Here is a 57,671-nt window from a genome sequence, read left to right on the forward strand (position 1 = left end):
ATGTATATCGTGGATGGGAAATTTATCCTAAAGGAATCTATGATTTTGGTATGAAAATCAAAAAAGAATGTCCTGATTTACCTTTCTTTATTTCAGAAAATGGAATGGGTGTTGAAGGTGAAGAAAAATATATGGATGAAAATGGTGTAGTTCAAGATGATTATCGTATTGAATTTGTTAGAGATCACTTAGAATGGATAGCTAAAGCCATTGAAGATGGGGCAAACTGCTTAGGATATCATTATTGGGGTGTTATTGATAACTGGTCATGGATCAATGCATTCAAAAATAGATACGGATTTATTCGAGTATGCTTAGATGACGGTTATAAACGTAAAGAGAAAAAATCGGCTGCATGGATTAGAGAAGTTGCCAAAACAAATGAATTTGAATAAAACAAAACCCTTAGGGGTTTTGTTTTTTTAAAGAAATCATGTGAAATGTGTTTTTAAGTTTACTTGTGAATTTAATTATAATATAATTGTCAAGTGAAAGGATGGAGATAGTATGGCCTTTAAATTTAAAGATCAAATTTCAAAAGTTAAATTTTATGGTTCAAGTGAAGAACAAAAATTTCAAAATAGTAAAACTGACAATATTATTTCCAAAAGAATTCTTTTTTTAATTTGTCTTACTGCTGTTTTTATTGTTGTTTTAATTGCAAGACTTGCTTATATTCAATTTCACCAAGCTGACGATTTGGCAGTTAAACTAGAAACGTATGGAAGTCAAACATACACTTCTGATGCACCACGTGGTGAAATTTATGATAGAAATTATACTAAATTAGTCGGTAATAAAAATGTTATTTGTGTTACTTATTATGCTCCTAAATCAATTAAAAGTGAAGAAATTACAACAATTGCTAAATTTTTAGCACGTAATATCCAATTAGATAATGATGCCAATAGCGTAACATTAAGAAATAAAAAAGACTATTTTATAATGAAACATAAAAAAGAAGCTGACGCTTTAGTTTCTAATCAAGAACGAAAAAAATATCAAGGACAAGAAAACGAAAAAAAAGTCATTTATAATTTGCAACTTGAACGTATTAGCGAAGATATGATTAATAATGCGATGTCTCAAGATGATATAGAAGAAGCTAGATTTGAATATTTAATGAATAACTGTACGAGTGGAGCAGTTGTACTTGCAGAAGGGATTAGTGTAGAAGAAGCAAGTATTATTGGTGAAAATTCTAACTTTTTAAAGGGGATTGAAGTCAATACTGATTGGACCCGATCTAATGAACAAAACAATCAGCTTAAGACGGTACTAGGACGTGTTACAACAAAAAAAGAAGGTCTACCAGCCGAAATGAAAAAACAATTACTTGCACTAGGATATCAAAATAATGCTCGTGTAGGTATTTCTGGTTTAGAAAGCCAATATGAAAACATTTTGCGTGGTGGAGATTCGACATACACATTAACATATGATCAAAATGGAAATCCTAAAAGGGTTAATACTAAAGAAGGATCAAGTGGGCAAAATATACGTTTATCAATTGACAGTGAATTACAACAACTTTCTGATTCTTTAATCGAAAATGAATTAAAAGCTGCTAATTCACGCAATAAGTATTTTAATCAGATGTATTTCATGATGATAGATCCAAATACTGGAGAAATCTTAGTGATGTCAGGTAAAGAAATTGATAAAGAAACAGGCGAGGTGTCTGATTTTGCCTATGGAAATTATACAAGTAGTGTTAAAATTGGTTCAACAACTAAAGCCGGAACTTTATACACTGGGTTTAAAGAAAATGTGATTGTTCCAAACACTTACTTTGTCGATGAACCGATTGTTTTTAAGTATACAAAAGCTAAAAAATCATGGAAAACAATGGGAAATATCAATGAAGTTGATGCCATGGCACTATCTTCTAATGTTTATATGTTTAAACTTGTCATGAAATTAGCTAACTTTAATTATGTTCCTAATGGTCCATTAAATATTAGTATGGAAACTTTTACTAAATCGATGGCCACATTAAGAAGAGATCTAGGAGAATTGGGATTAGGTGTAAAAACTGGTGTAGATGTACCAAATGAGGGATTAGGATATCGTGGAAGTAAAACTGAACGAGGAATGCTTCTTGATATGGCTATTGGACAATATGATACATATACTCCAATTCAATTAGCTCAATATACATGCACACTTGCAAATATGGGTGTAAAGGTAAGACCTCATTTCCTTGTTGACTCTTTCAAAAAAGATAATAATGGCAATAATGTTGTTACCTATTCTTATAAGAAAGATATCATGGATGATGTTTCAAATCAGACTGATGCTTTTCAACAAATAAAAAAAGGGATGAGAGCCTGTGTAACAAGAAGTGACGGAACAACTCATAAATATTGGTCAGAGAAACCATATGCCGTTTATTGTAAATCAGGAACTGCAGAAACATATGATCCAAATGACACAACCGATTATCCTAACCATTTACAAATAGGATATATTTCAGCAACTGAAGATAGCCAACCATTGGTTGCCTTTGTTTGTGTTTGCTATCGTCAAACGGTTGCATCAAGTGGTGATAGTTCATCAACAGCCTATATTTCAAATCAAATCATTGATAAATATGTAGAAAAATATGGTTTAAATGAAAAATAGTCTAGTATTTAAAAAATATTTATGATATGATGTATAACGAAAGTTTTATGGATACGGAGGTGTAATCATGAGAGAAAATATCATTTTAAAATGTACTGAATGTGGTGAAGAAAATTATATTAATACTAAAAATAAAAGAAATCATCCAGATAGAATGGAAGTAAATAAATACTGTCCAAAATGTAATAAAAAAACAGTTCATAAAGAAAAAAAATAAGCTTTGGCTTATTTTTTTTATATGTTTAAACATTGAAAGGAATATATATGAAAGTCATACAATTAACTTTAGGAATGATGCAAAGTCATTGCTATATTATTTATAAACATAATCAAGCTATCATTATTGACCCCGGTGATGAACCAGAAATAATACAAATGCATCTTAGTCAAAATCAGTTAAATCCGATTGCTATTATGCTTACACATGGACATTTTGATCATATAGGAGCGGTAGATTATCTTGTTGATCTATATCATATTCCTGTTTATTTGCATCAAGATGATGAAAAAATGGTATATGATAGTCAATTAAATTTATCTTATTTCAATCAACCATTTGTTTTAAAAAGTAAAGTTCAACATATGGGAAAAGAGATTACATTAGGAGATTTTTACTTTAATATTATTCATGCACCAGGACATAGTGAAGGTTCAGTCTTAATTTTATGCAAAGAAGAACATATACTTTTTTCAGGTGATGTTATTTTTAAAGATTCCATTGGGCGTTGTGATTTCCCTGGTTCTTCCTTTAAACAAATGCAACAATCACTAAATACAATAAAAGAAATAAAAGTTGATTACGTGCTTTATCCTGGACATGGGTTACAAAGCACTTTACAAAATGAAAAAAAGCATAATCCTTATCTAAGTTCTATTTAAATCTAAATAGAACTTTTTTTTCATTTTTTTGAAGAAAAACATCTCTTTTTTTTATATATAAATATAGGAGGGATGAATGTGAATCAATATTATGAAAGACTTATTTATAATGCTATTGAAAAGGGGGTATCCGATATCCATATTCATGCGAGTCATCATTCCAAGATACTGTTTAGAACAAGTGGAAAACTTGTTGTTTGGGAAAAATTAAAGCTAGATTATGCCAAAAGGATTGTCAATTATATTCGATATATTTCTAAAATTGATATGAATTATCGTAATAAACCACAAACAGGACATTTAGTTTACAATTTAAAAGGGAAAAAATATAATTTGCGGGTTTCTTCATTAGTAGGAAAAGATGATGATACAATCGTTATTCGAATATTAAATAATCATCAATCATTATCTATTGATATGCTAACTTCTATTAAAAAGGTGCAAAATTTTTTATTTGATATTGTAAGCGAGGATCATGGCTTATTTGTTATTAGTGGTGCAACTGGATCAGGTAAGTCAACAACCTTGTACACACTGTTAGATACAATTTATCAACAAAAACAACGTAATATTATCACGCTTGAAGATCCTATTGAAATTGATAAAAATTATTGTTTACAAATTCAACTTAATGAGAATCAAGGAATCACCTATGATGAATCGCTAAAACAAATTTTAAGACATGATCCAGATGTTATCATGATTGGAGAAATTCGTGATGAAATAACTGCACACTTAGCTTTGACATGTGCTTTAACAGGTCATCTTGTCCTAACGACAATCCATGCCAGTAATTGTAGGAGTACAATAAAACGTTTAGAGAATTTAGGAATTAATCGTATTGATTTACAAGATGTTTTAGTAGGAATCATGACTCAAAAGATGACTTTTAATGAAAAAGGGCAACATATTATTTTACCGGAATTTATGAACAAGCAACAAATCGATTCTTTCCTTCAAAAACATAACACATCATACTTTGATTTTGAGCAAGCAACACAATCGTTAAACGATTTAGGTGTATATAATGAATGAACAACTTATTTATTTGTTAGAAAGTTTTGCTCGTTTTATTGAACAAGGGTTTAATATTCAAGATATTGCCGTGTTTATTCAGCCTATTGATCAAATTGGATTTGTTGAATCTTTAAATCAGTGTATGAATGAGGGATTGAGTATTGATGATGCTTTACAAAAATGTAAATTGCCACATTATTTTTTAGAGTACTATCAGTTTTTTAAATTACATTTTTCTTTAAGCGAAACATTGTTAAAAACTTTAAAAATATGTAAAAAAAGAAATGAAATAAAAAGGTCTTTAGTTAAAAGATTAACTTACCCTGTTTTTATGATTGTTTTTTTAGTTATTTTTTCTATTTTCGTTTTAGTGTTCTTATTACCACAAGTAGAAAATCTATTTATTGAATTTAATATTGAAAAAAGCATCTTAGTTAAAATTGTTTTTATATTATTAAAATTTATACCCTGGATAGTTGTTTTAACCCTCCTTTGTTTGGGGTCTATTACTTTTTTTACTTTATTTTCAATAAAACAGCAAAGGTATGATTATATTGATTTTTTGATCAGTCATACTCATGTTATGAGTAAATTAATTAAAAAATATTATTCAATTAAATTTGCGATTTATTACAATGAACTATTAGAAAATCATTATGACGCATTGTCTATCATTGAAACGCTCTATCAACAAATTGATGACAGTGATATAAAAATGATTGTTTATGAGCTTTATCATCATATTTTAGAAGGACTAAGTATTGAAGATGTCATTAATGAATTTGACTATTTTGAAATGGAATTTAAGCATTTTTTCAGTTTGATTATGAATAATCAAACTTATGATATTCAATTAGATGATTATATTCTTTACTCTACAAAACAAATAGAAATGAAAGTAAATAAAATGATAAAACTATTTGTTCCGTTAATTTATGGCTTTGTATCATTGTTTGTTATTACAATTTACATATCTATTGTGATACCAATGATGAATGTTGTCAGTACATTATAAGGAGGATAAGTTATGAAACATGTTCGTCACCAACAAGGATTTACATTAATTGAAATGATCTTTTGCATCAGTGTTATTTTAGTTATTTTACTTCTCGTCATTCCTGAAGTAACATCAAAAAATAGATTAGTCAAAGAAAAAAGTTGCGACGCTCAAATCGAAGTTGTCAATTCCCAAATCATTTTATACGAAATCGACCATGGTGAGTTACCTACATCAATGTCACAGTTAACATCAGGAGCTCATCCATACTTAAAAGAAAAACAAGCTATCTGTCCTTCAGGGTTAGCAATTTCAATCTCTGATGGAGAAGCTTATGTCTCAAAATAAAGGATTTACAATGATTGAAATCATTTTTACATTGTCTATAATTTTAATATTATCCAGTTTCACATTGTATAATACAAAAAAAGAAGTAAAAGTTTCTTATCAAAATGTTAAACATAATATCTCAAATATTATTGATGAAGCTAAAGACACTGCATTAACACAACATATCCAGATTAATTTAGAATTTAACTATAATAAAATTTCGTATACGTATAATAATAAGACCTATCGTTACGTATTACCTCATGAATATTCATTCGAACATATAGAAAAAGTATACTTTAATCAAAATGGATCTATTAATCAAGCTAATCATATTAATTTGCGATTTCACGATAAAGTGTATTCAATTGTTTTTCATTTAGGGGCAGGTGATTATTATTTTAAAGAATAAAGGTGCTACTCTTGTTGAAACACTACTCGCTTTTTCTATTTTTATCTCATGTATTGTACTTCTTATTTCATTTTATGTTTTAGGTCATAAACAAAATACAAACATATTTAAACAATATGATCATTATCTGTTATCTCAAGAAAAAAAGGAAAAAGATTTATGGATTCAAGAAGATTACCATGCTCTGATGAATACGGTTTTACGTTAATTGAAGTTTTATTGTCATTGGTTATTACTTTAATGATTGTAATAAACAGTGCAACGATTATTGGGTTTGTTTATAAAAGCCAAAATCCAGAAATAATTGACTCAAAATTACAGAATGCTATGAAAATATTAAGTCAAAATATCGTAACAGGATATGATTATCAATATGGGCGTGAATTAAATTTTAAAAATGAAAAAGATGAAGAAGTTTCTATCTTTTTAGATTCCAAAAACAGATTAATTATGACACCTGGACATTATATATATTGTCATGATATCGAAAGTGTTAATTTTTATAAAAAAGATCACTTGATCTATATTGTTCTTACTACAAAAAAACATCAAAGTACATTTTTAATAGGGAGTGATTATGACGAACCAGAAGGGGACGGTACTGCAAATAACACTTATCATGCTTTTTATTATTACCTTTAATATTTTAACGATTTTTAATTACTGCATTATTCAAGCTAAAGCGATAAAAAGAATTGAATTAATTGATCAACAACGCATATTGGAAGTGACGCTTATCGCATATTTTAAAAATGAAGTTAAAAATAGTTTATTATTGAGTGATGAATATATTGAGGATAATAAGATAGTAAAATACATAGTTGATGATATGGGGGATGAGTATGAAATAACTGTAGAAGAAACAAGCGGTTTTAATGTGATAATGAAAATATCACTAGATAAAAGCAAATTTAAAGTAAATAAAATAAGCTATGAATCAAAATGAAACTATTCACTTTGTAATGAATTTTTGTTATAATGCATAAGAAAAATCATTGTAAAGGAGAATATTATGATTAACGTTAGTGATTTAAGACCAGGTACAACTTTTCAATACGAAGGTAATTTATATACTGTATTAGATTATTCTCACAATAAAACAGCACGTGCAGCTGCGAATATTAAAATTAAAATGAAAAATATGCGCACAGGATCAACTACTGAAATGACTTTTGGTGGGAATGACAAAGTACAAAGAGCTCAAATAGATAAAAACAAAATGCAGTACCTATATAATACAGGGGATGCATTAGTTTTTATGGATAATGAAACTTATGATCAAATTGAGATTCCTGCAGATAATTTAAAATGGGAATTAAACTTCTTAAAAGAAAGTGATGAGGTAGAAGTAACAAGTTTTGAAGGTGAAGTATTAGGAGTTGCTTTACCAATTAATAAACCATTTAAAGTTATAGAAACTGAACCAGCCGTAAGAGGAGATACTGCAACAAGTGCTACTAAAAGTGCAACAATTGAAACAGGTTTCCAAATCAAAGTTCCTTTATTTATTAGTGAAGGAGAAGAAGTTGTTGTTAATACAGTAGATGGTAAATATCAAGGTAGAGCATAAGCGCTAGATTATAGCGCTTTTTTTCATATTTTATTCATTTATTCATATGATAGATTAGGAGGTCACATATGAATAAACAAGCCATCACATTTTTATCTTTATTTTGTTTGATTTTAGTTTTATCAGTCTATTATATTATTATTCCTCCTCAAGATGATCAACACGTATCAACATCATCCTCAACATTGTCTACAATTGCTTCGATGCAACAAAATCTAAATGATACCAGACAATCATTGATTAACGAAAATAATGATATTATTGCCTCTTCAAAATCAAAACAATCACAAATTAATAGTGCTTTAAATCAAATTGCCAAAACAAAAGAAATAATTGCTAAAGAAAAAGAATTAGTTACTATCATTCAAAATAACGGTTATAAGGAAGCTTATGTAGAAATAAAAGATACCTGTATAAAAGTAGTTGTAAATAAAAAACAGGCAACAAGTAAAGATGCAAGTCGTATTATTAAGTTGATTAACGAACAAATGGGGACTGAATATGAAATAGAGGTAAAATTTATTACTGAGTAACTTGAATATTTTGCTTATTTTATATAAAATATGTATATAAAGGAGCAATGTTTATGAGTCAAGAATATTATACAATTGAAAATAAAAATAATTTAGGTGAACGTCATATTTCAACTAATGCTTTTCATTTAACTGCAGTTAATGTTATTAATGATATTGAAGGTGTTGATTTTGAAGGTGGAACAAAAAATATGATTCCTGGAATCAAAGATTCTTTAACTGTTAAAATTAATGATCATAATCAAGTAATTATTCAAGCTAATGTGGTTGTTAATTATGGTGTTAATGTAGGTAAAACAGTAAATAAAATTCAAAATAATATTATTAATGCAATTGATGAAATGATGGGATTTAGAAATGTAAAAGTTAACGTAAATGTTAATGATATTAAATTCTAAGAATTGCCAAAAGGCAGTTCTTTTTTTATCGATGAGATTGTTTAATTTATAGATAAAATATGGTAAAATATTCATATATTTTGGAAGGTAGGATAAAATGAATAAAGTAAGAAAAAAAGTAATTAGAGAAAAGGCAATTATTGCCGTTTATCAATATTTATTAACACAAGTAAACAATGATGAAATTGATGCATTTTTGCTTAATGATAATACATTTAAAAATAATGAAGAAGAGTTAAAATTATGTAAAGAACGAATTAATAGCACAATTGATCATTATGATGAATATGTTAATAAAATCAAACCACATTTAAAAAAAGGATGGACTATTCAGCGTTTATCAAAAATGGAATTAGCTATTTTATTGGTTGCTGTAGATGAATTACAAACAGAAAATAAAAGTGTTGTCATTAATGAAGCGGTCGAATTAACAAAAAAATATTGTGACGATGATTCTTACAAATTTATTAATGGAATTTTAAACAACATTGGATAGAAAATATGTGACTGTATCTGCGCTAAATCGTTATCTTAAAGCTAAAATAGATCAAGATATTCAGTTACAGTCAATCATGATAAAGGGCGAAATCTCAAATTTGAGGTACCATCGATCAGGGCACGTCTACTTTACTTTGAAAGATGAAACTGCAAGTATTAAGGCAGTGATGTTTGCTTCAAATGCAAAAAAGTTAAAAATATCATTAAAAGATGGTGATAAAGTTTATGTTGAAGCTAATACATCTGTTTACCAAATTAGTGGTGAATGTCAACTCATTGTAAAAAACGTAGAATTGGAAGGTGTGGGAGCCCTTTTTTTACAATTTGAGCAGTTAAAACAAAAGTTAGCCAAAGAAGGCTTGTTTGATGAAGGACATAAAAAGTCAATTCCTTCATTTCCAACAAAAATAGCTGTTCTGTCATCATATCCCAGTGCGGCATTGATGGATGTTGTAAGAACTATCAAATCGAGATTTCCTATTGTAAGGATCGTTATTTTCCCAATACCTGTACAAGGGAAAGACGCTTATAAAGAAATAATGAAGACTCTTCGTTATGTTGATACGCTAAAGTTTCATACAATTATTATCGCACGAGGTGGCGGAACAATTGAACAACTATGGAATTTTAATGAAGAGGATTTAGCACGTACGATATATCAATGTCAAACACCTATTATTTCTGGAGTAGGTCATGAAATAGATTTTACTATTTGTGATTTTGTTAGTGATTTAAGAACCGCAACACCAACATATGCCGCTATGGCTGCAACACCAGATATAAAAGAATTAGAAAAAAATGTTGCTTATTACCAATATAATCTTAAACAGCTTATGAATCATATTATATCTGTTAATAAAAAACAAATTGAGCAAATCAAGTCTTTTTATTTATTTAAAAATCCTGAGAAGTTATTTGCCGATTATCATAATCAAATTGTTTTATATCAAGATAAACTTTTAAATTCTTTTAAATATATGTTGTTATCACAAAAAAATTTATACTATCAATCTCAAAAATCATTTATTCATCTTTCTGAACTATTATCACTTAAAATGCATAATCAGTTAGATTCAATAAATGACAGGTTAAATAATAGTATGAAACAATCATTTAAACATCGACAAGAGCAATTTTACTACACAGTTTCTAAGTTAAATGCATTGAGTCCTTTAAAAACATTAGAACGAGGGTACTCAATTGTATTAAAAGATAATAAAAATATTAATAGTATTCATCAATTAAAACCTCATGATGAAATTGAAATACATCTTAAAGATGGTCATTGTAAGGCACAAATTAAGTAGGGGGAAAAGTAAATGGAAAATAATTTAAGTTACGAAAAAGCTATAAAGCGATTAGAAGAAATTATTCATCTTTTAGAAAATGAAAATACATCACTTGATCAAAGTGTTGAATTATTCCAAGAAGGAATCAAATTATCAAAATTATGTTCAGATAAACTGGCCAGTGTGGAAGATAAAGTTGCTAAAATACTAGTTGATGGACATTTAGAAGATTTTAATATTGAGGAGCAAAAAAATGGAAACAATGCTTAATGAAATCAATGAAAGATTAAGTCATATTTTAGACACTTATCCTGATTGTCAAACAAAAAAAGCAATGTATTATTCATTAAACGCTGGTGGCAAAAGAATAAGACCTACTTTAATGCTACTTGCGTTAAAAAGTTACGATATAAATTATCATCCCTATATAGATATTGCTTGTGCCTTGGAAATGATTCACACTTATTCTCTTATACATGATGATCTTCCTGGAATGGATAATGATGATTTAAGAAGGGGCAAGCCTACTTGTCATAAACAATTTGATGAAGCAACAGCCATACTTGCAGGTGATGCTTTGCTTAATGAAGCAGTTAATATTATTATTGATGCTCACTTAGATGATAATAAAACAATTAAACTCATTAAATGCCTTTATCAATCCAGTGGATTAAATGGTATGATTTATGGACAACAACTAGACATTGAAAATGAAAACAAAGAAATAGACATAGATACATTAAGGAAAATACATCATTATAAAACAGGAAAACTTCTTAGTTGCTCATTAAAAATGGCAGCTATTATTGCAAATGAAAAAGACCAAGCTGTTTGGGAAAAAATAGGCTTCAAAATTGGGTTAGCTTTCCAAATTCAAGATGATGTTTTAGATGTAATCGGTGATGAAAAAATCATAGGTAAAAAAACAGGTAGTGACCTTCAAAATCATAAAGTGACTTATGTTTCTCTTTATGGTATTGAAAAATGTCAGGAATTAGTAGATCAGTTGTTCAATGAAGCTATACAGTTATTGTACTCATTAAGAATTAATCACGGATTAATGTTATGTATATTTGAAAAAATAAGGAAAAGAGTGAGATAATACGTGGATGTAAAAAATATTAAAGATCCATTGTTTTTAAAGGACCTCAACAATGAACAATTAAATGATTTGGCTAATGATATACGTCAATTTATTATTCAATCTGTTTCCCGTACAGGAGGACATCTATCAAGTAATTTAGGTATTGTAGAATTAACTATTGCTTTACATTATGTTTTTAACTCTCCTACAGATAAAATTTTCTTTGATGTAGGGCATCAAGCATATGTACACAAAATATTAACGGGGCGTGCTAATGAATTTGACACGCTTAGAAAATACCATGGTTTGTCAGGCTTTCAAAAAAGGTGTGAAAGTCCACATGATGTTTGGGAAGCAGGGCATTCATCAACTGCATTATCAGCAGCAGTTGCGATGGCAGTTGCTCGAGATTTAAATCATGACAGTTATCATGTTGTTCCTGTTATTGGCGATGGAGCAATGGTTGGTGGTGAATCTTTAGAAGCACTTAATCATTTAGGGTCTATTGAAAATAAAGTAATCATAATTCTTAATGATAACCAAATGGCTATTACTAAAAGTATTGGTGGGTTTAATAATTTTTTATCAACAATTAGGTTAAGTGATACTTATCATCATTTTAAGGATGATTACAAAAATGCACTTAGTAAAGGAAAAATAGGAACATTTATTTATCAAATTTCTAAATCTATAAAAGATTTTATTAAACACGGTTTAATTGATGATACGATTTTTGAAGATTTTGGAATTGATTATTTGGGTCCGGTTGATGGACATAATATAAGTGAACTCATTCGAGTGTTTAATATTGCAAAAATCTCTGATAAAAGTGTAGTTGTTCATGTTATTACTAAAAAAGGGAAAGGATATTTACCAGCAGAAAATGATAAAGCAGGCAAATGGCATGGAACTGAACCGTTTAATATTAGTGATGGATCAAGTAAAACATCGCCTAGTTCCAAGATAAGTTGGTCTCAAGTTCTAGCAGATCATGTAGAAAAATGGATGGAAAAAGATAAAGATATTGTTGCAATCACACCAGCAATGATTAATGGTTCTGCTTTACAATCAATTTTTCAACATTATCCACAAAGAAGCTTTGATGTAGGTATTGCTGAAGAACATGCACTAACTTTTACTGCCGGTTTATCAATCAGTAGAAAAAAGCCATTTATATCTGTCTATTCATCATTTATTCAACGTGCATATGATCAAATAAATCATGATATAACAAGAATGAATTTACCTTGTTTAATTGCTGTTGATCGTGCAGGAATTGTAGGCAGTGATGGTCCTACACACCATGGTGTTTTCGATTTATCTATTTTAACGCCATTACCTCATATAGTTATTTTTGCTCCTAAAGATGCTAAAGAAGCAAAATTATACATAAATACAGTATTTATGAATTTTTATCATCCATATGTTGTTCGTATTCCAAGAGGTAAAGTTGAAAATTGCATACTAAATTTAAATGACACTATTCAAATAGGCTCATGGACTATTGAAGGTGTAAAAGAAAACTATGATATAACTATAATTTGTTATGGGGATAATGTTGATCGCATTTTAACTTTACAACAACAAAGTTTTAAAATAAGAGTTGTTAATGCACGTTTTATTAAACCGTTAGACCAAAATATTCTTAAATCAGTAATGAATGATGATAAACCTGTCATTGTATATGAAACTGATTTAAAATTAGGATCTTTAGGAGAACATATAGCATCTTTTTGTAATGATTATGGTATTTCTAAAAAATTCAAACATATTGCAATCGATGATCATTATTCTCCTCAAGGCTCTCTTGATGATATATATCGAGAAGAAAAAATAGACTTAGATAGTGTTTTACAATGTTGTAAGGAGGTTCTTCATGAAGAAAGAAAGAATTGATGTATTATTAGTCGAACAAGGTTTTTTTGACTCGCGAGAAAAGGCAAAAAGAGCAATCATGGCAGGTATTGTCCACGATGACTATGACATTATTGATAAACCTGGAACGAAAATACCTGTAGATTCTAATTTACATGTAAAGGGAGACATTTTACCTTATGTTTCACGAGGCGGTTTAAAACTAGAAAAAGCAATTAAAGAATTCAACATTAATTTGAACGATTGTATTATGGTAGATATCGGTTCATCAACTGGTGGTTTTACAGATTGTGCTTTGCAAAACGGAGCTAAATTAGTTTATGCAGTTGATGTTGGAACAAATCAATTAGTATGGAAATTACGAAACGATCCTCGTGTTATTGTAAAAGAACAAACTAATTTTAGATATGCTACAAAAGATCTTTTTGAATCAGGAATTCCATCAATTGCTACTATTGATGTTTCATTCATTTCTTTAAAACATATATTTAACGCTTTAAAAGATATATTATCCTCAGGTGATCATGTCATTGCATTAATTAAACCTCAATTTGAAGCAGGAAGAGACGATGTTGGAAAAAATGGAATTATTAAAGATAAAAATGTACATACTAGAGTTATTGAAAATGTTTTATCTTATGCAAATGCTGATCATTTATTTTTACAAGACCTTTCTTTTTCACCTATTACTGGGGGACATGGTAATATTGAATTTCTAGCCCATTTTGTTTTTGATGGAGAAAATAATAATAGTATTGATATTCAGACAATTGTTGATGAAGCACATTTATGCTTTAAAGGATAGGTGAGAATATGCTTAATAGTTTATATATTGAAAATTTTGCAATTATCGATCGTTTAACAATAGATTTTTCTGAAAGTATGACTGTATTGACAGGAGAAACTGGTGCTGGAAAATCTATCATTATTGATGCCATTGGACAATTACTTGGTGAACGCAGTCAAACAAGCCTTGTAAAAAAAGGATCTAAAAAAGCATTTATTGAAGGTGTTTTTTCTCTAAATCATCCTACTTTAGAACTTACTAAAGAATTTGAAATTTACGATTTGCAATTAGATGAAGAAATTGTGGTTTCTAAAACAATAAAAGATGATGGGAAGGCATCTATGAAACTCAATTATCGCACTGTTTCCCAAAGTGTAATTAAAAAGTTGATTCCTTATATTATAGATATTCATAATCAATTTGATACCCATCAATTATTTAACCCTCAAACTCATTTGGCTATTTTAGATCAATTTATTGGTAAGAAAATAAATGAAATATATAATCAATATATTAATCATTATCATCAGCTAGTATCTTTAAAAAAGAAAAAAAATACTTTAGAAAATGAAGTTCTCAGTGACGAACAACTTGATTTTTATCGAACACAAATTAATGAAATTAATGAAATTGATTTAGAAAACATTGATGAAGAATATTTATTAAAAGAAAAGCAAAGAATACAAAATTATGAGAAAACAAAACAAAGAATGGATCAATATAATGAATACGTTGATGGATATCAGGGTGCAATAAGTCAATTAAAGAACGCTTTAGACCAATTGCAATACTTAACAGATGATTCTCATTTTGAAAACTTCTATAGCAAAATATATGATTTATACTACAATTTGATAGATGCAAATGATAATTTAAATAACTACTACCAAGAATTTAATTTTGATGAAAACTATATTAATGAAATCCAAGAAACATTATTTACTTTAAATAAACTTAAAAGAAAATATGGACAAGATATTGAATCTATTAAAAAAAGCAAAAATGAAATTCAAGAAAAAATTGATCATTTTCATGATAGAGATCAAATTCTTATTAATTTAAATAATGAAATTACAGAACTTACTAAACAAAGTCAAAAAGAAGCTCAACAAATGTCAGATATAAGAAAAAAATATGCTCATCAATTTGTCGATTTAGTAAGTAGCATCCTAAAAAAATTATATCTTGAAAATGTACGTTTTGACTTTCAATTTGACCAAGTAGAACTCTCTCAAAACGGTATAGACAATGTCACAATGATGATTTCTACTAATCCAGGGCAAGATTTACAACCATTACACAAAATAGCTTCAGGTGGTGAATTATCACGGATCATGCTTGCTATTAAAACTGTATGTAATCAGTTTACTTCTATTGAAACGATGATTTTTGATGAAGCTGATACCGGTGTAAGTGGCAAAGTAGCTGAAAGTATCGGTAAGATTATGCATGAAATTTCAAAAAAACAACAAGTTATATGTATTACTCATTTAGCGCAAGTTGCTGCTTTTGCAGATCATCATTTGTCAATTGAAAAAAATGCTAATAAAGATCAAACAACTGTAACGATCCATGAACTATCACAAGAAAAAAGTATTCATGAAATTGCAAAAATGATTTCTGGTAAAGATGTTACAGAAGAATCATTAAATCATGCTCGTAAATTAAAACAAAATAGCGTATAAATAAAAGCATAGATGCCAAAATATATTGTAGCCATGCTACAAAAAGGAGGTGTCTATGCTTTTAAAAAAGCTAACAGTTTCCTTAATTGTTCTATTATTAATCATTATAAATATTACGTCAATATTTGGATTAGATGTCTATCTAGGTGGTGAATCAGTAGGGGTAGTTCTCAATTATAATGGTGTCTTAATAACTGGAGGTTATGATATTGAAATTGATGGAAAAAAATATAATCCATTAGATTATGATTTCAAAGTGTTGGATTTGATTACAAAAGTTAATGGAAAAAAAATAGAAAATATTGAATCATTAACAAAAGTATTTGAAGACAACCAAGATCATTACCAAATAACATTATTGAGAAATCAAGTTGAATTAAATAAAACACTTTTAATACAACGTCATCAAAATGAATTTAATTCCGGTTTATATGTAAAAGATGCATTAAGTGGATTAGGAACGATGACATATTACAACCCTCACACTCGTCAATTTGCCTGCTTAGGTCATGAAATGAATGATCACGGTATCCAACTCAATAACGGGACTATTTATCAAGCTTCTGTTCATTCTATTAAGAAAAGTCAAAAAGATCAAATTGGACAAAAAAACGGGAAAATTGGTCAATCTAAAATAGGGACAGTTTTACAAAATAATGATTTTGGTATTTTTGGACAATACGAAATTCCAATGTCAGATTCCAATAAAATCGAGACATCCTCAATGGAAGATGTCAAATTAGGAAATGCTTACTTTCTTACATCGCTTAATGATAATAAAGTAACGAAATGTGAAATAGAAATCACTTACTTGCAAAAACAGTCTGTCCCTCAAGAAAAAGGAATACAATTTAAACTTATAGATCAAAATATTCTTCATCAAACTGGAGGTATTATCCAAGGAATGAGTGGTTCTCCGATTATTCAAAATGGTAAATTAATAGGCTGTGTAACACATGCTAATTCAAGTAATCCTGTAATAGGATATGGTGTGTATATTGACTGGATGATTAATAATGAAGAAAAGAAATGACTCTGTCATTTCTTTTCATTTTGACAAAAAATACCTTTAATATGAAATAAATGTCAGAATATTTTTATAATACGAAAATATTAATTACGTTTTTCCATAATACAGTAACGTTTTTTTATTATCTATAAAAAATAATTATGAGAATTTATATAATGTTTTTGTTGGTAAGAGAAAAACGGAGGAAAATTATGGAAAAATATAAAGTGTATTTATTAGAAGAAAATAAAGAATTATTGGACAAAATAAAAAAAACAATAGAAGAAGATGAATTATTCTTAAGTGTCACATCTTGTACCAATGCCTTAGAATGTATAAATCATTTAAGTAAAAATCAGTACGATTTGTTTATTATAGATCTCATGACTTCTCAATTAGATGGAATTGGTGTATTGGAACGTATTAATGCAATAAATAAAAATGCATATAAAAAAGTTGTCTGCATGACAAATTTTACAAATCTTATTATTTGTGATGCTTTAGAAAAATTAAATGTAAGTTATTGTTTTAAACAACCTTTTGATTTTCAGTACTTTATGTCTACTTTAAAGAAAATTATGATTAACCAAAATCAACATTCTGTTGATATGGAATCAGAAAATAAAAAATATCAAAAAATTAAGATTGAAAATGAAATTACTGAAATATTACATGAAGTAGGCATTCCTGCTCATATTAAAGGATATATGTATTTACGAACAGCTATCATGACTACATACTATAATATTGAAATATTAGGGCAAGTAACAAAAGTATTATATCCTGATATTGCTCGTAAATATAATACTACATCTTCCCGTGTCGAAAGAGCTATTCGTCATGCAATAGAGGTTGCTTGGAACCGAGGTAATACAGAAGCTATTGATGATATATTTGGTTATACAGTGAGTGCCTCTAAATCAAAACCAACAAATTCCGAATTCATCGCAATGATTGCAGATAAGTTACGTCTAGCTCACAAAACAGCTCTTGCAAATAAACATCATTATTTATAAAATAATGTATAGAAAGTGGGGGATGAATCTTGCAAATTATATTTCATATCGATTTAAATGCATTTTATGCAAGTGCTGAAGCATCAGTTGATCCCTCGCTTATAGGAAAACCGGTTGTCATCTCAGGAATGAACAGAAGAAGTATTGTTTCCACCGCATCATATGAAGCCAGAAAATATGGCATTCATTCTGCTATGCCACTTTTTCAGGCTAAACAATTATGTAAGAATTTGATTATAAAACCTGTTAATTTTGACTTGTACCGACGACTTTCTAATGATTTTTTTACAATAATTAGAACATATAGTTCTATTATTGAAATTGCAAGTATAGATGAATGTTATGTCGATATGACTGATTATATTAGAATAAATCAATGTCAACCTTATGATCTTGCTTTAAAAATTCAAAATCATGTTTATCAATCACTCAAGCTCAAGTGTTCTATTGGAATAGCACCTAATAAATTTTTAGCAAAAATGGCCAGTGATATGAAAAAACCAATGGGAATAACTATATTGACTAAATATAACCTTAAAGAGTTAATGTGGCCTCTTGATATTTCTGATATGTATGGAGTCGGAAAAAAGACAGTACCTAAATTAAAGAAGGTGGGCATTAATACAATTGGTGATATTGCCCAATATAAAAATTATAACAAATTAAGAACTGTAGCTGGGAAATACGCACTTATTTTATATCGTAAAGCAAATGGTATTGACAATCAAAAGGTCCATGTTAATCGTGATGATTTAAAATCAGTAGGACATTCTACTACTTTACAATATGATAGTAATGATACTGATCAATTATATGAAATTCTTAATCATCTAGCAAAAAGAGTATCATTGCGGGCTAAAAAAAACAATCTTGTTTCTAACTCAGTCAGTATTACAATTAAATATAGTCGTTTTGACACTGTTTCTAGACAAACTATTCTTCAGGATTATATTAATGATTATGAATCAATAATATCTACAGCTAAATATCTTTTTGATTCAAATTATAACGGCCAGCCTGTAAGATTATTAGGTATATCTTTAAACAATACAATTAATATCAATGATCAAATTGTACAAATTTCCTTATTTGATCATCAACAAATTAAAAAAGAAGAAAATACAACCCGTGATTTTATTCATAAATTAAATAAAGAACATCATTTAAATTTAAAAACAGCTGCCGATACTTTAAAAAGAAAATAATTACCGAATAAATTATAAAAAGACATCATAATGTTTACTGGGAGGTAAACTTGTGATGTCTTTTAAAAAAAATAAATTAATCTTATATATACATCAGTTTATTATCTTAATGATTATATTTTCTATCTTGTTTGCCATATATTTTTTATTTAATAATAACGGGAATTTATTAAATTATTTATATGAGCCTATATTTATTTCTAATAATCATCATTATCAGCTCTATTTAGTTCATACAATAGGCTACATAATTCTTTTAACTATATTTGCCACAAGTTATTTGGGTATACCATTTACTTGTCTTTTGATAACTTATCGAATTCTTGCAATTATTTATAGTTTGGCAAAAATAGGAACGATTCAACTTAATTTATATTTAATATTTGTTATAATTATTCCTCAGATTATCCTTGAATTACTCATCACTTATGTTACTTCTTTTTATAGCATAAGATTCTCTCTACAGACATTCTTACTAAATTTTGTTTTTCAAGAAAATTATCGTTTTAAAGAATTAATTAATTATTTTTTAAATGATTATATAATGAGTATTCTACTTGTATTTATTTCAATAGTGATTAAAATATACCTTATATAAGGTATGAAAGAGGTATTTATGAATAATCAAGAACTAATTAATCACTTTCTTCAATATTTAATTGTTGAAAGGGGCCTAAGCCATAATACAATACAAAATTACAAACAAGACTTAACAAAATTCGTTAAATTTATAGAAACAGAATGCAAGATAACATCTATAAATGATGTGAAGCGCGAACATGTACAGCTATTTTTAAAACATGAAGATCATCTAGCAAAAAGTACAATTTCTAGAGAAATTACTTCACTACGAATGTTTTACAAATTTTTAAAAAGAGAACAACTTGTAGAGATAAATATGATGTCTTACTTTGATCTTCCTAAACAAGCTGATCATTTACCAGTAGTCCTTTCTTATGATGAAGTTACACGTTTGCTGGATTCCATTGAAATGAAAGATTTTAAATCTGCAAGAAATAGAGCAATGGTTGAACTATTATATGCTTCAGGAATTCGTGTTTCTGAACTCATTCAAATTAAATTATCTGATATCAATCTTAATCAAAATGATTTAAAAGTAATTGGAAAAGGTGATAAAGAACGGATTGTGCCTATTAATAATTATGTTAGTCAAATTATTCATAAATATATAGTTGATTATCGTAATCCTTTTTTGCAATTTGAAGATAATCCATTACTTTTTTTTAACAACAAAAAACAAATGATTTCTCGTAGATCATTTTATAACACACTAAGAAAAATAGCAAAAGAAGCAGGCATAACAAAAAATGTATCACCTCATACTTTAAGACATAGTTATGCTACTCATTTACTTGAAAATGGGGCTGATTTACGTTCAATTCAGGAATTATTAGGACATAGTGATATATCAACAACAACAATTTATACACATGTTTCAAATTCAAAATTAAAAGAAGACTACAATAAATTATTTAAAAAAGGAGATTGATTTTATGAAATACAAAAGAATATTTTTAATCGTGATGGATTCACTTGGCATTGGAAATGCATTAGATGCCAAAGATTATGATGATGTTGGTGCTAATACATTAAAACATATCTGTGAAAGAAATAATGGATTGAATGTACCTTACCTAGAAGGGTTAGGATTAGGATCATTGGGCCAATTTAAGGGAATTTACCCACTACATAATCAATTAGGTTATTCCTTAAAACTCAATGAAGCATCTAATGGAAAAGATACAATTACAGGCCATTGGGAAATGATGGGATTAAAAATTACAAAGCCCTTTGTTACTTTTACTGATACAGGATTTCCAAAAGAATTTATTGAAGAATTCGAAAAAAGGACAGGTAGAAAATGTGTAGGAAATATAGCGGCAAGTGGAACTGAAATTCTAGATGTATATGGTGAACATCAAATGAAAACAGGCGATTGGATTGTATACACTTCATCAGATTCAGTTTTCCAAATAGCTGCGCATGAAGATATTATTCCTTTAAATGAACTTTATGATGCATGTCAAATAGCAAGAGAAATAGCAATGGATGACCGCTATAAAGTCGGTCGCATTATTGCTAGACCATACATAGGAAAAGGGAAGGGAACTTTTAAAAGAACTTCTAATAGACATGATTATGCACTTAAACCATTTTCCAAAACAGTATTGAATAGTTTAAATGATGCACAATATCATGTTATTGCATTAGGAAAAATATCTGATATTTTTGTAAACGAAGGAATTAATGAATCAATTAGAACAATAAATAATGATGATGGTATGGACAAGTTAATCATGGAAGCAAAAAAATCATTTTGTGGTTTGGTGTTTTTAAATTTAGTCGATTTTGATGCAGTGTATGGTCATCGTAGAAATCCTATTGGATATGGACAAGCTATTGAAAAATTTGATCAACAATTATTTGAATTTATGAAATATATTAATTCTGATGATTTAGTTATGATTACAGCTGATCATGGCAATGATCCAACTTATAAAGGAACTGATCATACTAGAGAACAAGTCCCACTTATTATTTATAACAAGGAATTTAAGAATCCTTGTCAACTACCAACCATGGATACATTTGGTATTATTGGCGCAACAATTGCTGATAACTTCAATGTATCATATAATGGTATCGGAAAATCAATTTTAAATATGTTAGATTAATGGAGTACAATAAATGGAAAAAAAAGAATTTAATAAACTTTTATTATTATCAATGGGAGCCTATATAATTGCTGGTTTTATGTTTGCAATTGGCTTAATTATGAAGCAAACTGTGCTTTTAATTACTTTTTATATTATCGCTGCAGCATTAATGATATCAGGAGTAATTGCTTTATTTAATAATTACAAGAAAAATAAAATAAAACTTTTGTTATTTTTATGTATTATTGGTACTATTTTATTTATCCTTATAAGTACTGCGATGATTGCATCATTATAGAAGAAGATTTCTCTTCTTCTTTTTGTTATGCCACTTTTATAAGTGGCATAATATACATTATGCGAAGTAAGATATATTGAACGGAACCTCCATTTATAATAAAACAAGGAGCAAAAAGCTCCTTGTGTGCAAACTCTACTTTTCATCCTTATTAGCTTTATCAAACGAATCATATAATTTAGTAACATATTGTCCATTGAAACATGATAAACATAATCCACATGTATGTTCTTTTTTAAAATGAATAGACTTTCTTAAACCATCTTCACTAATAAATGCTAATGAATCAGCTTGGATATATTTACATAGTTCATCAACATCCATTTTATTTGAAATAAGCTCTTCTAAAGTCGAAGTATCAACCCCATAAAAACATGGGAATTTTATTGCTGGTGAAGCAATACGTACATGTACTTCTTTTGCTCCCGCTTCTTTTAATAATCTTACAATACGCTTAGAAGTAGTTCCCCTAACAATTGAGTCATCAATCATAATCACTTTTTTATCTTTTACAATTGAAGATACAGCAGATAATTTCATTCTAACGCCCTGTTCTCTTAATTCTTGAGTTGGTTGAATAAAAGTACGCCCCACATATTTATTTTTAACTAGTCCCATTTCATATGGAATTCCAGAAGCTTCTGCATAACCAATAGCTGCAGAAATAGATGAATCAGGAACCCCTATGACAACATCTGCTTCAACTGGTGATTCATAATACAATTGTTTACCAGCAAGTTTTCTAGTTGTGTGTACATTAATTCCATCTAAAGTACTGTCTGGTCTAGAAAAATATATGTATTCCATTGCACATATCTTATCCACTATCTTATCTTGTGTATAGATTTTGGAAAGTAGTTGTCCATCTTTTACTCTTACAATTTCACCTGGTTCAACATCTCTTACATATTGTGCACCAACAACATCTAAAGCACATGTTTCTGAGGCAAAAACATAAGCACCATTTGGCATTTTACCAATAGATAATGGTCTTAATCCGTATTTGTCTCTTGCAGCATATAAACGATCTTCAATAAGTATTAAAAAAGCAAACGCTCCATCTAACATATCTAAAGATTTGCAAATACGATCAATCATTCGACCACTCTGTCTTTTAATTAAATGTCCTAATACTTCTGTATCAGAAGATGAAGAAAAAATGCTTCCTTCTTCTTCTAATTTTCCCCTTAATATATTAGCATTAACTAAATTTCCATTATGACATATACTCATTGAACCATTTAAAGTTCTAAATAAGAATGGTTGTACATTAGCAATACCACCTCCACCGGCAGTAGAGTAACGCACATGCCCTATTGCAGCATCACCATCCAATTGATCCATTTTTTCAGGATTAAAGATTTCTGTAACTAATCCTTCTCCTTTATGTATTTTAAATTTTTTTTCACTATTGACAGTACATATACCTGCAGCTTCTTGTCCCCTATGTTGTAAACTATGTAATCCATAATAACAAATATTTGAAGCATTCTTATTACCAATTACGCCAAAGACACCACATTCTTCATGTAATTCACGATCTTCTAGTATCATTTTTAGTCTTCTTCCTCCTCATGTAAAAATATTTTATAATGCTTGAAATTTATAGTCAATGAATTTTTTAATAGATTTCATTGATATAAAGTGGACTTTTTGTTTTTAAAGAAAAATTAGCAAGCATTTGACAATATGGTTTACTATTCCATTCAACATCAATAGATTCTGGTAAATCAAATTGGACAACTTTATATTTTTCAAGAAGAAAATTAATAATTGGCACTATATATTTTTTTTCAGTATAAATAAATTCTGTAATAATAAGTTCATTACGATTTATTTCATACTCTATATATCCTATTAATTCGTTATCAACTTTAATGAATTTTAAATTTCTATTCAATGATTCTAATCTTGGAATGAAGTAATTTCGATAATAATTATTGTCTCTTACATAATATCCATCATATTGTTTACAATGTCTTTTATAAAGCATTAATAAGTTTTCTTCTTTTTCTTTAATATCAACATCATCAATAAATATAATATCTTTTAATTCCTCATTATCTATAACCTTATCTGCCCTATAATGAATATTGATATAAGTGTCTTTAAATCCTAAATGATGATATATTTCAGGTATGTATGCTTGTAACATCACTTGTTTATTTTTAAAATCATTATCTAAAACATAACGAATCATCGTATTCATACAGCCATTGTGTCGGAAAGCTTTTTTTACAATAACACCTAAAATAAAATACACTGATTTAATTTTATCATGTTCAGAAATAGTAAATGGCCTAATTTGCATACAGCCAATAATCTTTTCATTATTTTGTAGTAGATATGTATTTTCTTTTTTATAAAGGTGAGAAAAATAAAATTGTGTAGATAATTGATCTTCATCCTCAAATGTGTTTAACCAGTTCGATTGAAGTAGATTAAAATCAGAATCTTCAGCCTTTCTAATACGCAAATTTTTTTCAATAATTGTGTATTTTTTTACCATGTGATCAGGATGTAAATCCATTTTTGATTTTCTTAAACTTTCAAGTCCCATATCCTCCTCACGGTTAACATAAAGTGCATCAGGATAGTTATTTTGTAGAAATAATTGACCAATAAGTACATATAAACCTCTAATATTTTTATTTGCCTTTTCAAAATGAATCTCAATAGTTTGATGATATAATTCTGATCCAATAGCAAATGCTTCTATTTCATTATTAATATAAATACAACCTGTTTTTAAATGAAGCTCATGACGATGAATTAAAGCATACATAATGGCAATGTATTCTGATTGTATAGATTCTTCATTATCTTTTGAATCATCCCATTTTCTTAAACATTTTAAAACTGCATCAATATCGTGGTCTTCTATTTCTTTATAAATATAATCTATATTACTTTTTTTAAATGCATTAAGATGATTTCGCCTTTTTTGCATTTTTTTACCTTTTAAAGTCATTAAATTTTCTTTTAGGTAGACATAGTCAAAGTTATTCCTGTCTTCTATACAAAGAAGTTCAGAATGATTAATTTTTAATTTATTAACAAAATCTTCTGTTGCTACCTCAATTTTAAAAGAAAAATGGTTCTTATTTGCATAGTTTTTCATGTACTCTATTGCATCATCAATATACTTTGATTTGCAAAAGGGCATTGAAAAAAAGCGTTCATTTCCATAAGTATGAAGCATCACCAAGAAATGTTCTTCTTGATGATAAAAAATATTGTACTCATGATCCCATAGCATCATATTAACAAAGTTGCTATTATAACCATCATACTGTGCTAAATCTAAATAATATTTGACTGTTTTGTAATCATTCAATGTTAATTTTTTCATAAAAACCTCTCTTAACAAAACACATTATAGACTAATCTTTCATAAATATAAAATAGAATGCAAAAAAAATTAGGCATTTGCCTAATTTTTAAAACTATGTATTGGTGCAGGAATACGTCCCCCACGATTAATAAATTCAGCACATCCAAATTTGTTAATTGGCATGATTGGTGCATAACCTAACAAGCCTCCAAATTCAACTGTTTCTCCAACAGTTTTACCAATTACTGGAATAATTCGAACAGCTGTTGTTTTTTGATTAATCATTCCAATTGCCATTTCGTCAGCAATAATTCCAGAAATAGTTGTATTAGCAACATCACCAGGAATAGCAATCATATCTAATCCAACTGAACATACACATGTCATTGCTTCTAATTTTTCAAGAGTAAGTGCACCATTTTCAACTGCGTTAATCATTCCTTGATCTTCACTTACTGGAATAAAAGCACCAGATAGCCCGCCAACATAAGAAGATGCCATTACACCACCTTTTTTAACTTGATCATTTAAAATGGCAAGTGCAGCCGTTGTTCCTGGAGCACCCACACTATCTAAGCCCATACCTTCTAAACAATCAGCAATACTATCACCAACTGCTGGTGTTGGAGCTAAAGATAAATCAATAATTCCAAAAGGAACATTCAATTTTTTTGATGCTTCTTTGGCAACTAATTGGCCAACACGTGTAATCTTAAAAGCAGTCTTTTTGATAGTTTCACATAACTCACCAAAATCTGCACCTTTGCATTTTTCAATTGCATTTTTAACAACACCTGGTCCACTAACACCAACATTAATAATACAATCAGCTTCACTTACACCATGAAAAGCTCCTGCCATAAATGGATTATCATCAGGTGCATTACATAAAACAACTAATTTAGCACACCCAATTGAATCATTTTCGGCAGTAAGTTCTGCTGTATTTTTAATAATATCACCCATAAGTTTAACAGCATCCATATTAATTCCTGTTTTAGTTGAACCTACATTTACAGAGCTACATACGTAATTTGTTACTTTCATTGCTTCAGGAATAGATTCAATTAATAGTTTTTCAGCAGGTGTCATTCCTTTTGAAACAATTGCACTATATCCACCAATGAAATTCACTCCCAATTCAATAGCACATTTATCTAATGTTTTTGCGATTTTTACAAAATCACTTGTACTATGACAAGCATTTGCTCCTACAAAGCCAATAGGAGTAACTGAAATTCTTTTATTAACAATAGGAATTCCATATTTTTTTTCAATTTCTTGACCAGTAGGTACTAAGTTTTTTGCAACACGCATAATCTTTTTATAAACATTATCACATAAAACATTAATATCATGATCCATGCAATCCAACAAGCTAATACCAAGAGTAATGGTTCTTACATCTAAGTTTTCTTGTTCAATCATCTTATTAGTTTCAGTAACTTCGAATAAATTAATCATATTTCCTCCCCATATTAAATACGATGCATTTTGTTAAAAATATTTTCATGTTGTAATTTAATGTTAACACCAATTTTTTGACCTAATTGATCTAAATCTTCACATACGTTTCCAAAATCTTTATCCATTTTAGATAATTCTACAATCATCATCATATTAAAATATCCTTGTATAATTGTTTGTGAAATATCTAAAATATTAATATTGTTATCAGCAAGAAAAGAACAAACTTCAGCAATAATCCCCACTTGATCTTTTCCTACGACAGTAATAATCCCCTTTTCCATAATGTGTCCTCCTTAATTTTTAGATATTATACCATATTGTATACAATAAAAAAAGTCTCTTTTTTTTTAACAATAAAAAAAGGATGCATCTAAGCATCCTCATTAGATTATTCACCTAATAATTTTAAAGCGTTTTCGAATACAGCTTTACCATTCATTGTTCCATAATCTCTCATATCGATTACATCAACAGGGATTGGTCCAGCTTTACGTCCTGCTGCTAATTTTTCAATTGCAGCTTTTTGGAATCTAACTTGAGGTCCAAGTAAGATACAATCTACTTCTTCTAACACTCTTGGTGCATCTGAAAAAGGTAAAGCAAAGATTTTACATTCGTAATTTGCATCCTTTGCTGCTGCTTCCATTTTTGTAACTAATAAACTTGTTGACATACCTGCCGAACATACTAATAAAATGCTTTTCATTTTTTACACTCCTTTTTTTAACCTGTATTTATTTTACCAATTATTCTTTATATTGTAAACACTTTCTTAAAATTTTTTTCTCATTTGGAAAATGACATTTCTTGTTAAAAGAGTATAATTAAAGTGATAGTATAAAAAGGAGAAATATGATGAGAATTCTACTAATAAGCGATACCCATATGTATAATGAAAAAATGGATCATATTTTAGAACATGAAAAATACGATATAGTCATTCATTGTGGAGATATTTCTGTTGATGAAGATGATCCACATCTAAAAAAAATGCTTGTAGTTCAAGGAAATCATGATCAGTCATTTTTACCTATTACAATTAAAAAAAACATTGATGGATATCATTGCTTAATTACTCATGGGCAAAAATTCGATGTTTACCGTGGTTACGATAAATTGTCTCAATATATGGATAATAACGATCTACAAATATGTTTTCACGGTCATACCCATGTTCCCACATATATTCACCAAAATAATAAAATATTTATTAATCCTGGAAGTGTCATGATTAATCGAGCAGAATATGGATTCGGTACCTATGCAATAGTAGAAATTCATCAAAAAAACATCAATGTAGAATTTCATCACGCAGACACTTTTGAGATTGTAGATATGAAAATTATTAATGAAGGAATGAAGATTCTCGAAGAATTTAAAAAATTACTAAAATAAATGGACTTGATTAACTCAAGTCCATTTATGCATTTCGTTTGTTTCTTTCATCATTTCTTTTTCGTTTATATTCAATAATAAACATAACTTCTTTTAAATCTTCATCAGGAAGTTCAGTTAATAAACGTGCTATATTAGCGATATTATAATAATCATATTTTTTCCCACTCATAATTTCTTCTACACTTCTGCCATATAGATTTGAAAAAATTTTCAATTCACCAACTGTAATATCACGTTTACCATTTTCTATATCTGAAATAGCTGAATGAGGAACATTAAGATGTGCGGCAACATCCTTTTGTGTAAGATGTTTAAAATTTCGATATGAACGTAATCTTTTAGCTAATTCTAAATCTATTGCCATATAATTCCTCCTAAATTCTTTATACCTAAATTTTAGCATTTTCAAAATTTAACTGCAATTAAATTTTGAAAAAATATAATTAATTATGCATTTTTAGATATATAATTTGTAAAAAAGAAAAACAGGATTAAAAATATCCTGTAAATGTGTTTAGATTTGTCGTATTGATTACTGACCTATTATTAATAATATGATCATATCTATTAATAATCTTTTTGATATCATCAAATGCCTCATTAGTAAAATTTAAAATGATTGCATCTGCATTAAAATAATCTAATTCATAACATTCGAGTGTCTTATAATGCAAAATATAATTATTACAATATGTGTCAGTAAGAATATCAAATAATTTCCCTTTACGATCTTTTAATTGATATGTACCATGTTTACATAAATTACACTTATCAACTTTTTTCCCTAAATAAAATTGACTTATAATACAATGTTTCATATTCATATTTGTAATTTTTCCATAAGCAATAAAATAAGATTTTTGAGTAGTATGAATATTATTGATTTGTTTTTCCGTCATTTCATAAGGTATCACAAAATCATTATTTAATGCTTCTATCCCATAATCGTTGCATAGGTTGAAATTATTGCTTAAAATCACTTTCTTTTTTTCCTTTATTAATTGCAATGCACCATAATCGCTAACAAGTACCTGATTAAACAAATTAAACAAATCAGATTCGATAAATTCATTTAAATCATCTTGCGAGTATAAATAAGGTATATATGGTATGATACGATCATCAATATTATCCATCTTATTCAAAAGAAAAAACGGAATAAATACATGATGAACTTGATTTAAATCAATAGCACTATATTGTTTTAAATTTGAAATCATAACATTAAGTTCTTTTACTTGTTTTCTTTTCGTGAGTTTTTTATCTAATATGACGTGAACTGATTCTTGATGCTTATTTAATTTCTTTTGTTGAAACTGTGCGATAGCTTCTCTCCTTAAGTCATTTAAAGATTTAATCGGAATAATGCCATTATCACAAAAATCAATTGTAATTTTATCTAAATGGTAAATTGTGTTTCCTAATTTAGATAACTGTTGTTTAATTCTCTCAGTTGATAATGGCGTTTTTAAAGCCTTTTCTATTGTTTGTGTAGTGTGCACCGTTAAAGACGTCGAATCATCATATACAGTTAAAGTCAAAGGCTCATTAATCTTACCGATTACTTTCATAGAAATAGGTAAAGAAATATTTTCATGTTGAATATATTTTTGTAATTCTTTTTCATATACATAATCACTTATTTTATAAACATCTTGTTTTATATCAATTTCTTTATTTAATTCAATTTCAATAATATCATCTTTATATGCTTCATTCACCAATAAACGCTTTTTAAACATCTTTGTCACTGTACGTGTCAGTTCTTCTTTAGGAAAATAAAGACGCTCATTTTGATGAATTAAATTTGTTAAACGTAGTATAAGTTTTTTTTCTTTTTTATTGTATCTTACTATTTGTGCAACTTTAACACCTCTATTTCCGGGAATGTCTGATGAAACAAAATTTTTGTCATTCCATAAAAATCCACCAGTAAATCCACGATTAAAGATCTTCATCATATTATTTTTGGCTTGTTGAGTATCTATAGGTTGATTTTTGTAATAAGCATCTATCGCTTGACGATAAGAAGAAACAACACTCGCTACATACTCTGGCTTTTTCATTCTTCCTTCAATTTTAAAAGATTTAACACCCGCTTCAATCAATCTAGGAATATGATCAATAGAACATAAATCTTTAGGTGAAAGTATATATTTATTTTCATTATGCTCTATTTTACCATTTTTTAAAAACTCATACTGTAATCGACATGGTTGCCCGCACGCACCCTGATTACCACTTCTTTTAGCAATCATACTACTCATCAAACATTGACCAGAGTAAGACATACAAATTGCACCATGAACAAAAACTTCAATGTCAATGTTTGTATCATGGCAAATATCTTCAATTTCATCTATTGATGTTTCTCTAGCAATGACAACACGATCAACATTTTGACTTTCAAAATATTGAACACCAGCTTTATTTTTGACACTTGCTTGTGTAGAAATATGAATTTCAAAATGGGGAAAGTATTTTTTTACAAAATAATACAATCCCATATCTTGAATAATCAATGCATCTACATGAATAGAATATAAATAATTGATGTATTCTAATAATTCTTCAAATTGAGAATTTTGGTATAAAATATTTACTGTCACATACAATAGAACTCGATGTAAATGACAGTATTCGACTGCTTTTTTTAATTCATCACGATCAAAATTGGTAGCATAGGCACGAGCACCAAAAAGCTGTCCACCTAAATAGACAGCATTTGCACCAGATTGAACTGCAGCAACCATTGCTTCATAACTACCGGCAGGTGCAAGTAATTCTATCTCTCCTTTTCTCATCTTATGCCACCTTAACTAATTCAACACATAACTTTGCAGAAGCTTCACTTGCTTTTTTTAAATACTCATCAAATTGAATAGACGAATTGCCTTTACCAAATACATCAGATAATGAACGTGTAATAATAAACGGAATTTGGTATTTATAACAAGTTTGTGCAATAGCAGTTGATTCCATTTCACTACAAAGTGCATTAGGAAAATTATTTTTTATTTCATCAACTTGTACTTTTTGATGAATAAATTGATCTCCAGATACAATTAAACCATGATGATATGTAATATTCATTTCATTTAAGATTGTTTTAGCCTTATCAACTAAGATCGAATCTGCTTTAAAAACAACTGGCATTCCTGGTATTTCGCCAATTTGTCTACCAAAAGCAGTAACATCAACATCGTGATATGCTACTTCCTTTGAAATAACAACATCACCTACATTTTGATTAGATTGTAAACCACCTGCTGAACCAATATTGATAATAAAATTTGGGTGATATTCACTAATTAAAATAGATGTACAAATTGCAGCATTTACTTTTCCAATTCCACCCTGTAAAACAACAATATCTTTATCAAAAACTTTGCCTTCGTAAAAATGACAATCCAATATTTGCTTTTCTTGATTGATTTCACATTTATCTAAAATAGCATTTACTTCTTCTTCCATTGCTCCAATAATACCTATCATCATTTTGCCTCTTTTCTACAAACAAATATAACTCTTTCACAGTCATCATGATATTCACCAAAATCACTGTAAATTTCAATATCTTTAAATCCTACTTCTAATAACATGTTTTTGTATTCATCTACTGTCAATGTTTTTTGTATATGTTCTTCGCTTACATGTTCATTTTCAATCTTATCAATAATTTCAACATGATGTACAACATGTCCATATCCTAACGAATCTACTTTCCACTTGAAATAAAAATCAGGATCATCATTTTCTTCAAGATAATCTTTTAGAATATTTTCCATCTTATAAATACTATCTACATCAAATATAAAACAACCATCGTCTTTGATAGCATTAAAACAGTTAACAAATGTCTTTTTCACTTCATCACGTTCTATAATGTAATTAAGAGAATCACATAAACATAAAACTAAATCTAATTTTTGATCAACTATAAAATCTCGCATATCTATGCGTCCTAGCATCAATTCAACGTTTTGTCTTGAAGCTTTCATTCGTGCAACTTCTAACATATCTTTAGATAAATCAGTTGCATAAACCTCCTTCTTTCGCTTGGCTAGACGCACTGCAATTTCGCCAGTACCACATCCTAATTCCAAAACAGTTTGAAAATCAGCATGTTCTTTTATAAATTGAACGTAATCTTTATAAAAATCAGCATCCATTAAACTATCATAATAATATGCAAATGCTTCGTATGACATTATTTTAATAACTCCTCAATATCCACTGTTGGCATATCTGCCCATAATTTTTCTAAGTTATAGTTTTTTCTTTCTTCTGGATCAAATAGATGAACAACAATATCTCCATAATCCATCAAAATCCATTGACTTGCTTTTTTACCTTCAATAGATTTAACGGAATATCCGTTTTCTTCGCATTTTTCTTCAACATTATCTTTTAAAGCTAACATTATTCTTTCATTAGCAGCAGTAGCAATGACAAAATAATCACATACAGGGCTAGTCATCCCCATATCTAAAACAGTAATATCTTTAGCTAATTTTTCATCTAACGCTTTAACAATAATCTCTAATTTTTCCATTTATATCTCCTTTTTAAATTTATTAAATATTTCAAAAAAGCAAGGATCTATTTCCCTATTTTTCTTTTTTGAAAATTGGTAAAAATCATTTAAGCAATATACAAATCCTTTTTTAATATCTTGATTACATAATGCAATTGCTTCACTTGAATCATACCCTCTTAAAGGATCAAGTTTGTCAGCACAATATACGCACATATCTAATAAATGCATGTCTAAACTAGCAGTTGTATGGTTCTCTATAGCTTGCAATATCTCTTGATCATGTATATCAAATTCATTTTGACAAACATAAGACGATAACCATTGATGATAAACAGGTTCAGGTTTATTAAGAAATTCAGAATAATATTTTTTCATTAATTCTAATTCTAAATCCTTATCCATTTCTTTAGCCACATCATGCATCATAGCTGCTATATAAGCCTTCAAATCATCTAAATGATTACTTTGTGCAAATTCTCTTGCTAGTTTAGCGACACTAAGCGTATGAAGATAACGCTTATTGGACATTTTTTTCTTAATAAGTGAATCTAGACATAGTCCGTGATTTGCAAGATAAGATAAAACATTTTTATCTAACATTTCTATATGTCCTTGTTTAATTGCTGTACTTGATTCATGACTTATAGAAGTTTCTATTTCAAGAAAATGATAAGTTTTTAAATTGTTATTTTCTTGATAATCCGGTCTTTTAAATACAACTAAAGAAACAAGTTCACTAATTTCTTTGGCATTTTTCCATTGATTAAACTTGCTTGCCTGATCCATGCCCATAATATAAAACAATTCGTCATTTTGATACTGTTTTTTTAAAGTTTTCAAAGTATCTATTGTATAGTTTTTATCCTCTGTTAAGCTATCTAGCTCAATTGTACAAATTTTAGCTTTAGCTATATCCTTTATCGCTAAAGAGATTGTATTAATACGATCATTATTAGACAATGCACTATGATCTTTCCAAGGATTATTTTTAGTTGGTATAACTAACAATGTATCAAGATTCAACTTTAAAATAGATTCTTTTATAATTCTTGTATGTCCTAAATGAATGGGATCAAAAGCTCCACCTAATATTCCAATGCGACTCATGGTAATCTATAAATTTCCTTATCACTAGGTTTATATAAAATAATTGTTCTTCCCAAAATTTGGACAACATCAGCTTTTGTTTTCATAGAAAGTTCTAAAGCCACTTCATTTTTTGATTGACTGCAACTTTCTAATATTTTTACTTTAATTAATTCTTTAGCATCTAAGGCATCAATAATACCTTCAATTTGACTTCTATGTACCCCATCTTTACCAATTTGAAAGATTGCTGATAAATGATGTGCTTCACTTCTTAAATATCTTTTTTGTTTTCCTGTTAACATATTTTCCTCCTATATAAGTGCTTCTCTTATAAATACCCCAACACCATGAGGCGCTTTTACTTTAATAATTGAATCAGGTGAATGAACACTGATAAAACCTAACCCAGAAATAACAATATCCACTTTATAATCAGGCAATTTAAATTGAAAATTTGCAAAATCTTTAATAGATTCAATTTGCTTTAAAGTTGGTTTAAGTGTTTTATGACGATTATATAATTCATCTGCATTAATTAATTTTGTACGATGAATTGTTAAGCGTCTATTAAAATAGCATGTAAAACTACTATGTTTCCCTTTAATAAAATCAATTCTTGCTAATCCACCAAAATATAACGTTTGCTGGTTATCTAATTGGAATGTAGCAGGTCTTAATTCTCCAGTTGGCATAATTTCTTTCAATGTTTCTTTTTCAATGATATGAGCTATTTGATGTTTATTAATAATTCCTGGTGAATCATATAAACTACTGTGATCATCAAAAGGAATTTCAATTAAATCTAATGTTGTACCTGGAAATTCGCTTGTTGTAATTAAATTATTTTCTGTTGGATTAATACTTTTAATCAAAGTATTAATCATCGATGATTTCCCTACATTTGTTACTCCCACAACATAGACATCTCGCTTGTTTCGATAATGTTCTATCATCTCTATAAGCGTATCAACATTATATTTTTTTATACCGCTAGTAAGTAATACATCTACAGGTTTTATACCATATTCTTTTAATTGTCTTCTTAACCATTTAATTATTTTTTGATCTTTTGCAGACTTAGGCAAAATATCACGTTTATTACCTACAATCAAGATATCATTTTGACTTAAATGTCGTGTTAAACCAGGAATAAGACTACCATTAAAATCAAATAAATCAATCATATAAACAACAAGACTATTGGTATCCCCTATTGTCTGTAAAATATTTAAAAAATCATCTTGTGTTAAATTTGTTTCATTTAACTCATGATAATTTTTTAATCTAAAACATCTTTGACACAATACAACTTCATTATTCATCGCACTCTTTGGAACATATCCAATCATTTTTTTATTTTCATTTTGAATAATTGCTCCACAACCATAACATCTTATTTCTTCCATATTCAACCTCACTTCATGACCAATTGTACCTCATTTTAACCTATTTTAAAAGAAAAGAAAAGTCCTATAATTCTTTATTTTCTATTCATTCTTCATTATTTTTTATTTTACGACATAAGATAAAATAAAGGTGATAAAATGTTTAATCTAATACTTACATTACTAACAAACAGTTTCTTCGTTTCTTATATTCGTTCTAAATCATTTGAACTTCCTTTAAGCCATCACGAAGAACAATTTTATTTAGCTAAAAAACTTACTGGGGATTTACAGGCAAGAGATATTTTGATTGAAAGGAACCTAAGGCTAGTAGCTCATATAGCTAAAAAATACGAAAATCAAAAAGATCTACAAGAAGACTTAATATCAATTGGAACAATTGGTCTAATTAAAGCTGTTGATTCTTTCAATCCTGATAAAAATATTAAACTTGCAACTTATGCATCCAGATGTATTGAAAATGAGATTTTAATGCATCTAAGAAGCAGTAAAAAAACAAACAGTGATATCTCCCTCAATGAAATAATTGGTGTTGATAAAGATGGAAGTGAAATAGTTTTAGAAGAACTCTTAGAAAATAACGATCCCCCTCTTATTGACCAAGTTGATCAAAATGATAAAATACAAAGCCTTATTCAAAACTTTTCTATTTTAAACAAAAGAGAACAAGAAATATTAATAAAACGTTATGGATTAAACAATCAATCCAAACGCACCCAAAAAGAACTTGCTAAAGAAATGAACATCTCACGTTCATATGTATCTCGTATTGAAAAAAGAGCTCTCATCAAACTATATAAAGCATATATAAAACAAAACAACTCATAAGAGTTGTTTTAATCTTTTAAAAAGTCATCAAGTGATAATTTTTCAAACTTATTAACCTTTTTATCATGTGATGCTTTCGTTTCATGATTTCTACTTTCTTGGTTATCCACTAAATCAAACAATGTATCTTCTACGACTTCTTTATTTTTTAAATGAATATCTTGATTTGTTTTAATAATAAAATCAGAAGTATATAATGGCTTATCAATATATACATCTTTTAGCCATTCATCTTTACTTAATTTAATAAGAGGTGTAAAGCGTGAATCTAAACGTGCGTTATTAAAATCAACAGCTTTAAATTCCTTAGAATTTAATGAAGTTGTCGTAACATTAATTTCATCTTGATTACTTACAACAACAGCTTTATACGTGAAAATAGTCTTTGTTTTTAAATTGTGATATAGTGGTGTTCCCTTTGTGGTACGTTTACAAGCTGGAATATCTGCTAATTTTAATCTTTTAATACCACCATCACTACTCAACACTAACAATGAATAAGTCAACATTGGATTAAAAACATCCATCGAAACAACAATATCATCTTTTAAGTTAAGTGCTTTAATTCCTGAAGCTTTTAGACCTACTATTGAAACTTCTTGTTCACTATATAACACACCATATCCAGCACGTGTTACTAAAATAACTCCTCTATTTTGATCTGTAAGTTTTACATCTATCACTTCATCTTCACCTTTAAGCCCCATACATTTCATCGCCTTGGAATATCGCTGTACTTCAAAGTCCTGCAATGCTGTACGCTTAATTTGCCCATTTTTAGTAGCAATCATAACATACAACGGCTGTTTAAAATCATCAACCAAAATGGCAGAAACAATTTTTTCATCAGCTGGTACTTTAACAAGATAACTTACATGCTTTCCTACATCTTTCCACTTAAATTCTTCTATTTTATGACAAGGAATAAATAAATAATTTCCTTTATTAGTAAATAAAAGTAAATTATTAACTGTATTGGCTTTAAATAAAGCAACTAATGAATCATCATCTTTTTTACCAAATGGTGTTTTGTCACTTGCTTTAATAGAACGATTAGAAATACGTTTAATATATCCATCTCTTGTAATAGAAATATTAATATCTTCAGCAATAATCATCGCTTTTTCATCAATTTTTACTTCACTAACTTGTTCTTTTATTTGAGTAAGTCGAGGCATTGGATATTGTTTTTTAATTGATTTTAATCGGTTAATAATAACTGACCGTAACTTATCATCACTGTCAAGAATTTCATTCAATTCATTTATTTGAAGATCTAATTGTTGCTTTTCTTCTTCTAATGAAACAATATCTGTATTTGTTAAACGATATAATTGTAACATGACAATTGCTTCCGCTTGTTTTTCACTAAATTGATATTGTTTAATTAAATTGTTCTTAGCATCACTCTTATCCTTAGATGCTCTAATTGTTTTAACGACTTCATCTAAAATAGAAATAGCTTTAATCAAACCATCTACAATATGTAATCTTGATTTAGCTTTATTTAAATCATAAATACTGCTACGTGTTACAACATCAATTTGATGATCAATATAACCATCAAGAATATCAATAATACCCATTAATACAGGTCTTTTATTCTTAATTGCAACCATATTATAATTATAATTTTTTTGTAAATCTGTATTTTTATATAAATAATTTAACGTATTTTGCACATCAGCAGTCTTTTTTAAATCAATAACAATTCTTAAACCTTCACGATCGGACTCATCTCTCACTTCGATAATACCATCTATATTCCTATTAAAACGAATTTCGTCTATCTTTCTAACAAGATCAGCTTTATTCACTTCGTAAGGAATTTCACTCACTACTATTTGATTCATGTTTTTATCTTCTACGATTTCTGTTTTAGCACGAACAATAACTTTTCCTTTTCCATTCTTAAAAGCATTTTTAATCCCATCAATACCTTCCACAATGGCGCCAGTAGGAAAATCAGGTCCTTTAATAAATTCCATCATTTTTTCTAAAGTGCAATGATCATGTTTTATACGATAAATCGTAGCGTCAATAACTTCTTCTAAATTATGAGGTGGTATATCTGTAGCATAACCTGCCGAAATACCAGTAGCTCCATTCACTAATAAATTAGGATAAGCAGCAGGTAAAACAGTTGGCTCATATTCTGTATCATCAAAATTTAATGACATTAATACAGTTTCTTTATCTAAATCCTTTAATAATTCACTGGCTATTGGAGAAAGTCTTGCCTCTGTATAACGCATAGCAGCAGCAGGATCATTATCGATTGATCCGTTGTTCCCTTGCATGTCAACAAGTGGTGCTCTCATCTTCCATTCTTGTGATAAACGAACCATCGCATCATAAACCGATTTATCCCCATGAGGATGATAATTACCAATAACATTTCCCACTGTTTTAGCAGATTTACGATATGGTTTATTTGCTGTATTTCCTTCTTTATTCATTGAATAAAGAATACGACGCTGAACAGGCTTTAATCCATCACGAACATCTGGTAAAGCACGGTCTTGAATTATATATTTTGAATATTTACCGAAACGATCTCCCATGATTGTTTCTAGTGTCATGACTATTTTTTTATCGCTCATAGTTTACTCCTTTATTCAATATTGTAATCATCTTCTAAAGAAAATTGGACATTTTGTTCTATCCATTCACGACGTGGCTCAACTTTATCACCCATCAATACCGAAACACGTCTTTCAACAATAGCTGCATCTTCAATAGACACTTGAATTAATGTTCTTGTTTCAGGATTCATTGTTGTTTCCCATAATTGAGTTGCATTCATTTCCCCTAATCCTTTATATCGTTGAACATTATAACCTCTTCCAATTTTCTTTTTTGCTTCTTCAAGTTCATGATCTTCCCAGGCATAAATAATTTGTTCCTTTTTACCTACCTTTTTAGAAACCTTATATAATGGTGGTAAAGCTATATATACTTTTCCTGCTAAAATTAAATCTTTCATATAGCGATAGAAAAAAGTTAATAATAAAATTTGGATATGAGCTCCATCAGTATCGGCATCGGTCATAATAATCACTTTATCATAATGACTATCTTTTACTTGGAAATCAGCACCAACCCCTGCACCAATAGTATTAATTAACGTAGCCAGTTCTTCATTCTTCATAATATCTTGAATTGATGTCTTTTCACTATTTAACACTTTTCCACGCAAAGGCAAAATTGCTTGATATTTTCGATCTCGTCCTTGTTTAGCACTTCCGCCTGCTGAATCACCTTCGACTAAATACAATTCGTTTTTCTTTTTGTTTTTTGATTGCGCTGGCGCTAATTTTCCACTTAATATTCTTTCTTGCTTTGTTCCTTTTCCTTTTCTAGCAGCTTCTCTTGCTTTTCTTGCAGCATCTCTTACTTGTGCCGCTTTAATCATTTTTTTAACAAGTAAATCAGCAATCTCTTTATTTTCTTCTAAATAATAGGACAGCTTTTCATACACTAACGAATCTACTGCATTTCTTGCTTCTGTTGTCCCTAACTTAGACTTCGTTTGTCCTTCAAACTGCAATAAATGTTCAGGAACTTTGACAGAAATAATAGCAGTCAATCCTTCTCGAATATCATTACCTTCTAAGTTTTTATCTTTTTCCTTTAATAAGCCATATTTTCTAGCATATTCATTAAAAGTTTTTGTTAGACCACTTCTAAATCCTGTTTCATGTGTTCCTCCATCTCCAGTACGAACAAGATTAACAAATGATAAGGTATTTTCTTGATATCCATTTGTAAACTGTAATGCAATATCTAGTTCAATTTCTTGACTTACTCCTTCTAAAGAAACTATAGGATGCAGTGTTTCTTTATTAAGATTTAAATAATCTATAAATGCTTCTAATCCATTTTCATAACAATAGGAAACCTCTTTATCAGTTCTTTCATCTTTTAAATTAATTGTAATTCCTTTTAAAAGAAAAGCACTTTCCATCAATCTTTCACTAATCGTATTATAATTGAATTCAGTCGTTGAAAAAATATCTTTATTAGGTAAAAAATGAATTGTAGTCCCCGTATCTTTACACTTACCAATAACTTCTAGTTTACCAATTGTCTCTCCACCATCACTAAAATGTTGATGATAAATCTTACCATCGCGATGAATGGTCACTTCAAGCCATGAAGAAAGAGCATTAACAACACTGGCACCTACTCCGTGCAATCCTCCAGATGTTTTATACCCACCATCTTCAGAAAATTTTCCACCAGCATGAAGGATAGTTAAAATAACTTCGGTTGTAGGTCGTCCTGAAGCGTGCATTCCTGTAGGCATTCCTCGTCCATGATCTGTGACTTTTATACTATTATCTTTGCCAATTGTCACTTCTATTTTATTACCAAACCCTGAAAGTGCTTCATCAATTGCATTGTCTACTATTTCCCATACGAGATGATGCAATCCACGTGCATCAGTTGAACCGATGTACATTCCCGGTCTTTTTCTGACCGCTTCAAGTCCTTCAAGAATTTGAATATTTGATTCATCATATGAATGATTATTTGCCATGAATTATAAATCCTCCTTTTTACGCTTTTCCTATTATATCAAAGTTCTTATTTTTTTTAAAGATTATTTGCTTTTTTGATATTCTTCATTATAATAATGTTGGTGATAAAAAAATGAAAGAAATAATACTTATATTAATAAGTTATTTATATGGATCAATACCTTTTGCTCTGGTCATTGGTAAGTTGTTTTTTAATACAGATATTCGTTTATCTGGATCTGGGAATTTGGGTGGAACAAATGCAGGACGTGTTTTAGGAAAACCGGTTGGTTTGGCTGTTATTATATTAGATGCATCTAAAGCAATGATAGTTGTACTTTTAACAAGTTATTTATGTTCTGTTTTACATATCAATCAAGATTTAAAATATATTTGTGCTTTAGCTTGTGTCATTGGACACTGTTGGCCAATCTTTGCAGGATTTAAAGGTGGTAAAGCCGTCTCAACTGCTATAGGATATTTCTTTGCAGTTTATCCATTATGGGCTTTAGCTGTACTACTTGTATTCCTCATCATTCTAAAGATATTCAAATATGTTTCATTATCATCTGTCCTTGCATCACTTACAGTGCTTCTATGCACACCATTTATGTCAATTTCACTTACAGGTAAAATCGTTAATTTGTTTATTGTACTTATTCTTGTTTACCGACATATACCAAATTTAAAGCGCATCAAAAATCATACTGAACCTAAAATTAAATGGATGTAAAAAAGTCATATGTTTATATGACTTTTATTTATAGCTAATTTTAGTTTGTGGATCCAAATAATCATCTTTGCCAAGATACTGTATTTGATATTGACTATTTTTATACTCAATCAATGACAAAGAACAGCCACGTATAATTTCCCCGTTAATTTCATTAAAACGATTTACAGGTAAATTTAAGGCAATTCCATGAACAATTGTAAATAACATACCATGAATAGTAATAAAAATTGTTTGATTAGGATTCTCTTTATATTTTTCGTCAATGAAATTTTGAAAACGATCAATAACTTGTTGATATGTTTCACCACCTGGTAATCCATAATTCGGTGAAGGGTTATTCCACAAATCATGATATTCATGATTATTTTTTAATTCCTTAATATTTCTTCCTTCATAAATACCAAAATTCATTTCCATTAAACGTTTATCTTTTATAATTTCACTTTTAGGAAAAATGATTTGAGCTGTTTCATAGGCCCTGTTTAATGGACTAGAATAGACAGAGTCAATGTTTTTATCTTTGATTGCATCTTTTAAACACAATGCATCACGTTTTCCATCTAAAGTGAGTGGGGAATCTTTCCAACCTTGAAGCTTAAATTGTTCATTCCAAAGAGTTTTAGAATGACGCGTAATATATATTTTCATAATAAAAAATAAGGGATATCCCTTATTTATATTGTGCTTTTACTGTATTCATAATTTTTCTAATTTGAGCTTCACTAGGTTTTCTACCCATTTCCATGTACATAGCACGAATCATTTTTTCATTGATTGGTGGATTTTTTTGCATTTGTTTTTTAAAGAAATAACGTGCAGCAAAGAAACCAGCTACCAGTCCTATAATTAGACCAATGATTAAATATAATACCATTGTAATACCTCCTAATATTTACACTTGCTTTGACATTATAACATAACTTTGCGAAATTTGATATAATATATCAAAGAATATATTATATTTATCTTTAGATAGTATTGTTATGTAATAATGATTAACAATACAACAAATTTTTTCATTTGTTAATTCATTAATAAAATAATGTTTGTTACCACTTCTTTTATAGCCTTTTCTCAAAGATAAGTTTTGATAAATTAAATTATTAATATTTTCGTTATCTGCAAATATTTGTTGTAATTGCCTTTCATGGTAAACATTATCCGGTTTTATACTACGAAAAACATCAATAACACATGGATATTTATGAATTAAATTTGATAGTTCATCTCGATAACGGTAAATAACATATTTCATTTTGATCACCCATATTTAGTATACACTTTCAAAACAAAAATAATTGTCAAAAAAAGGATTGATTTTACACACCCATTCTTTATCCTTTTATGTACATACAAAACGTATCCTCACTTTTTTGAAGCCACTTCATTTTTCGTCCATTAATACGCTATACTAACAGACATATATACTTGCACATCAAAAAATAACCTTGCTTTTATAGTTAACAAAATAGCCATCATTGTCGATTGCGTCTTATTTGTATACCATATTATCTTAGCTTTTTAGTTTTAATTTTTCATAAATTTAATGTCAACAACAATTGTATGATATAAAAAAACTGTTAACAAATTATTGTCAACAGTTTAAAAAGATTAACTTTATTCTTTATTTAATTATTTCTTTCATATTTTTAACAACGTTTTCTACAGTGAACCCATAATGAGTAATCACTTCATTTGCTGGTGCACTCGCTCCAAATTGATCAATACCCATAGTTTTTCCATCTAAGCCAACATATTTATGCCAACAGAAATCTCTTCCCATTTCAATAGAAAGACGATGACGGATACCATTTGGTAAAACAGATTCTTTATAAGCAGGATCTTGTTTATCAAATAATTCCATGCATGGCATTGATACAACACGTACATCAATATTATCTTTTAATAATTCTTCTTTAGCTTTCATAGCAAGATTAACTTCACTACCAGAAGCTAAAATAATACCATCAAGTCTGTCTTTTTCATGCCCAATAACATATCCACCATGTTTAACACCTTCATAGCTACTATTTTCCATTGTTTCTACATTTTGTCTTGTAAGAATTAAAGCAGTTGGACAATCTGTTGTTTCTACAGCAATTTTCCATGCAGAAGCCATTTCAATAGCATCAGCTGGTCTTATGACTTGAATATCAGGTAAAGATCTAAGCATTGTTAATTGTTCAATTGGTTGATGAGTTGGACCATCTTCACCAACAGCAATTGAATCATGAGATAATGGTAAAATAATTGGTAATTTCATAATGCTTGCCATACGTAAAGCACCTTTGAAATAATCAGAGAAAACTAAGAATCCCCCTGAAGAAACTTTTACACCTTTATGTAATGTCATACCATTCAAAATAGCAACCATAGCAAATTCACGAATTCCAAACACTAGATTACGACCATCGTAATGTTCTGTACTAAAATTGTTTTCACCTTTAATTTGTGTTTTAGTTGATGATGCTAAATCAGCTGTTCCAGACATGAATGTAGGATTTTGTTTGGCTACCTCTTGAATAATTTCTAATGAAGTATTTCTTGTCGCATCTGAATATCCTTTTTCATATTTCTTTGTAATTTCATCAATATCAAGGTGATAATGTCCATCAATAGCATCAAATAACTCTTTAGCTAATTCAGGATATTTTTCTTTGTATTGTTTTACAGTACGATTCCACTTGTTGAACTTATTACGTCCACGTTTAATACATGTATCTTTAAAATCATCATAAACTTCTTCAGGAACATAAAAATCTTCATGATCAAACCCATAAGATAATTTGGCATTTTTACCATCTTCTTGTCCTAATGGTGAACCATGTACTTTGTTTGTTCCTTGATTTTTAGAACCAAAACCAATTGTAGTATTAACAATAATTAAACTTGGTTTAAAACTTTCCTTTTTAGCTTTTTTTATTGCTTTATGAATTGAAACAATATCATTTCCATCATCAACTTCTATGACTTGCCATCCACACGCTTCATAACGTTTTTTAACATTTTCGCTAAATGACATTGATAATGGACCATCTAAAGTGACTTGATTTGCATCATATAAAACAATAAGTTTTCCTAAAGATAAGTGTCCAGCAATTGAAGCAGCTTCATAAGTTACCCCTTCTTGCATATCTCCATCACCACATAAAACATATGTATAATGATTAACAATATCTAAATCTTCTTTATTATATTTTGTTGCTAAAAACTTCTCAGCCATTGCCATTCCTGTTGCCATTGGAATACCTTGTCCAAGTGGTCCAGAAGAAGCATCTACCCCATCAGTCATACCATGTTCAGGATGTCCAGGAGTGTTAGAACCCCATTGTCTAAATTGTTTTAAATCATCAATTGAAATTTGATAACCAGATAAATGCAATAATGAATATAATAATGCCGAAGCATGACCTGATGCTAAAACAAAACGATCACGGTTAAACCAATTAGCTTCCTTATGATAAAAATTCATTTCTTTTGTAAATAAAGTATATAAAGCAGGTGCAGATCCAAGAACCATTCCAGGATGCCCAGAATTGGCTTTATTAATTGTATCAATACCTAAACTTCTAATCGTTGCTATAGATAAATTTGACGTGTCCATTCCATAATCTCCCTTTTTAATAAAACTAAATCTTATTATACACATTTCGACATAAAAAACAAGGCACAAATCAGTGAATTCATGCCTAGTTTAAATGCTTTGTTTTTTTATGAGGAGTCACATCATTCCCCTTTTCATCAACAACTTTTACATTACTTAATTGTTGTTTAAATCCCGCACGGAATGCCTTAAGATATTGAGCTCTTAGTTCTTTTTGCTCATCTAGTTCTTCCTCAGTAATTGTTCCTTCTTTTTTCTTTTTAGCTAATTCATTAATTCTTGAAATTAACTTTTGATCTATTTCAGCCATAGTTATAATCTCCTTTTAATAAAAAACTAGAGAGTTTGTTAGATTATCCCTGGTATGTGCAGGTGGGCACCTTTAAATAATTTTAGGATTCCTATTCTTGACAGGCTTTCAACACCATTATTTAGATCAGGTTCCCTTATCTAATTTGTAGGAAATTTATTATACTCTCTAGCATTGGTATTATACCATAGAAAATATTTTAATAAACATCTTTCATTTATTTTTTTACAATAAACGTTGATGTATACTTTAAATCAAAATACTTCATAACACTATAAATATCTTCAAGTTGAATTGTTGAAATAATGTCAACAATATCTAACGAAATAATACCCTCAAAATAATAACGACTAAATAAGTTTGCAATCGCCTCAGGACTATTATAAACATTTATAAAATTGCCGATATTTTTTCTTTTTATTCTTTCAAAATCTTCTAAATTGAATTTAATATCTTTAATATGTTCAATAAAATCATAAATTTGATCTTTAAGTTCAAGATAACGATCTTGATCTCCGCCCATTTGAATAAATGCATAGTCTCTTTCTTGTGTAAAGTTTGCACTGAAAGAATCATTAATGATTCCTTTTTCTAACCATTCGTTATATAATTTTGAACTTTTAGAAAATAATAAATCAAACAGGATATTTAATGACAATTCTCTTTTTAACTTTTCTAGGGGTGTTTTTAATTGTTCGTTAACTTTTATTGAAACAATAATCTTACTCATTTCAACATCCATTGTTTTTTCAACTAACGGTGTTTTAATATCTAATGGTTCTTTTATTTCACGTCGTACAATAGGTTGAGGTAAATCAAAATGTTTTTTATTTTGATTGTCTATGATAAGTTTCATTGTGACATGAGGATCAATATTTCCGACAACAAAAAGCATCATATTATTGGGATGATAAAATGTTTTATAACATGTTTCCAACATTTCTTTAGTCGTTCTATTTACCGTTTCTACTGTTCCAGCAATATCCTTTGCTACCGGATGATTTTGATAAAGGTTTTCAATTGACCCAAAATAGACTCTCCAATCAGGATCATCATCATACATTTTTATTTCTTGACCAATGATTCCTTTTTCTTTCTCTACACTTTTATCAGTAATAGCTAATTCTTGAACAAAATCTAATAAGAGTTCAACACATTCATTTTCATGAGAAGTCGTTGAAAACAAATAAGCAGTACGACTAGATGATGTAAAAGCATTAGAACTTGCTCCTAGTAAAGCAAATTTGTCGGCTGCATCACCATCTTTCATATCAAACATTTTATGTTCAAGAAAGTGAGCAACACCATCTTCAACAGTTATCATCTTATTTTCACCAAGAGGTATAAAAGTGGTATCAACTGAGCCAAAACGAGTAGAAAATAATCCATAAGTTTTTTCAAAGCCAACTTTAGGCAGTAAATATACTTCTAGACCATTATCAAGTTTTTCATGATATAAAGTTTCTTTTAATGTTTGGTAATATAATTCTTCCATTATTCACTTCTCCCTGTTAATAAGAAAATTGTATCTAATTTCATTGTACCAGCAATAGCCATGATTTCTTCTTTAGTTACAGCCATTAATTTGCTCAAATATTCATCATCCGTTTCTTCTTTACCAGTAATATCTCGATTATATAATAAAGAAATCATACTTAAAGATTCATCTTTAGAACGTGTCAAAGCATTTTTTAGCATACCTTTTATAATATCTAATTCCTCATCACTAAACTTTCCTTGTTGAATTAATTTAAGTTGTTCATCAATAAGTTCTCTTGTCTTTTGATAATCTTTTCTTTCAATCCCAGCATTAACAATGACAATACCATTAAACGCATCATAACTAGAAGAAATATAATAACATAATGAATGTTGTTCTCTAACAACTTTAAATAATTTTGATTGACTAAAGCCACCAAACAAAGCATTGAACACAGTCGTAGCATAATGATTATGTGACATGAATTCACTGTCTATTTGATAACCTATATTTAATTTAGATTGTGTAATATCTTGTTCTTCAATGATTTCTTGAATATCATTACGGTATACTTGATAATGATAAGAAGTGTCATAAGTATGATTTTGTTCAGGCAATGTCAAGTATTGCTCAAATAAGCTAACAATAGAATCATCAATATCCCCTACAACATAAAGATGTTTATGATCCTCCATTAAACATTGCTTGAAATAAGCAAACAACTCTTCATTAGTTATTGCATCAAGTTCTTCAAGATAGCCACTAGTAGAAATACCTAATGGTTGATCTTTTCCCATATATTCAAATAGTTTTTCTAAACTATAAGAAAATTTGTCATCTTTTTGAACAATTAAGCGTTCTTTTAATTCTCTTTTTTTAATTTCAAACATTTGTTCATTAAAAAGATGGTTCATTGCATTAGGGTGATTTAAAACATCATTCAACATTTGGATTTGTTGCGTTAACAAATCCTCTTGATAAGGCAAGTATTCTTGATTAATACAAATGCTATTCATATTAATAATATGACTTTTTCCTTTAGATGTTACACTTGTCCCATATTTCATACCATATAAATTTTCTAAAAATTTCGAAAACTCTTGTGTGGATGGATATTTTTGTGTTCCTGTAACAAGCATAAAAGAAAGTAAAGTTCTTTTTGTTACTGTTTTTAAATCTAATTTGTTTTGTAATTTTAATGAAATTGTAATATTTTTAAACTTTGTTGTTGGTATCAAATGTAACTGATACCCTTTCATCATATAATTTTTTTCCATAAATACTCCTTTAAACAAACATTATTATACACCATTATTCATTATTTTAAAAAATGATAGAACCAATTCTATCATTTTTTAAATATCTTCTTCACTATAACCACGAATATAGACTTCACGTGGCTTTGAGCCGATTTGAGGTCCAATGACGCCATCACTTTCTAATTGATCAATAATTCTTGCTGCCTTATTATAACCTATTCTAAATTGCCTTTGTAATAATGATGTGCTTGCTTTTTGCGCTTTAATAACAAAAGCACGACACATTTCATATTCTTCATCTTCAGCTTCTTCTTTAGCTAAATTAGCAGATAGCGTAGGTTTAACATTGACATATTTTTCATCATACTGAACTGCCTGTTGATTTGTAACATGATAGACAATAGCCTGCACTTCTTCATCGGTAACAAACGCACCTTGAACACGTACCGGAGAAGAAGAACCCATTGGTGAAAATAACATATCACCCTTTCCAAGAAGTTTTTCAGCACCAGAGCAATCAAGAATAGTACGAGAATCAATACTAGAAGAAACAGCAAAAGCAATACGTGAAGGAATATTAGCTTTAATTACACCTGTAATGATATCGGTTGATGGTCTTTGGGTTGCAACAATCAAATGAATTCCAGCTGCCCTTGCAAGTTGGGCAATACGCATAATGCAATCTTCAACATCTTTACTTGCAACCATCATTAAGTCAGCAACCTCATCTAAAATAACAACAATGTAAGGTAATTTTTCAAGTTCATCATTTTTGTTATTTTCAACATATTGATTATACATTTCAATCTTTTTAACATTGGCTTTTGTAAACAAGTCATAGCGTCTTTCCATCTCAGCCACGACTTCTCGTAAAGTAGCTGCCGCTTTTTTGGGATCAGTTACAACAGGCGCCAATAAATGAGGAATACCATTATAATTAGATAACTCAACTTTTTTTGGATCAACCAAAATCAGTTTTACTTCATCTGGCTTAGCCCTCATTAAAATACTACAAATAATTGTATTAACACACACAGATTTACCCGATCCCGTTGCCCCAGCTATCAATAAATGTGGCATTTTATTTAATTCAGCATAGATGGCTTTGCCACTAATATCTTTTCCTAAAGGAACCAAAAGTTTATTATCCCTTAAATTAGCAGGAATATCTTTAAAAACCTCTTTAAAAGTAACCATAGAAGGCACAAGATTTGGAATTTCTACACCAATCGCTGACTTTCCAGGAATAGGTGCTTCAATACGAATATCACGTGCCGCAAGAGCTAGTTTAATATCATCTTGCAGCTGCATAATCCGATTGACCCTTGTTCCAGTTTCTAATCTTAATTCATATTTAGTAACCGAAGGTCCAATAAAAATATTGCTGATGCTCGCATGAACCCCAAATTCTTTTAGAACATCTCGCAATTTTTCTGCATTATCTAAAGCGTGTGTCTTATTTTCACCATTTTTCTTGTTTGGTATTGTTTGCAATAATGAAAGAGATGGCAAACGATATTTTCCTGTTTTTTTAGGTTGTGGTTTTTCTTCAACGACTTCTTCCTGTAATTCTTCTTTGTCTTTAATATCTAAAGAATTTGACTCTTCATTATAAGCAAAAGTTGTTGGCAAATCCTGATCCTCTTCATTAAATTGATCTAAATGAGGTTCTTCCAGTTTATTAATTTCATTGTTTTCTTGTATAGAATCTGTTTCTTGATTTTCATCTTCAAAATAGTCTTCAGGGAAAAAGGATGATTGATCTTCTTTTTTCTTTGAAAAGAAATCTTTAAAAATACTCTTTCCTTTATATGTATCATGTTGAGAATCTTTTTTTTGTAACAATGATTTCCCTTTATGTGTTTTTTTATACTGTACATAATAACGGCTAAAAATCAATGTCATCCCAATTAATAAAATAAGTACTGCTGCGATCATAGCTCCTGCATAGTCAAAAAGCATACTTAAAACACCATATAAAACAGCGCCTATTAATCCTCCTCTATTTAAAGGAATAGTTTTAATATATACTTGAATGACTTGAATTCCTGTATTGCCATCTTGATTAATATTCATCATGACTAATATTCCAATTAAAGCCATATAAAAACCAACAGCCTTTGGAGTAGAGAAGGAAGGCAAAGTCGCACCATAAACAACATAAACACTTAAAGCAACAAATAAAGAATAAATAATGCCGTAGAAGTTACCAAATAAATAACGAACAACAAAATCTAATTTTTCGCCTACTATTCCTAACTTTAAAGCTGCGATAATAATTAAAAATAAGCAAACCGAAGCAATAATACGTGTTCTTAATTCTTCACTAATCTGTTCTTGCTTTGATTTTTTCTTACGTTTTGTCTTTGCCATTATCTTCCCTCCTTTAGTTGTATATTATATCGTATAAGTACATAATCGTCAAAATAAGGTTACATCATAAAATGCACCATTATTAATGGTGCATTAACACATTATACTTCAATAACTATTGGTAAAATGACAGGTTTTTTCCCTGTTTCTTTAGTAATAAATTTATTTGTTTTTTCTTTAATTGTCTGACGTACCTCAACGACTTCCAATTCTGGATTTTTTTCTAAATCTTTAATACATGTTTCAGCAATATCAATAATTCCTTTAATAATATTTTCAGAGTCTTTTAGATAAACAAATCCTCGAGTCTGTACATCTGTATTAGCTATAATTTTCTTTGTTTTACTGTCGATTGTCACACCAATAATAACAACACCATCATTTGATAATTGGATACGATCATCAATGACTTTTGCTCCGACATCACCAACACCAATACCATCGATCATTACATCTTCAATTTCAAAAGTATCTCGATAATCTTCTAATTTACCACCTTTAAATGAAATGCGTTCTCCATTATCAATGATAATGATATGATCATCTTTAATATTCATTCCTCTTGCAATATCACCACAAGCAATAAAGTGTTGATACTCTCCTTTGATTGGAATAAAATATTTTGGTTTAAAAATTTGAATAATCACTTTAATATCTTCTTGACTAGCATGCATTGAATAAAGTTCTTTGTTTTTTAATACATGTATTTTAGAATCTGTTTTATATAACTCATTGATAGCTTTGTTTGCAATCTTTTCTGTTCCGGGTAATACCGGAGATGCAACAACAAAGGTATCAGTATCCTTTAATTTTAAATATTCATCACCACCATCAATGATATCACAAATATCATGATAAATACGTCTAGGACTACCACTTAATAAAATAACTAAACGATCATTCAATTCTTCTTTAGCAATATCTGTAGAAAAAGCAATAAGTTTTTTAGGAATCGAGATAACCGCTTTTTTTAACTGCTGTCCAATACGAACAATACTATTCGTACTATCATATTTATCACGTCCATAAAAAACAATACGACGATTATATTTTTTAGCTAATTCAACAATTTCTTTACTTCTAAAAATATTTTGCGCATAACTAGAAATAATAATTCTTCCTTCACTATCTTCAAAATCTTGTTCTATTTGTGAAGTAAGTTTATGTTTTGGCGAAGTATAACCATCATTTTTAGCATATGATGATTCACATAATAAAGCCAATACACCTTTTTTTCCAATTTCCATCATTTTTTGAATATCACATCCAAAACCTTCAGGAGCTCCAAAATCAATAATAAATTCTCCACCATAAACAATGTAACCTCTATTTGTCCATAAAGCGACACCAACGCTTCCAGGAATAGAATGTGTTACTGGAAAAAATTCTACAGGAACCCCTGCGATTTCAATTGAATCATTACGTTTTACTCGATTCAATTGATATTTTGTCTTGCTTCTTGTTTTCTTTTGATAACGATGTATCATTTGTTCAATTAAATCAGCTGTTAGATTAGGTGCATAAATAGGTACATTAATTTCCTCTAATAAATAAGGTAAAGCCATCATCACATCATCATGTCCATGAGTAATAATTACCGCAACAATTTTATCTTTATTATCTTTTAAATAATCAAAACTAGGAATAATGATATCTACTCCAAGCTTATCCACTTCTGGAAAACGATGTCCTGCATCTATAATAAATATCTTTTCATTAATTTCTATACAATACATACTCTTACCCATTTCAGCTTGACCACCCATAGGCAAGATTTTAACAACATCTTTTTTCATTTCTACCTCCTATTTCATTTTTTTATGATTCTTTACAGTGCGTTTATTCTAACATAAAGTTAATCAGTTTGCTAACTCTTTATTTATTGTAACAAATAAATCAAAAAAGAAAAAGTCATCTTTCACGTTTGTGAGTAATAAAAATCGGCTGAATTTGATGATCATTTAAAGCATTAACAATTGTTTGAATTCCTAATGTATATTCAGTTAATAAACTATTGGGTTTCTTTATTGTATCATCCTGATACATAGGCATAAAATAAAAGTGTTTTGTATTCATCAACTGCATAAAATTAACACCGCTTGTTGAAAGAGCATCATTTGAACAAAGTCCAATCACAATATTTCGATTATTTCTTAAAGTAGCTTTAACTGCCATTGTAACAGCATTATCATTAATCCCATGAGTTAACTTAGCTAAAGTATTCCCGCTGCAAGGATAGACAATCATTAAATCTAACTGAATTACTGGACCAAAGGGTTCAGCATCAACAATATGAGTAATTAACGGATGCTTTGTATATTCTTTTATTTGCGATATTAAATGTTGATGTTTAAAAAAGCGTGTATCATAGTTTAATACTTCATCAGTCAAAAAGACATAAAGATCCACACCATGATCATTTAATTCTTTTAAAAAAAGCAACAATGGCTTCATAGAACAAAAAGAACCAGTAATACCTATTCCTATCTTCTTATTTTTTAACATTTCTCATCACCCTATCCATAGTATGAAAAATAAGTTTGGCACTTTGCCTTGGAAAAAACATTCCCGGTAACGATCGATATGAATAATACGATGCATGATTTATACTTATAGTTGTAGCTAAATCATAAATAACACTTTTGTCAAATGTTTGATAACAAATTGTTTCTTTAGGGATAGTGTTAATAATGACATCAAATTCCCCTTCTATATGTTTCAAATCAACATGCTGGTATCCCCTTTGTTTAATAATGACATCATCTTTATTATTCCTATTAGCAATCGTTATTGTATTATGATATTGCTTTAAACAATGCGCTATTTTTTGAGCTAAATCTCCAAAACCCAAAATCAAAATACGATTGCGATAGCCGTGCCTGTTTTCAATCATTAATTTTAACAAACCTAAAACCGTCAATAAATTATTTTCTTGCTTAAAAATAATATCTTTATTAATATTAATTGTTGGATATACTCCGTCATTTAATGTAAAAATATAAGGACATCTTAAATCACAATATTGATTTCCATTTTTACCTAAATAATAAAAATCTAAATCGTTTCTAAATTCGCTTAACTTATATCCTGAATTTAACAAATAATATTTAAGCCATTCATCTCTTTTATCTAAGACCTCGACATATCCTTTCATCATGCCACCTCAATAATAATATATGACATAAAGTAAAAAATGATATAAAATAAAAAATAAGGAGTCTATTATGGAATATCTACTCATTATTTTAACAATTTGTTTATCTTTTACATTTCATCCTCTTTATAATAATTTCACAAGTTTACTTGTTTATCATCATTATGTTCTCTATTTTGGATGGCTTATAATCAATATTCTTTTTATATTTATCAAGCTTTATCATCTTAGCAACAGATCAAATAGAAGAATCCTATATCTTATTTCTTGTTTGTTTATTATTGGTACCTTTTTACCCTATCATCTTTCTACCAGTGATTTAACTTCATTTTTACATGTAGGGCTTACTTTTTTAGCACTCATTCTTACTTTTGTTTTGCTCAAACTCATCATTAAACAATCCATGTTAACATCATATAAAAAAGCCAATCAAGTTGATTATTGGCTTAATTGGCAAATAAGTATTATTATTTTATTACTGATGATGTTTGGTACCATTAATGGTATTATTGAAATTGTAACATTAAGTAGTATTCTATTAACAATGAGACAACTATCACATTAATGATTGATTAGATAATGATATTGCATAGATTCTTTTAATGGCTCACTATCAATGCCTAACGCTTCAACTATTTCATAAGCAAAAGCAAACCCTGCTGCTGGACCTTTACCAGTGATAATATTTTTATCCTTTATTACTAATGCTTCTTTATAATTTGCGTCTGTTAATTCATCTTCAAAGCCAGGATAACATGTTACGGTTTTATTTTTTAAAGCACCGGCAGCCTGTAATACAATAGGACCTGCACAAATAGCCGCAACAATCTTGTTTGCTTCAAACATCATTTTAACTAATTCTAATACTCGATGATCTTTTTGTAAGTTTTTTGCTCCAGGCATCCCTCCTGGGATAACAACAGCATCAAAGTCTTTTATTTCATCATCGTAAAGTCTATCTGCCTTAACAATCAAGTTATGTGAACTGGCTACAAACTCACTATCCATACCAATTAATTCACCTTCAATACCTGCTCTACGGCAAACATCTAAAACACTTAAAGCTTCTAATTCTTCAAATCCATCTTTTAATAAGATAGCAACTTTTTTCATGATATCATCTCCCTTTGTTATTATAACATAGTATCATTGAATTATCATAAAACACGTAATATAATATTAACGTTAAAATAAGAAAAGAAAGAGAATGAAAAATGAAAAAAATAATTATCGGTGTAACTGGTAGTATCGCTGCTTATAAAGCATGTGAAGTTATTAGTTTACTCAAGAAAAAAAATCAATACGACATTGAAGTCATTATGACAAAAAATGCAACTCAATTTGTAAGTCCTCTTACTTTTGGCGCCTTAATTAATAAACCTGTACTCATCGACGATTTTGATGAAACAGGTTATCAAATTAAACACATCCAAATTGTTAAAAATGCAGATTGCTTTGTTATCGTTCCTGCAACAGCAAATATCATTGCAAAAATTGCCAACGGCATTAGTGATGATGTTCTTACAAGCGCATTTCTTGCTGCTACATGTCCTAAATTGATTGCTCCTGCAATGAATGTTAATATGTACGATAATCTAGCAACGCAAAGGAACATCGAAAGATGTTTAACCTATGGGATTCGTTTTATCGATCCGGCATATGGCAAATTAGCTTGTGGTGATGTAGGAAGAGGAAAATTAGCTGATGTCGAAGACATTGTAGATCTTATAGAAGGTTCTATGTATCCTCAATCATTACATTTAAGAAATGTTTTAATTACAGCCGGCCCTACTCAAGAAGCCCTTGATCCTGTTCGTTATATTACCAATCATTCAAGTGGCAAAATGGGATATGAACTTGCAAAAAGTGCTCGTAACCTTGGTGCCCATGTTACATTAATTACTGGTCCTACTCACTTAAAAAAACCTTATGGTGTAGATATTATTGAAATAACCAGTGCTATGGAAATGTTTGAAGAAACAAAAAAATTAGTCGAATACCAAGATTATATTATCATGGCTGCAGCCGTTGGTGACTATCGTCCTAAAACAAAAGCAGCACAAAAAATAAAAAAAGCAGATCACAACTTTAATATAGAATTAGAAAAAAATCTTGATATTCTTAATTATGTTGGAAATATCAAAACACATCAAACATTATGCGGGTTTGCAATGGAAACAGAAAATGTAATCGAAAATGCTAAAAATAAATTTATTAAAAAGAATTGTGATTTACTTGTTGTCAATGATTTATTTGAAAAAGGTGCTGGTTTTAAAGGAGATACGAATAAAGTAGCCTTTATAACCAAAAATTTTGTTGAATACAAAGATCTTATGTCTAAATCTCAATTAGCAGATTTAATTATAGATAAATTAAGAAAAATCAAAGGAGAATAATATGTTAGTTGTTGTAGATATTGGAAATACAAATATAACTATGGGATTATATCATGATGATAAATTAGTTGGTAATTATCGTTTAACAACTAAATTACAGCGTACATCCGACGAATATGGCTTTATGATTTTAAGTTTCTTAAATGCTTATCATACAAAAGTCGAAGATATCAAAGATGTGATTATTGCTAGTGTTGTACCTAAAATCATGTATTCTTTTACCAATTCAATTCGTAAATATTTTCATAAAGAGCCCATTATTGTAGGTCCTGGAATTAAAACAGGAATTTCAATCAAAATAGATAATCCAAAAGCTTTAGGTGCTGATCGTCTAGTTGATGCTGCTGGTGCATACTATTTACATCATTGTGCATGCTTGGTCATTGATTTTGGTACTGCTACAACTTTTGATATCATTTCATCAAAAGGAGAATTCTTAGGTGGCGCTACTGCCCCAGGACTTGGCATCAGTGTTGAAGCTTTATCTTCCCAAGCTGCCAAATTACCAGAAATCGAAATCAAAAAACCTGCATCAATAATTGGTCGTAATACTGTTGACAGTATGCAAGCTGGTGTCGTTTATGGTTATATCGGTTTAACCGATAAGATTATCTCTCAAATCAAAAAAGAATATGGTGAAGAATTAAAAGTTGTCTCTACTGGCGGGCTAGGTCGTATGATATATCATGAAACTGATCTTATAGATACTTATGATCCAGATCTAACATTTAAAGGATTAAAAATTATTTATGATCTTCAAAACAAATAACACCTCTTGTTAATATATAAGAGGTGTTTTTTATATAAAATCTTTTTCTTCATTAGACAATTCAAAAATTATTTCTTGACTGTTTTCCAAATAATACATGAGATAAATATGTTGTAACGATATATTTTTGACTTTCAATAACTGATCTAACCAAGTTCTATCCCGCCCGATATTCTTTAATTGATCAACTAGAACACTTCCTTCTTTAACCAATAAAACAGGTAGTTTTTTATCTTGGATTATTTTTTGGCTATCTCCTAGTTGATAAGGACGATATTCTTCTTTTGGTAGAAAACTAAGTGTTCCATTTGTCTCGAGTACAACCTGATTAATCTGAGATATATCGAAATAGCCATTAATCCGACATTGCATCAAAAATTCATCTAAATCCATTTTTGCTTTCTTTAATTGATTATTATATATTTGATCATTTTCATATAAAACAATCGGCCTTCCTTCAACTAAATAACGAATCTTAGGATATCGATACGTAATTTTGGATAAAAAATAAGGGAATAAAGCATATATAATCATACCAATCAAAGGTTTTAAAATATGAGCAAAGTCTTTCATAATCAATTCTGATGCAATAGAACCAATCGTGATTCCAATTATATAATCATACATACTTAATTGACTAACTTGCCTATACCCCAATAATTTTGTTAAAAAAAACAATACAATTAAAGAAAGAATAGGTAAAATTATAAACTCTAATAATTTCATCATATCACCAATTTAAGTATGACCATAAATAAAAAAAAGAAACGATTAAATTAATTAATCATTTCTATAACAAGCAATAATTTCACCTATA

61 protein-coding genes and 1 other RNA gene (2 of these 62 running past the window's edge) are annotated in these 57,671 nt (G+C 29.0%); 32 read left to right on the top strand and 30 right to left on the bottom strand.

What is annotated here, in order from left to right; all coding sequences use genetic code 11:
• The 26 genes from DWZ53_RS00590 to DWZ53_RS00725 all read left to right on the top strand — a co-directional run.
• Positions 1–395 carry the end of a glycoside hydrolase family 1 protein gene (locus DWZ53_RS00590; RefSeq protein ID WP_118430960.1) on the top strand. 1,006 nt of this gene lie to the left of the window's left edge, so 395 of the gene's 1,401 nt are visible here — the last part of the coding sequence; the start codon falls outside the window, past its left edge; its stop codon occupies positions 393–395.
• A 112-nt stretch (positions 396–507) separates the two neighbouring features.
• Positions 508–2,625, top strand: coding sequence for a penicillin-binding transpeptidase domain-containing protein (locus DWZ53_RS00595; RefSeq protein ID WP_118430962.1), 2,118 nt, complete (start codon positions 508–510; stop codon positions 2,623–2,625).
• 67 nt (positions 2,626–2,692) lie between these two features.
• Positions 2,693–2,842, top strand: coding sequence for a 50S ribosomal protein L33 (gene rpmG, locus DWZ53_RS00600; RefSeq protein ID WP_118430964.1), 150 nt, complete (start codon positions 2,693–2,695; stop codon positions 2,840–2,842).
• 47 nt (positions 2,843–2,889) lie between these two features.
• Positions 2,890–3,504, top strand: a complete 615-nt coding sequence (locus tag DWZ53_RS00605) for an MBL fold metallo-hydrolase (RefSeq protein WP_118430966.1) — start codon at positions 2,890–2,892, stop codon at positions 3,502–3,504.
• Positions 3,505–3,576: 72 nt separating this feature from the next.
• A complete protein-coding gene (locus DWZ53_RS00610; RefSeq protein WP_118430968.1) occupies positions 3,577–4,539 on the top strand; it encodes an ATPase, T2SS/T4P/T4SS family in 963 nt (320 codons plus the stop codon).
• On the top strand, positions 4,532–5,536 hold the full coding sequence (locus DWZ53_RS00615; protein WP_118430970.1) for a type II secretion system F family protein: 1,005 nt from the start codon (positions 4,532–4,534) through the stop codon (positions 5,534–5,536). Before DWZ53_RS00610 ends, DWZ53_RS00615 begins: the two co-directional genes overlap by 8 nt.
• 12 nt (positions 5,537–5,548) lie before the next feature.
• Positions 5,549–5,866, top strand: a complete 318-nt coding sequence (locus DWZ53_RS00620; protein ID WP_118430972.1) for a competence type IV pilus major pilin ComGC — start codon at positions 5,549–5,551, stop codon at positions 5,864–5,866.
• Positions 5,853–6,260: a type II secretion system protein gene (locus DWZ53_RS00625; RefSeq protein ID WP_158568139.1), complete on the top strand. Its 408-nt coding sequence runs from the start codon at positions 5,853–5,855 to the stop codon at positions 6,258–6,260. The genes DWZ53_RS00620 and DWZ53_RS00625 overlap by 14 nt, the downstream gene beginning before the upstream one ends.
• Before the next feature lie 159 nt (positions 6,261–6,419).
• Positions 6,420–6,902: a prepilin-type N-terminal cleavage/methylation domain-containing protein gene (locus DWZ53_RS00635; protein ID WP_118430975.1), complete on the top strand. Its 483-nt coding sequence runs from the start codon at positions 6,420–6,422 to the stop codon at positions 6,900–6,902.
• A complete protein-coding gene (locus tag DWZ53_RS00640) occupies positions 6,880–7,206 on the top strand; it encodes a hypothetical protein (RefSeq protein WP_118430977.1) in 327 nt (108 codons plus the stop codon). Before DWZ53_RS00635 ends, DWZ53_RS00640 begins: the two co-directional genes overlap by 23 nt.
• Positions 7,207–7,272: 66 nt before the next feature.
• Entirely contained in the window at positions 7,273–7,830 is a 558-nt protein-coding gene (gene efp / locus DWZ53_RS00645; RefSeq protein ID WP_118430979.1) for an elongation factor P, read from the top strand.
• Between the two features lie 68 nt (positions 7,831–7,898).
• A complete protein-coding gene (locus DWZ53_RS00650) occupies positions 7,899–8,363 on the top strand; it encodes a SpoIIIAH-like family protein (RefSeq protein WP_118430981.1) in 465 nt (154 codons plus the stop codon).
• A gap of 53 nt (positions 8,364–8,416) precedes the next feature.
• Positions 8,417–8,761, top strand: coding sequence for an Asp23/Gls24 family envelope stress response protein (locus DWZ53_RS00655; RefSeq protein ID WP_158568141.1), 345 nt, complete (start codon positions 8,417–8,419; stop codon positions 8,759–8,761).
• 97 nt (positions 8,762–8,858) lie between these two features.
• Positions 8,859–9,257 carry a transcription antitermination factor NusB gene (nusB, locus tag DWZ53_RS00660; protein ID WP_118430985.1) on the top strand — a complete coding sequence of 133 codons (399 nt, stop codon included), beginning with the start codon at positions 8,859–8,861 and terminating at the stop codon, positions 9,255–9,257.
• Positions 9,250–10,566 carry an exodeoxyribonuclease VII large subunit gene (gene xseA / locus DWZ53_RS00665; RefSeq protein ID WP_118430987.1) on the top strand — a complete coding sequence of 439 codons (1,317 nt, stop codon included), beginning with the start codon at positions 9,250–9,252 and terminating at the stop codon, positions 10,564–10,566. Before nusB ends, xseA begins: the two co-directional genes overlap by 8 nt.
• A gap of 12 nt (positions 10,567–10,578) precedes the next feature.
• Complete coding sequence (xseB, locus tag DWZ53_RS00670) at positions 10,579–10,818, top strand: exodeoxyribonuclease VII small subunit (RefSeq protein WP_118430989.1); 240 nt, start codon at positions 10,579–10,581, stop codon at positions 10,816–10,818.
• Positions 10,802–11,650 (top strand): polyprenyl synthetase family protein, encoded by an 849-nt coding sequence (locus DWZ53_RS00675; RefSeq protein ID WP_118430991.1) that lies wholly within the window; start codon positions 10,802–10,804, stop codon positions 11,648–11,650. The genes xseB and DWZ53_RS00675 overlap by 17 nt, the downstream gene beginning before the upstream one ends.
• A gap of 3 nt (positions 11,651–11,653) precedes the next feature.
• Positions 11,654–13,528 (top strand): 1-deoxy-D-xylulose-5-phosphate synthase, encoded by a 1,875-nt coding sequence (dxs, locus tag DWZ53_RS00680; RefSeq protein ID WP_118430993.1) that lies wholly within the window; start codon positions 11,654–11,656, stop codon positions 13,526–13,528.
• Positions 13,509–14,312, top strand: coding sequence for a TlyA family RNA methyltransferase (locus DWZ53_RS00685; protein ID WP_118430995.1), 804 nt, complete (start codon positions 13,509–13,511; stop codon positions 14,310–14,312). The genes dxs and DWZ53_RS00685 overlap by 20 nt, the downstream gene beginning before the upstream one ends.
• Before the next feature lie 8 nt (positions 14,313–14,320).
• Positions 14,321–15,979 (top strand): DNA repair protein RecN, encoded by a 1,659-nt coding sequence (recN, locus tag DWZ53_RS00690; RefSeq protein WP_118430997.1) that lies wholly within the window; start codon positions 14,321–14,323, stop codon positions 15,977–15,979.
• 55 nt (positions 15,980–16,034) lie between these two features.
• Complete coding sequence (locus DWZ53_RS00695; RefSeq protein WP_118430999.1) at positions 16,035–17,012, top strand: SpoIVB peptidase S55 domain-containing protein; 978 nt, start codon at positions 16,035–16,037, stop codon at positions 17,010–17,012.
• Positions 17,013–17,200: 188 nt separating this feature from the next.
• Positions 17,201–18,004: a sporulation transcription factor Spo0A gene (spo0A, locus tag DWZ53_RS00700; RefSeq protein WP_118431001.1), complete on the top strand. Its 804-nt coding sequence runs from the start codon at positions 17,201–17,203 to the stop codon at positions 18,002–18,004.
• A gap of 29 nt (positions 18,005–18,033) precedes the next feature.
• Positions 18,034–19,209, top strand: a complete 1,176-nt coding sequence (locus DWZ53_RS00705; RefSeq protein WP_118431003.1) for a DNA polymerase IV — start codon at positions 18,034–18,036, stop codon at positions 19,207–19,209.
• Between the two features lie 616 nt (positions 19,210–19,825).
• Complete coding sequence (xerD, locus tag DWZ53_RS00715; protein ID WP_118431007.1) at positions 19,826–20,719, top strand: site-specific tyrosine recombinase XerD; 894 nt, start codon at positions 19,826–19,828, stop codon at positions 20,717–20,719.
• 4 nt (positions 20,720–20,723) lie between these two features.
• The gene (deoB, locus tag DWZ53_RS00720) at positions 20,724–21,905 is read left to right on the top strand and encodes a phosphopentomutase (RefSeq protein WP_118431009.1); all 1,182 of its coding nucleotides are present in this window, start codon (positions 20,724–20,726) and stop codon (positions 21,903–21,905) included.
• A 13-nt stretch (positions 21,906–21,918) separates the two neighbouring features.
• Positions 21,919–22,185 (top strand): hypothetical protein, encoded by a 267-nt coding sequence (locus DWZ53_RS00725; protein ID WP_118431011.1) that lies wholly within the window; start codon positions 21,919–21,921, stop codon positions 22,183–22,185.
• Between the two features lie 135 nt (positions 22,186–22,320).
• Here DWZ53_RS00725 and purF read toward each other — a convergent pair whose 3' ends face one another.
• From purF to DWZ53_RS00750, 5 genes are all read right to left on the bottom strand, one after another.
• On the bottom strand, positions 22,321–23,739 hold the full coding sequence (purF, locus tag DWZ53_RS00730; protein ID WP_118431013.1) for an amidophosphoribosyltransferase: 1,419 nt from the start codon (positions 23,737–23,739) through the stop codon (positions 22,321–22,323).
• 67 nt (positions 23,740–23,806) lie between these two features.
• Positions 23,807–25,537, bottom strand: a complete 1,731-nt coding sequence (locus tag DWZ53_RS00735; protein WP_118431015.1) for a GNAT family N-acetyltransferase — start codon at positions 25,535–25,537, stop codon at positions 23,807–23,809.
• Between the two features lie 81 nt (positions 25,538–25,618).
• Positions 25,619–26,983, bottom strand: coding sequence for a PFL family protein (locus tag DWZ53_RS00740; protein ID WP_118431017.1), 1,365 nt, complete (start codon positions 26,981–26,983; stop codon positions 25,619–25,621).
• 14 nt (positions 26,984–26,997) lie between these two features.
• Positions 26,998–27,270, bottom strand: coding sequence for an ACT domain-containing protein (locus tag DWZ53_RS00745; protein ID WP_118431019.1), 273 nt, complete (start codon positions 27,268–27,270; stop codon positions 26,998–27,000).
• A 107-nt stretch (positions 27,271–27,377) separates the two neighbouring features.
• Positions 27,378–27,695: a PTS sugar transporter subunit IIB gene (locus tag DWZ53_RS00750; protein ID WP_118431021.1), complete on the bottom strand. Its 318-nt coding sequence runs from the start codon at positions 27,693–27,695 to the stop codon at positions 27,378–27,380.
• 149 nt (positions 27,696–27,844) lie between these two features.
• Between DWZ53_RS00750 and DWZ53_RS00755 the strand changes: the two genes are divergently transcribed.
• Entirely contained in the window at positions 27,845–28,384 is a 540-nt protein-coding gene (locus tag DWZ53_RS00755; RefSeq protein WP_118431023.1) for a metallophosphoesterase, read from the top strand.
• A 25-nt stretch (positions 28,385–28,409) separates the two neighbouring features.
• On the opposite strand, the gene DWZ53_RS00760 is transcribed toward DWZ53_RS00755, so the two are convergent.
• The 8 genes from DWZ53_RS00760 to yqeH all read right to left on the bottom strand — a co-directional run bounded on the left by DWZ53_RS00760 (position 28,410) and on the right by yqeH (position 35,422).
• Positions 28,410–28,751, bottom strand: a complete 342-nt coding sequence (locus tag DWZ53_RS00760; RefSeq protein ID WP_118431025.1) for a helix-turn-helix domain-containing protein — start codon at positions 28,749–28,751, stop codon at positions 28,410–28,412.
• Between the two features lie 127 nt (positions 28,752–28,878).
• Positions 28,879–31,191 carry a U32 family peptidase gene (locus DWZ53_RS00765; RefSeq protein ID WP_118431026.1) on the bottom strand — a complete coding sequence of 771 codons (2,313 nt, stop codon included), beginning with the start codon at positions 31,189–31,191 and terminating at the stop codon, positions 28,879–28,881.
• A gap of 1 nt (position 31,192) precedes the next feature.
• Positions 31,193–31,885, bottom strand: coding sequence for a 5'-methylthioadenosine/adenosylhomocysteine nucleosidase (locus DWZ53_RS00770; protein WP_233541798.1), 693 nt, complete (start codon positions 31,883–31,885; stop codon positions 31,193–31,195).
• Entirely contained in the window at positions 31,882–32,598 is a 717-nt protein-coding gene (locus tag DWZ53_RS00775; protein WP_118431028.1) for a class I SAM-dependent methyltransferase, read from the bottom strand. The genes DWZ53_RS00770 and DWZ53_RS00775 overlap by 4 nt, the downstream gene beginning before the upstream one ends.
• Positions 32,598–32,942, bottom strand: coding sequence for a ribosome silencing factor (gene rsfS, locus DWZ53_RS11140; protein WP_199589004.1), 345 nt, complete (start codon positions 32,940–32,942; stop codon positions 32,598–32,600). The genes DWZ53_RS00775 and rsfS overlap by 1 nt, the downstream gene beginning before the upstream one ends.
• Entirely contained in the window at positions 32,943–34,034 is a 1,092-nt protein-coding gene (locus DWZ53_RS00780; RefSeq protein ID WP_199589006.1) for a nicotinate-nucleotide adenylyltransferase, read from the bottom strand.
• Positions 34,031–34,318: a ribosome assembly RNA-binding protein YhbY gene (yhbY, locus tag DWZ53_RS00785; RefSeq protein WP_118431030.1), complete on the bottom strand. Its 288-nt coding sequence runs from the start codon at positions 34,316–34,318 to the stop codon at positions 34,031–34,033. The genes DWZ53_RS00780 and yhbY overlap by 4 nt, the downstream gene beginning before the upstream one ends.
• Positions 34,319–34,327: 9 nt before the next feature.
• Positions 34,328–35,422 carry a ribosome biogenesis GTPase YqeH gene (gene yqeH / locus DWZ53_RS00790; RefSeq protein ID WP_118431032.1) on the bottom strand — a complete coding sequence of 365 codons (1,095 nt, stop codon included), beginning with the start codon at positions 35,420–35,422 and terminating at the stop codon, positions 34,328–34,330.
• A gap of 138 nt (positions 35,423–35,560) precedes the next feature.
• Here yqeH and sigK point away from each other — a divergent pair, with 138 nt between their 5' ends.
• The gene (gene sigK / locus DWZ53_RS00795; protein WP_118431034.1) at positions 35,561–36,250 is read left to right on the top strand and encodes an RNA polymerase sporulation sigma factor SigK; all 690 of its coding nucleotides are present in this window, start codon (positions 35,561–35,563) and stop codon (positions 36,248–36,250) included.
• Positions 36,251–36,258: 8 nt separating this feature from the next.
• Here sigK and parC read toward each other — a convergent pair whose 3' ends face one another.
• Positions 36,259–38,853 carry a DNA topoisomerase IV subunit A gene (parC, locus tag DWZ53_RS00800; protein ID WP_118431036.1) on the bottom strand — a complete coding sequence of 865 codons (2,595 nt, stop codon included), beginning with the start codon at positions 38,851–38,853 and terminating at the stop codon, positions 36,259–36,261.
• An 11-nt stretch (positions 38,854–38,864) separates the two neighbouring features.
• Entirely contained in the window at positions 38,865–40,793 is a 1,929-nt protein-coding gene (gene parE / locus DWZ53_RS00805; protein WP_118431038.1) for a DNA topoisomerase IV subunit B, read from the bottom strand.
• A 113-nt stretch (positions 40,794–40,906) separates the two neighbouring features.
• Between parE and plsY the strand changes: the two genes are divergently transcribed.
• Positions 40,907–41,506, top strand: coding sequence for a glycerol-3-phosphate 1-O-acyltransferase PlsY (plsY, locus tag DWZ53_RS00810; protein WP_118431040.1), 600 nt, complete (start codon positions 40,907–40,909; stop codon positions 41,504–41,506).
• Between the two features lie 24 nt (positions 41,507–41,530).
• Here the strand turns inward: plsY and DWZ53_RS00815 are convergent, their stop codons facing one another.
• The 12 genes from DWZ53_RS00815 to DWZ53_RS00870 all read right to left on the bottom strand — a co-directional run bounded on the left by DWZ53_RS00815 (position 41,531) and on the right by DWZ53_RS00870 (position 53,689).
• Entirely contained in the window at positions 41,531–42,157 is a 627-nt protein-coding gene (locus tag DWZ53_RS00815; RefSeq protein ID WP_118431042.1) for a histidine phosphatase family protein, read from the bottom strand.
• Positions 42,158–42,179: 22 nt separating this feature from the next.
• Positions 42,180–42,383, bottom strand: a complete 204-nt coding sequence (locus tag DWZ53_RS00820; protein WP_118431044.1) for a YneF family protein — start codon at positions 42,381–42,383, stop codon at positions 42,180–42,182.
• An 18-nt stretch (positions 42,384–42,401) separates the two neighbouring features.
• Positions 42,402–42,764: a sporulation inhibitor of replication protein SirA gene (locus tag DWZ53_RS00825; RefSeq protein WP_118431046.1), complete on the bottom strand. Its 363-nt coding sequence runs from the start codon at positions 42,762–42,764 to the stop codon at positions 42,402–42,404.
• Positions 42,765–43,133: 369 nt separating this feature from the next.
• Positions 43,134–45,113 (bottom strand): transketolase, encoded by a 1,980-nt coding sequence (gene tkt, locus DWZ53_RS00830; RefSeq protein ID WP_118431048.1) that lies wholly within the window; start codon positions 45,111–45,113, stop codon positions 43,134–43,136.
• Positions 45,114–45,198: 85 nt separating this feature from the next.
• Positions 45,199–45,423 (bottom strand): DUF896 domain-containing protein, encoded by a 225-nt coding sequence (locus DWZ53_RS00835; protein ID WP_118431050.1) that lies wholly within the window; start codon positions 45,421–45,423, stop codon positions 45,199–45,201.
• Between the two features lie 19 nt (positions 45,424–45,442).
• A non-coding RNA gene (gene ssrS, locus DWZ53_RS00840) (6S RNA) lies at positions 45,443–45,601 on the bottom strand.
• Positions 45,602–45,640: 39 nt separating this feature from the next.
• Positions 45,641–46,918, bottom strand: a complete 1,278-nt coding sequence (gene yfmH / locus DWZ53_RS00845; RefSeq protein ID WP_118431052.1) for an EF-P 5-aminopentanol modification-associated protein YfmH — start codon at positions 46,916–46,918, stop codon at positions 45,641–45,643.
• Positions 46,918–48,180, bottom strand: coding sequence for an EF-P 5-aminopentanol modification-associated protein YfmF (gene yfmF / locus DWZ53_RS00850; RefSeq protein WP_118431054.1), 1,263 nt, complete (start codon positions 48,178–48,180; stop codon positions 46,918–46,920). The genes yfmH and yfmF overlap by 1 nt, the downstream gene beginning before the upstream one ends.
• 78 nt (positions 48,181–48,258) lie before the next feature.
• On the bottom strand, positions 48,259–50,535 hold the full coding sequence (locus DWZ53_RS00855; protein ID WP_118431056.1) for a DNA translocase FtsK: 2,277 nt from the start codon (positions 50,533–50,535) through the stop codon (positions 48,259–48,261).
• A 101-nt stretch (positions 50,536–50,636) separates the two neighbouring features.
• The gene (locus DWZ53_RS00860; protein WP_118431058.1) at positions 50,637–52,331 is read right to left on the bottom strand and encodes a ribonuclease J; all 1,695 of its coding nucleotides are present in this window, start codon (positions 52,329–52,331) and stop codon (positions 50,637–50,639) included.
• Positions 52,332–52,446: 115 nt separating this feature from the next.
• Positions 52,447–53,040 carry a dipicolinate synthase subunit B gene (locus DWZ53_RS00865; protein WP_118431059.1) on the bottom strand — a complete coding sequence of 198 codons (594 nt, stop codon included), beginning with the start codon at positions 53,038–53,040 and terminating at the stop codon, positions 52,447–52,449.
• The gene (locus DWZ53_RS00870; RefSeq protein WP_158568142.1) at positions 53,027–53,689 is read right to left on the bottom strand and encodes an NAD(P)-dependent oxidoreductase; all 663 of its coding nucleotides are present in this window, start codon (positions 53,687–53,689) and stop codon (positions 53,027–53,029) included. The genes DWZ53_RS00865 and DWZ53_RS00870 overlap by 14 nt, the downstream gene beginning before the upstream one ends.
• Positions 53,690–53,759: 70 nt before the next feature.
• On the opposite strand from DWZ53_RS00870, the gene DWZ53_RS00875 reads away from it, so the two are divergent.
• Entirely contained in the window at positions 53,760–54,254 is a 495-nt protein-coding gene (locus DWZ53_RS00875) for a hypothetical protein (protein WP_118431063.1), read from the top strand.
• On the opposite strand, the gene DWZ53_RS00880 is transcribed toward DWZ53_RS00875, so the two are convergent.
• Positions 54,251–54,802 carry a DJ-1 family glyoxalase III gene (locus DWZ53_RS00880; protein ID WP_118431065.1) on the bottom strand — a complete coding sequence of 184 codons (552 nt, stop codon included), beginning with the start codon at positions 54,800–54,802 and terminating at the stop codon, positions 54,251–54,253. The two genes, DWZ53_RS00875 and DWZ53_RS00880, sit on opposite strands and share 4 nt — an antisense overlap.
• 101 nt (positions 54,803–54,903) lie before the next feature.
• Between DWZ53_RS00880 and coaBC the strand changes: the two genes are divergently transcribed.
• Together coaBC and DWZ53_RS00890 are read left to right on the top strand one after the other, a co-directional pair.
• Positions 54,904–56,085, top strand: a complete 1,182-nt coding sequence (coaBC, locus tag DWZ53_RS00885; protein ID WP_118431067.1) for a bifunctional phosphopantothenoylcysteine decarboxylase/phosphopantothenate--cysteine ligase CoaBC — start codon at positions 54,904–54,906, stop codon at positions 56,083–56,085.
• Position 56,086: 1 nt separating this feature from the next.
• A complete protein-coding gene (locus DWZ53_RS00890) occupies positions 56,087–56,854 on the top strand; it encodes a type III pantothenate kinase (protein WP_118431069.1) in 768 nt (255 codons plus the stop codon).
• Between the two features lie 30 nt (positions 56,855–56,884).
• On the opposite strand, the gene DWZ53_RS00895 is transcribed toward DWZ53_RS00890, so the two are convergent.
• Both DWZ53_RS00895 and DWZ53_RS00900 read right to left on the bottom strand, forming a co-directional pair.
• Entirely contained in the window at positions 56,885–57,580 is a 696-nt protein-coding gene (locus DWZ53_RS00895) for a DUF421 domain-containing protein (protein ID WP_118431071.1), read from the bottom strand.
• A gap of 54 nt (positions 57,581–57,634) precedes the next feature.
• Positions 57,635–57,671, bottom strand: the end of a protein-coding gene (locus DWZ53_RS00900) for a flavin reductase family protein (protein WP_118431073.1). The gene runs 464 nt beyond the window's last position; 37 of the gene's 501 nt are visible here — the last part of the coding sequence; its start codon lies off the right edge, out of view; it ends in the stop codon at positions 57,635–57,637.

Source organism: Coprobacillus sp. AF33-1AC, assembly GCF_003475785.1.
In the GTDB taxonomy this organism is placed as follows: domain Bacteria; phylum Bacillota_I; class Bacilli_A; order Erysipelotrichales; family Coprobacillaceae; genus Faecalibacillus.

Bases quoted from the DNA above. Each gene is read 5' to 3' on its own strand.
- rpmG (WP_118430964.1), top strand. From the start codon at position 2,693: ATGAGAGAAAATATCATTTTAAAATGTACTGAATGTGGTGAAGAAAAT.
- DWZ53_RS00605 (WP_118430966.1), top strand. From the start codon at position 2,890: ATGAAAGTCATACAATTAACTTTAGGAATGATGCAAAGTCATTGCTAT.
- DWZ53_RS00770 (WP_233541798.1), bottom strand. From the start codon at position 31,885: ATGATGATAGGTATTATTGGAGCAATGGAAGAAGAAGTAAATGCTATT.
- DWZ53_RS00625 (WP_158568139.1), top strand. From the start codon at position 5,853: ATGTCTCAAAATAAAGGATTTACAATGATTGAAATCATTTTTACATTG.
- DWZ53_RS00635 (WP_118430975.1), top strand. From the start codon at position 6,420: ATGGATTCAAGAAGATTACCATGCTCTGATGAATACGGTTTTACGTTA.
- recN (WP_118430997.1), top strand. From the start codon at position 14,321: ATGCTTAATAGTTTATATATTGAAAATTTTGCAATTATCGATCGTTTA.
- xerD (WP_118431007.1), top strand. From the start codon at position 19,826: ATGAATAATCAAGAACTAATTAATCACTTTCTTCAATATTTAATTGTT.
- DWZ53_RS00855 (WP_118431056.1), bottom strand. From the start codon at position 50,535: ATGGCAAAGACAAAACGTAAGAAAAAATCAAAGCAAGAACAGATTAGT.
- DWZ53_RS00675 (WP_118430991.1), top strand. From the start codon at position 10,802: ATGGAAACAATGCTTAATGAAATCAATGAAAGATTAAGTCATATTTTA.
- DWZ53_RS00695 (WP_118430999.1), top strand. From the start codon at position 16,035: ATGCTTTTAAAAAAGCTAACAGTTTCCTTAATTGTTCTATTATTAATC.
- DWZ53_RS00610 (WP_118430968.1), top strand. From the start codon at position 3,577: ATGAATGTGAATCAATATTATGAAAGACTTATTTATAATGCTATTGAA.
- parC (WP_118431036.1), bottom strand. From the start codon at position 38,853: ATGAGCGATAAAAAAATAGTCATGACACTAGAAACAATCATGGGAGAT.
- DWZ53_RS00685 (WP_118430995.1), top strand. From the start codon at position 13,509: ATGAAGAAAGAAAGAATTGATGTATTATTAGTCGAACAAGGTTTTTTT.
- spo0A (WP_118431001.1), top strand. From the start codon at position 17,201: ATGGAAAAATATAAAGTGTATTTATTAGAAGAAAATAAAGAATTATTG.
- parE (WP_118431038.1), bottom strand. From the start codon at position 40,793: ATGGCAAATAATCATTCATATGATGAATCAAATATTCAAATTCTTGAA.
- yfmH (WP_118431052.1), bottom strand. From the start codon at position 46,918: ATGGAAGAATTATATTACCAAACATTAAAAGAAACTTTATATCATGAA.
- DWZ53_RS00620 (WP_118430972.1), top strand. From the start codon at position 5,549: ATGAAACATGTTCGTCACCAACAAGGATTTACATTAATTGAAATGATC.
- DWZ53_RS00760 (WP_118431025.1), bottom strand. From the start codon at position 28,751: ATGGCAATAGATTTAGAATTAGCTAAAAGATTACGTTCATATCGAAAT.
- yqeH (WP_118431032.1), bottom strand. From the start codon at position 35,422: ATGGAAGAAATAAGATGTTATGGTTGTGGAGCAATTATTCAAAATGAA.
- DWZ53_RS00825 (WP_118431046.1), bottom strand. From the start codon at position 42,764: ATGAAATATGTTATTTACCGTTATCGAGATGAACTATCAAATTTAATT.
- purF (WP_118431013.1), bottom strand. From the start codon at position 23,739: ATGATACTAGAAGATCGTGAATTACATGAAGAATGTGGTGTCTTTGGC.
- DWZ53_RS00890 (WP_118431069.1), top strand. From the start codon at position 56,087: ATGTTAGTTGTTGTAGATATTGGAAATACAAATATAACTATGGGATTA.
- yhbY (WP_118431030.1), bottom strand. From the start codon at position 34,318: ATGTTAACAGGAAAACAAAAAAGATATTTAAGAAGTGAAGCACATCAT.
- DWZ53_RS00745 (WP_118431019.1), bottom strand. From the start codon at position 27,270: ATGGAAAAGGGGATTATTACTGTCGTAGGAAAAGATCAAGTGGGGATT.
- DWZ53_RS00895 (WP_118431071.1), bottom strand. From the start codon at position 57,580: ATGAAATTATTAGAGTTTATAATTTTACCTATTCTTTCTTTAATTGTA.
- tkt (WP_118431048.1), bottom strand. From the start codon at position 45,113: ATGGACACGTCAAATTTATCTATAGCAACGATTAGAAGTTTAGGTATT.
- DWZ53_RS00815 (WP_118431042.1), bottom strand. From the start codon at position 42,157: ATGAAAATATATATTACGCGTCATTCTAAAACTCTTTGGAATGAACAA.
- DWZ53_RS00615 (WP_118430970.1), top strand. From the start codon at position 4,532: ATGAATGAACAACTTATTTATTTGTTAGAAAGTTTTGCTCGTTTTATT.
- DWZ53_RS00755 (WP_118431023.1), top strand. From the start codon at position 27,845: ATGAGAATTCTACTAATAAGCGATACCCATATGTATAATGAAAAAATG.
- deoB (WP_118431009.1), top strand. From the start codon at position 20,724: ATGAAATACAAAAGAATATTTTTAATCGTGATGGATTCACTTGGCATT.
- DWZ53_RS00780 (WP_199589006.1), bottom strand. From the start codon at position 34,034: ATGAGTCGCATTGGAATATTAGGTGGAGCTTTTGATCCCATTCATTTA.
- DWZ53_RS00640 (WP_118430977.1), top strand. From the start codon at position 6,880: ATGCTTTTTATTATTACCTTTAATATTTTAACGATTTTTAATTACTGC.
- DWZ53_RS00865 (WP_118431059.1), bottom strand. From the start codon at position 53,040: ATGTTAAAAAATAAGAAGATAGGAATAGGTATTACTGGTTCTTTTTGT.
- yfmF (WP_118431054.1), bottom strand. From the start codon at position 48,180: ATGGAAAAAAATTATATGATGAAAGGGTATCAGTTACATTTGATACCA.
- DWZ53_RS00750 (WP_118431021.1), bottom strand. From the start codon at position 27,695: ATGAAAAGCATTTTATTAGTATGTTCGGCAGGTATGTCAACAAGTTTA.
- DWZ53_RS00775 (WP_118431028.1), bottom strand. From the start codon at position 32,598: ATGTCATACGAAGCATTTGCATATTATTATGATAGTTTAATGGATGCT.
- DWZ53_RS00875 (WP_118431063.1), top strand. From the start codon at position 53,760: ATGGAATATCTACTCATTATTTTAACAATTTGTTTATCTTTTACATTT.
- nusB (WP_118430985.1), top strand. From the start codon at position 8,859: ATGAATAAAGTAAGAAAAAAAGTAATTAGAGAAAAGGCAATTATTGCC.
- DWZ53_RS00860 (WP_118431058.1), bottom strand. From the start codon at position 52,331: ATGAAAAAAGATGTTGTTAAAATCTTGCCTATGGGTGGTCAAGCTGAA.
- DWZ53_RS00870 (WP_158568142.1), bottom strand. From the start codon at position 53,689: ATGAAAGGATATGTCGAGGTCTTAGATAAAAGAGATGAATGGCTTAAA.
- sigK (WP_118431034.1), top strand. From the start codon at position 35,561: ATGTTTAATCTAATACTTACATTACTAACAAACAGTTTCTTCGTTTCT.
- DWZ53_RS00880 (WP_118431065.1), bottom strand. From the start codon at position 54,802: ATGAAAAAAGTTGCTATCTTATTAAAAGATGGATTTGAAGAATTAGAA.
- efp (WP_118430979.1), top strand. From the start codon at position 7,273: ATGATTAACGTTAGTGATTTAAGACCAGGTACAACTTTTCAATACGAA.
- DWZ53_RS00765 (WP_118431026.1), bottom strand. From the start codon at position 31,191: ATGAGAAAAGGAGAGATAGAATTACTTGCACCTGCCGGTAGTTATGAA.
- xseB (WP_118430989.1), top strand. From the start codon at position 10,579: ATGGAAAATAATTTAAGTTACGAAAAAGCTATAAAGCGATTAGAAGAA.
- rsfS (WP_199589004.1), bottom strand. From the start codon at position 32,942: ATGGAAAAATTAGAGATTATTGTTAAAGCGTTAGATGAAAAATTAGCT.
- DWZ53_RS00725 (WP_118431011.1), top strand. From the start codon at position 21,919: ATGGAAAAAAAAGAATTTAATAAACTTTTATTATTATCAATGGGAGCC.
- DWZ53_RS00650 (WP_118430981.1), top strand. From the start codon at position 7,899: ATGAATAAACAAGCCATCACATTTTTATCTTTATTTTGTTTGATTTTA.
- DWZ53_RS00655 (WP_158568141.1), top strand. From the start codon at position 8,417: ATGAGTCAAGAATATTATACAATTGAAAATAAAAATAATTTAGGTGAA.
- DWZ53_RS00820 (WP_118431044.1), bottom strand. From the start codon at position 42,383: ATGGTATTATATTTAATCATTGGTCTAATTATAGGACTGGTAGCTGGT.
- DWZ53_RS00735 (WP_118431015.1), bottom strand. From the start codon at position 25,537: ATGAAAAAATTAACATTGAATGATTACAAAACAGTCAAATATTATTTA.
- plsY (WP_118431040.1), top strand. From the start codon at position 40,907: ATGAAAGAAATAATACTTATATTAATAAGTTATTTATATGGATCAATA.
- DWZ53_RS00835 (WP_118431050.1), bottom strand. From the start codon at position 45,423: ATGGCTGAAATAGATCAAAAGTTAATTTCAAGAATTAATGAATTAGCT.
- coaBC (WP_118431067.1), top strand. From the start codon at position 54,904: ATGAAAAAAATAATTATCGGTGTAACTGGTAGTATCGCTGCTTATAAA.
- DWZ53_RS00740 (WP_118431017.1), bottom strand. From the start codon at position 26,983: ATGATTAATTTATTCGAAGTTACTGAAACTAATAAGATGATTGAACAA.
- DWZ53_RS00595 (WP_118430962.1), top strand. From the start codon at position 508: ATGGCCTTTAAATTTAAAGATCAAATTTCAAAAGTTAAATTTTATGGT.